Origin of the sequence: Leclercia sp. CFBP8987 (genome assembly GCF_034044995.2) — a bacterium.
In the GTDB taxonomy this organism is placed as follows: domain Bacteria; phylum Pseudomonadota; class Gammaproteobacteria; order Enterobacterales; family Enterobacteriaceae; genus Enterobacter; species Enterobacter tamurae.
Window position 1 is genome coordinate 4,011,394 of the sequence record NZ_CM188255.1, and the last position, 56,007, is coordinate 4,067,400.

The 56,007-nt window shown below is 56.4% G+C and carries 60 protein-coding genes and 1 other RNA gene (2 of these 61 cut by a window edge); 26 read left to right on the plus strand and 35 right to left on the minus strand.

The genetic code is table 11. The features are described from left to right. The 5 genes from lysS to xerD all read right to left on the minus strand — a co-directional run. Positions 1-384, minus strand: the start of a protein-coding gene (lysS, locus tag SOM40_RS19260) for a lysine--tRNA ligase (protein WP_106994388.1). The gene continues 1,134 nt to the left of window position 1, outside the view; only the first 384 of its 1,518 coding nucleotides appear in the window; it begins with the start codon at positions 382-384; the stop codon falls past the left edge of the window. A gap of 9 nt (positions 385-393) precedes the next feature. Next, positions 394-1,492, minus strand: a protein-coding gene (gene prfB, locus SOM40_RS19265) for a peptide chain release factor 2 (protein ID WP_106994387.1) whose coding sequence is annotated in 2 segments (ribosomal slippage) — positions 394-1,416 and positions 1,418-1,492 — 1,098 coding nt in all. Because the reading frame shifts where the segments join, the coding sequence is not laid out codon by codon here. A gap of 91 nt (positions 1,493-1,583) precedes the next feature. Then, complete coding sequence (gene recJ, locus SOM40_RS19270; RefSeq protein ID WP_320530571.1) at positions 1,584-3,317, minus strand: single-stranded-DNA-specific exonuclease RecJ; 1,734 nt, start codon at positions 3,315-3,317, stop codon at positions 1,584-1,586. A 5-nt stretch (positions 3,318-3,322) separates the two neighbouring features. Next, positions 3,323-4,036, minus strand: a complete 714-nt coding sequence (gene dsbC / locus SOM40_RS19275; protein WP_106994385.1) for a bifunctional protein-disulfide isomerase/oxidoreductase DsbC — start codon at positions 4,034-4,036, stop codon at positions 3,323-3,325. A 21-nt stretch (positions 4,037-4,057) separates the two neighbouring features. Then, positions 4,058-4,954, minus strand: coding sequence for a site-specific tyrosine recombinase XerD (xerD, locus tag SOM40_RS19280; RefSeq protein ID WP_106994384.1), 897 nt, complete (start codon positions 4,952-4,954; stop codon positions 4,058-4,060). Positions 4,955-5,056: 102 nt separating this feature from the next. On the opposite strand from xerD, the gene fldB reads away from it, so the two are divergent. Next, a complete protein-coding gene (gene fldB, locus SOM40_RS19285; RefSeq protein ID WP_106994383.1) occupies positions 5,057-5,578 on the plus strand; it encodes a flavodoxin FldB in 522 nt (173 codons plus the stop codon). 4 nt (positions 5,579-5,582) lie between these two features. Here the strand turns inward: fldB and SOM40_RS19290 are convergent, their stop codons facing one another. Both SOM40_RS19290 and sdhE read right to left on the minus strand, forming a co-directional pair. Next, entirely contained in the window at positions 5,583-5,996 is a 414-nt protein-coding gene (locus SOM40_RS19290) for a protein YgfX (protein WP_225758116.1), read from the minus strand. After that, positions 5,977-6,243, minus strand: coding sequence for an FAD assembly factor SdhE (sdhE, locus tag SOM40_RS19295; RefSeq protein WP_032613860.1), 267 nt, complete (start codon positions 6,241-6,243; stop codon positions 5,977-5,979). The genes SOM40_RS19290 and sdhE overlap by 20 nt, the downstream gene beginning before the upstream one ends. Before the next feature lie 304 nt (positions 6,244-6,547). On the opposite strand from sdhE, the gene ygfZ reads away from it, so the two are divergent. Beyond that, on the plus strand, positions 6,548-7,528 hold the full coding sequence (gene ygfZ / locus SOM40_RS19300; RefSeq protein ID WP_166183879.1) for a tRNA-modifying protein YgfZ: 981 nt from the start codon (positions 6,548-6,550) through the stop codon (positions 7,526-7,528). Positions 7,529-7,613: 85 nt separating this feature from the next. On the opposite strand, the gene trhA is transcribed toward ygfZ, so the two are convergent. Then, positions 7,614-8,273, minus strand: a complete 660-nt coding sequence (gene trhA / locus SOM40_RS19305; protein ID WP_106994380.1) for a PAQR family membrane homeostasis protein TrhA — start codon at positions 8,271-8,273, stop codon at positions 7,614-7,616. Between the two features lie 164 nt (positions 8,274-8,437). Beyond that, entirely contained in the window at positions 8,438-8,749 is a 312-nt protein-coding gene (gene yqfB / locus SOM40_RS19310) for a N(4)-acetylcytidine aminohydrolase (RefSeq protein ID WP_320530572.1), read from the minus strand. A gap of 52 nt (positions 8,750-8,801) precedes the next feature. Between yqfB and SOM40_RS19315 the strand changes: the two genes are divergently transcribed. Both SOM40_RS19315 and bglA read left to right on the plus strand, forming a co-directional pair. Further along, entirely contained in the window at positions 8,802-9,533 is a 732-nt protein-coding gene (locus SOM40_RS19315) for a MurR/RpiR family transcriptional regulator (RefSeq protein ID WP_106994378.1), read from the plus strand. 113 nt (positions 9,534-9,646) lie between these two features. Continuing rightward, positions 9,647-11,080, plus strand: a complete 1,434-nt coding sequence (gene bglA, locus SOM40_RS19320) for a 6-phospho-beta-glucosidase BglA (RefSeq protein ID WP_106994377.1) — start codon at positions 9,647-9,649, stop codon at positions 11,078-11,080. An 85-nt stretch (positions 11,081-11,165) separates the two neighbouring features. On the opposite strand, the gene SOM40_RS19325 is transcribed toward bglA, so the two are convergent. The 8 genes from SOM40_RS19325 to SOM40_RS19360 all read right to left on the minus strand — a co-directional run bounded on the left by SOM40_RS19325 (position 11,166) and on the right by SOM40_RS19360 (position 21,226). Next, on the minus strand, positions 11,166-11,909 hold the full coding sequence (locus SOM40_RS19325) for an SDR family oxidoreductase (protein WP_106994542.1): 744 nt from the start codon (positions 11,907-11,909) through the stop codon (positions 11,166-11,168). 76 nt (positions 11,910-11,985) lie between these two features. Next, entirely contained in the window at positions 11,986-14,859 is a 2,874-nt protein-coding gene (gene gcvP / locus SOM40_RS19330) for an aminomethyl-transferring glycine dehydrogenase (protein ID WP_106994376.1), read from the minus strand. Between the two features lie 127 nt (positions 14,860-14,986). Further along, positions 14,987-15,376: a glycine cleavage system protein GcvH gene (gene gcvH, locus SOM40_RS19335; RefSeq protein WP_039029826.1), complete on the minus strand. Its 390-nt coding sequence runs from the start codon at positions 15,374-15,376 to the stop codon at positions 14,987-14,989. A gap of 23 nt (positions 15,377-15,399) precedes the next feature. Further along, positions 15,400-16,494 (minus strand): glycine cleavage system aminomethyltransferase GcvT, encoded by a 1,095-nt coding sequence (gene gcvT / locus SOM40_RS19340; protein ID WP_261645044.1) that lies wholly within the window; start codon positions 16,492-16,494, stop codon positions 15,400-15,402. Between the two features lie 428 nt (positions 16,495-16,922). Beyond that, on the minus strand, positions 16,923-18,125 hold the full coding sequence (gene ubiI / locus SOM40_RS19345) for an FAD-dependent 2-octaprenylphenol hydroxylase (protein WP_320530573.1): 1,203 nt from the start codon (positions 18,123-18,125) through the stop codon (positions 16,923-16,925). A 12-nt stretch (positions 18,126-18,137) separates the two neighbouring features. Beyond that, complete coding sequence (gene ubiH, locus SOM40_RS19350) at positions 18,138-19,316, minus strand: 2-octaprenyl-6-methoxyphenyl hydroxylase (RefSeq protein WP_106994373.1); 1,179 nt, start codon at positions 19,314-19,316, stop codon at positions 18,138-18,140. After that, the gene (gene pepP, locus SOM40_RS19355; RefSeq protein WP_320530574.1) at positions 19,313-20,626 is read right to left on the minus strand and encodes a Xaa-Pro aminopeptidase; all 1,314 of its coding nucleotides are present in this window, start codon (positions 20,624-20,626) and stop codon (positions 19,313-19,315) included. The genes ubiH and pepP overlap by 4 nt, the downstream gene beginning before the upstream one ends. A gap of 21 nt (positions 20,627-20,647) precedes the next feature. Then, positions 20,648-21,226, minus strand: a complete 579-nt coding sequence (locus tag SOM40_RS19360) for a YecA/YgfB family protein (protein ID WP_146145529.1) — start codon at positions 21,224-21,226, stop codon at positions 20,648-20,650. A 167-nt stretch (positions 21,227-21,393) separates the two neighbouring features. On the opposite strand from SOM40_RS19360, the gene zapA reads away from it, so the two are divergent. The 3 genes from zapA to SOM40_RS19375 all read left to right on the plus strand — a co-directional run bounded on the left by zapA (position 21,394) and on the right by SOM40_RS19375 (position 22,570). Beyond that, positions 21,394-21,723 carry a cell division protein ZapA gene (gene zapA, locus SOM40_RS19365; RefSeq protein ID WP_032613890.1) on the plus strand — a complete coding sequence of 110 codons (330 nt, stop codon included), beginning with the start codon at positions 21,394-21,396 and terminating at the stop codon, positions 21,721-21,723. Positions 21,724-21,764: 41 nt separating this feature from the next. Continuing rightward, positions 21,765-21,948, plus strand: a non-coding RNA gene (gene ssrS, locus SOM40_RS19370) — 6S RNA. Positions 21,949-21,973: 25 nt separating this feature from the next. Further along, positions 21,974-22,570 carry a 5-formyltetrahydrofolate cyclo-ligase gene (locus SOM40_RS19375; protein ID WP_320530575.1) on the plus strand — a complete coding sequence of 199 codons (597 nt, stop codon included), beginning with the start codon at positions 21,974-21,976 and terminating at the stop codon, positions 22,568-22,570. Between the two features lie 102 nt (positions 22,571-22,672). Here the strand turns inward: SOM40_RS19375 and serA are convergent, their stop codons facing one another. Both serA and rpiA read right to left on the minus strand, forming a co-directional pair. After that, positions 22,673-23,905 (minus strand): phosphoglycerate dehydrogenase, encoded by a 1,233-nt coding sequence (gene serA, locus SOM40_RS19380; RefSeq protein WP_106994369.1) that lies wholly within the window; start codon positions 23,903-23,905, stop codon positions 22,673-22,675. A 267-nt stretch (positions 23,906-24,172) separates the two neighbouring features. Continuing rightward, positions 24,173-24,832 carry a ribose-5-phosphate isomerase RpiA gene (gene rpiA, locus SOM40_RS19385; RefSeq protein WP_320530583.1) on the minus strand — a complete coding sequence of 220 codons (660 nt, stop codon included), beginning with the start codon at positions 24,830-24,832 and terminating at the stop codon, positions 24,173-24,175. Positions 24,833-24,982: 150 nt separating this feature from the next. On the opposite strand from rpiA, the gene argP reads away from it, so the two are divergent. Continuing rightward, a complete protein-coding gene (argP, locus tag SOM40_RS19390; RefSeq protein ID WP_106994367.1) occupies positions 24,983-25,876 on the plus strand; it encodes a DNA-binding transcriptional regulator ArgP in 894 nt (297 codons plus the stop codon). Positions 25,877-25,935: 59 nt separating this feature from the next. Here argP and SOM40_RS19395 read toward each other — a convergent pair whose 3' ends face one another. From SOM40_RS19395 to tkt, 7 genes are all read right to left on the minus strand, one after another. Further along, positions 25,936-26,706, minus strand: a complete 771-nt coding sequence (locus SOM40_RS19395; protein ID WP_312190387.1) for an oxidative stress defense protein — start codon at positions 26,704-26,706, stop codon at positions 25,936-25,938. Positions 26,707-26,798: 92 nt separating this feature from the next. Further along, the gene (gene argO, locus SOM40_RS19400; protein ID WP_166183907.1) at positions 26,799-27,434 is read right to left on the minus strand and encodes an arginine exporter ArgO; all 636 of its coding nucleotides are present in this window, start codon (positions 27,432-27,434) and stop codon (positions 26,799-26,801) included. A 141-nt stretch (positions 27,435-27,575) separates the two neighbouring features. Then, on the minus strand, positions 27,576-28,433 hold the full coding sequence (locus tag SOM40_RS19405) for a small-conductance mechanosensitive channel MscS (RefSeq protein ID WP_106994365.1): 858 nt from the start codon (positions 28,431-28,433) through the stop codon (positions 27,576-27,578). Positions 28,434-28,620: 187 nt separating this feature from the next. Continuing rightward, positions 28,621-29,700: a class II fructose-bisphosphate aldolase gene (gene fbaA / locus SOM40_RS19410; RefSeq protein WP_166183909.1), complete on the minus strand. Its 1,080-nt coding sequence runs from the start codon at positions 29,698-29,700 to the stop codon at positions 28,621-28,623. A gap of 89 nt (positions 29,701-29,789) precedes the next feature. Next, entirely contained in the window at positions 29,790-30,953 is a 1,164-nt protein-coding gene (gene pgk / locus SOM40_RS19415) for a phosphoglycerate kinase (protein ID WP_106994363.1), read from the minus strand. A 49-nt stretch (positions 30,954-31,002) separates the two neighbouring features. Then, positions 31,003-32,022: an erythrose-4-phosphate dehydrogenase gene (gene epd / locus SOM40_RS19420; RefSeq protein WP_106994362.1), complete on the minus strand. Its 1,020-nt coding sequence runs from the start codon at positions 32,020-32,022 to the stop codon at positions 31,003-31,005. Positions 32,023-32,408: 386 nt separating this feature from the next. Continuing rightward, positions 32,409-34,400 (minus strand): transketolase, encoded by a 1,992-nt coding sequence (tkt, locus tag SOM40_RS19425; protein ID WP_106994361.1) that lies wholly within the window; start codon positions 34,398-34,400, stop codon positions 32,409-32,411. A 279-nt stretch (positions 34,401-34,679) separates the two neighbouring features. Here tkt and loiP point away from each other — a divergent pair, with 279 nt between their 5' ends. After that, positions 34,680-35,438, plus strand: coding sequence for a metalloprotease LoiP (gene loiP, locus SOM40_RS19430; RefSeq protein ID WP_106994360.1), 759 nt, complete (start codon positions 34,680-34,682; stop codon positions 35,436-35,438). A 44-nt stretch (positions 35,439-35,482) separates the two neighbouring features. Here loiP and speB read toward each other — a convergent pair whose 3' ends face one another. The 4 genes from speB to yqgG form a co-directional block, all read right to left on the minus strand. Beyond that, positions 35,483-36,403: an agmatinase gene (gene speB, locus SOM40_RS19435; protein ID WP_059307233.1), complete on the minus strand. Its 921-nt coding sequence runs from the start codon at positions 36,401-36,403 to the stop codon at positions 35,483-35,485. Between the two features lie 213 nt (positions 36,404-36,616). Continuing rightward, complete coding sequence (gene speA, locus SOM40_RS19440) at positions 36,617-38,593, minus strand: biosynthetic arginine decarboxylase (RefSeq protein ID WP_106994359.1); 1,977 nt, start codon at positions 38,591-38,593, stop codon at positions 36,617-36,619. Positions 38,594-38,601: 8 nt separating this feature from the next. Next, positions 38,602-38,733, minus strand: a complete 132-nt coding sequence (gene yqgB / locus SOM40_RS19445; protein ID WP_146145527.1) for an acid stress response protein YqgB — start codon at positions 38,731-38,733, stop codon at positions 38,602-38,604. Between the two features lie 87 nt (positions 38,734-38,820). Next, positions 38,821-38,973: a small protein YqgG gene (yqgG, locus tag SOM40_RS19450; protein ID WP_422655544.1), complete on the minus strand. Its 153-nt coding sequence runs from the start codon at positions 38,971-38,973 to the stop codon at positions 38,821-38,823. Between the two features lie 420 nt (positions 38,974-39,393). Here yqgG and metK point away from each other — a divergent pair, with 420 nt between their 5' ends. From metK to ruvX, 8 genes are all read left to right on the plus strand, one after another. Continuing rightward, positions 39,394-40,548: a methionine adenosyltransferase gene (gene metK / locus SOM40_RS19455; RefSeq protein WP_106994356.1), complete on the plus strand. Its 1,155-nt coding sequence runs from the start codon at positions 39,394-39,396 to the stop codon at positions 40,546-40,548. A 208-nt stretch (positions 40,549-40,756) separates the two neighbouring features. Further along, positions 40,757-42,154 (plus strand): galactose/proton symporter, encoded by a 1,398-nt coding sequence (galP, locus tag SOM40_RS19460; RefSeq protein WP_106994355.1) that lies wholly within the window; start codon positions 40,757-40,759, stop codon positions 42,152-42,154. A gap of 72 nt (positions 42,155-42,226) precedes the next feature. Continuing rightward, positions 42,227-42,724: a SprT family zinc-dependent metalloprotease gene (locus SOM40_RS19465; RefSeq protein ID WP_320530576.1), complete on the plus strand. Its 498-nt coding sequence runs from the start codon at positions 42,227-42,229 to the stop codon at positions 42,722-42,724. 94 nt (positions 42,725-42,818) lie between these two features. Beyond that, entirely contained in the window at positions 42,819-43,526 is a 708-nt protein-coding gene (gene endA, locus SOM40_RS19470) for a deoxyribonuclease I (RefSeq protein ID WP_106994353.1), read from the plus strand. Positions 43,527-43,639: 113 nt separating this feature from the next. After that, positions 43,640-44,371 (plus strand): 16S rRNA (uracil(1498)-N(3))-methyltransferase, encoded by a 732-nt coding sequence (gene rsmE, locus SOM40_RS19475; protein WP_106994352.1) that lies wholly within the window; start codon positions 43,640-43,642, stop codon positions 44,369-44,371. 19 nt (positions 44,372-44,390) lie between these two features. Then, the gene (gene gshB, locus SOM40_RS19480) at positions 44,391-45,338 is read left to right on the plus strand and encodes a glutathione synthase (RefSeq protein ID WP_106994351.1); all 948 of its coding nucleotides are present in this window, start codon (positions 44,391-44,393) and stop codon (positions 45,336-45,338) included. Between the two features lie 88 nt (positions 45,339-45,426). Beyond that, positions 45,427-45,987 (plus strand): YqgE/AlgH family protein, encoded by a 561-nt coding sequence (locus SOM40_RS19485; protein ID WP_032613928.1) that lies wholly within the window; start codon positions 45,427-45,429, stop codon positions 45,985-45,987. Beyond that, entirely contained in the window at positions 45,987-46,403 is a 417-nt protein-coding gene (gene ruvX, locus SOM40_RS19490; RefSeq protein WP_106994349.1) for a Holliday junction resolvase RuvX, read from the plus strand. The genes SOM40_RS19485 and ruvX overlap by 1 nt, the downstream gene beginning before the upstream one ends. Before the next feature lie 38 nt (positions 46,404-46,441). Here the strand turns inward: ruvX and SOM40_RS19495 are convergent, their stop codons facing one another. Both SOM40_RS19495 and SOM40_RS19500 read right to left on the minus strand, forming a co-directional pair. After that, positions 46,442-47,131 carry an IclR family transcriptional regulator gene (locus tag SOM40_RS19495; RefSeq protein WP_166183942.1) on the minus strand — a complete coding sequence of 230 codons (690 nt, stop codon included), beginning with the start codon at positions 47,129-47,131 and terminating at the stop codon, positions 46,442-46,444. A 96-nt stretch (positions 47,132-47,227) separates the two neighbouring features. Next, positions 47,228-48,205, minus strand: a complete 978-nt coding sequence (locus SOM40_RS19500; RefSeq protein ID WP_320530577.1) for a type IV pilus twitching motility protein PilT — start codon at positions 48,203-48,205, stop codon at positions 47,228-47,230. 17 nt (positions 48,206-48,222) lie between these two features. Here SOM40_RS19500 and SOM40_RS19505 point away from each other — a divergent pair, with 17 nt between their 5' ends. From SOM40_RS19505 to SOM40_RS19530, 6 genes are all read left to right on the plus strand, one after another. Next, positions 48,223-48,924, plus strand: coding sequence for a YggS family pyridoxal phosphate-dependent enzyme (locus tag SOM40_RS19505; protein WP_262671298.1), 702 nt, complete (start codon positions 48,223-48,225; stop codon positions 48,922-48,924). A gap of 21 nt (positions 48,925-48,945) precedes the next feature. Beyond that, on the plus strand, positions 48,946-49,512 hold the full coding sequence (locus SOM40_RS19510; protein ID WP_106994345.1) for a YggT family protein: 567 nt from the start codon (positions 48,946-48,948) through the stop codon (positions 49,510-49,512). Further along, on the plus strand, positions 49,509-49,805 hold the full coding sequence (yggU, locus tag SOM40_RS19515; protein ID WP_225758101.1) for a DUF167 family protein YggU: 297 nt from the start codon (positions 49,509-49,511) through the stop codon (positions 49,803-49,805). Before SOM40_RS19510 ends, yggU begins: the two co-directional genes overlap by 4 nt. 3 nt (positions 49,806-49,808) lie before the next feature. Then, positions 49,809-50,402 carry an XTP/dITP diphosphatase gene (locus SOM40_RS19520; protein ID WP_106994343.1) on the plus strand — a complete coding sequence of 198 codons (594 nt, stop codon included), beginning with the start codon at positions 49,809-49,811 and terminating at the stop codon, positions 50,400-50,402. Beyond that, positions 50,395-51,537, plus strand: a complete 1,143-nt coding sequence (gene hemW / locus SOM40_RS19525) for a radical SAM family heme chaperone HemW (protein ID WP_320530578.1) — start codon at positions 50,395-50,397, stop codon at positions 51,535-51,537. Before SOM40_RS19520 ends, hemW begins: the two co-directional genes overlap by 8 nt. A gap of 63 nt (positions 51,538-51,600) precedes the next feature. Further along, positions 51,601-51,963, plus strand: a complete 363-nt coding sequence (locus SOM40_RS19530) for an endonuclease domain-containing protein (RefSeq protein ID WP_320530579.1) — start codon at positions 51,601-51,603, stop codon at positions 51,961-51,963. Positions 51,964-52,037: 74 nt separating this feature from the next. On the opposite strand, the gene SOM40_RS19535 is transcribed toward SOM40_RS19530, so the two are convergent. Genes SOM40_RS19535 through trmB form a run of 3 tightly spaced genes read right to left on the minus strand, consistent with a single transcriptional unit; the run spans position 52,038 to position 53,855 of the window. Further along, a complete protein-coding gene (locus tag SOM40_RS19535) occupies positions 52,038-52,757 on the minus strand; it encodes a YggN family protein (protein ID WP_320530580.1) in 720 nt (239 codons plus the stop codon). Between the two features lie 52 nt (positions 52,758-52,809). Next, complete coding sequence (locus SOM40_RS19540) at positions 52,810-53,136, minus strand: YggL family protein (protein WP_106994340.1); 327 nt, start codon at positions 53,134-53,136, stop codon at positions 52,810-52,812. Further along, positions 53,136-53,855 carry a tRNA (guanosine(46)-N7)-methyltransferase TrmB gene (gene trmB, locus SOM40_RS19545; protein WP_106994339.1) on the minus strand — a complete coding sequence of 240 codons (720 nt, stop codon included), beginning with the start codon at positions 53,853-53,855 and terminating at the stop codon, positions 53,136-53,138. Before trmB ends, SOM40_RS19540 begins: the two co-directional genes overlap by 1 nt. 144 nt (positions 53,856-53,999) lie before the next feature. On the opposite strand from trmB, the gene mutY reads away from it, so the two are divergent. From mutY to mltC, 3 genes are all read left to right on the plus strand, one after another. Further along, positions 54,000-55,052 (plus strand): A/G-specific adenine glycosylase, encoded by a 1,053-nt coding sequence (gene mutY, locus SOM40_RS19550; protein ID WP_166183953.1) that lies wholly within the window; start codon positions 54,000-54,002, stop codon positions 55,050-55,052. Positions 55,053-55,077: 25 nt separating this feature from the next. After that, positions 55,078-55,350, plus strand: coding sequence for an oxidative damage protection protein (locus SOM40_RS19555; RefSeq protein ID WP_032613973.1), 273 nt, complete (start codon positions 55,078-55,080; stop codon positions 55,348-55,350). Positions 55,351-55,452: 102 nt separating this feature from the next. Continuing rightward, positions 55,453-56,007 carry the 5' portion of a membrane-bound lytic murein transglycosylase MltC gene (gene mltC, locus SOM40_RS19560; protein ID WP_106994337.1) on the plus strand. 525 nt of this gene lie beyond the right edge of the window, so the window shows 555 of its 1,080 coding nt (coding positions 1-555); its start codon is at positions 55,453-55,455; the stop codon falls past the right edge of the window.

Sequence of the window (56,007 nt, forward strand, 5' to 3'; positions counted from 1 at the left end):
CAGCTTACCTTTGGCGCCGAGGATATCGCCCAGGTCCCATTTCTTGAACTGTTCGTTGTAGATGCCTTCCGGCAGATCGTCACGGGAGACGTACAGCTGAATGCGGCCACCAACGTCCTGCAGGGTGATAAAGGAGGCTTTACCCATAATGCGACGGGTCATCATGCGGCCCGCAACGGCCACTTCGATGTTCAGCGCTTCCAGCTCTTCGTTCTCTTTAGCGTCGAAGTCAGCGTGCAGTTGGTCTGAGGTGCGATCGCGACGGAAATCGTTCGGGAACGGCACGCCCTGCTCGCGCAGTGCAGCCAGCTTCTCGCGGCGGGTTTTCAGTTCATTGTTAAGATCGACGACCGCGTCAGCGCCCTGTGCTTGTTGTTCAGACATGTTGGTTCCTCATAACCCTGCTTTCAGACTTGCTTCGATAAATTGGTCCAGGCTGCCGTCCAGCACCGCCTGCGTGTTACGGGTTTCGACACCGGTACGCAGGTCTTTGATGCGGGAGTCATCAAGGACGTAAGAACGGATCTGGCTGCCCCAGCCGATGTCGGACTTGTTGTCTTCCATCGCCTGCTTCTCAGCATTTTTCTTTTGCATCTCCAGTTCATAAAGCTTCGCTTTCATCTGCTTCATGGCCTGGTCTTTGTTTTTATGCTGGGAACGGTCGTTCTGGCACTGTGTTACCAGCCCGGTCGGCAGGTGGGTAATACGCACCGCGGATTCCGTACGGTTTACGTGCTGACCACCCGCACCGGAGGCGCGGTAAACGTCGATACGCAGATCGGCCGGGTTAATTTCGATATCGATATCGTCCTTCACTTCCGGATAGACAAACGCGGAACTGAAAGAGGTATGACGACGGCCGCCGGAGTCGAACGGGCTCTTACGCACCAGGCGGTGAACGCCGGTTTCAGTACGCAGCCAGCCGTAAGCGTAATCGCCAATGATTTTAACGGTGACAGATTTCAGGCCAGCCACTTCGCCTTCAGACTCTTCGATGATCTCGGTCTTGAAGCCGCGGGCTTCAGCCCAACGCAGGTACATACGGGTCAGCATGCTGGCCCAGTCCTGTGCTTCTGTGCCGCCGGAACCGGCCTGGATATCCAGGTAGCAGTCGGCGCTGTCGTATTCGCCGGAGAACATGCGACGGAATTCCAGCTGCGCCAGCTTCTCTTCCAGCACGTCGAGTTCTGCCACAGCTTCGTTAAAGGTATCTTCGTCGTCGGCCTCAACGGCCAGCTCCAGCAGCCCGGAAACATCCTCCAGACCCTGCGCCATCTGATCCAGCGTATCGACGATAGCTTCCAGAGAGGAACGCTCTTTACCCAGCGCCTGTGCGCGATCAGGTTCGTTCCAGACGTCCGGCTGTTCCAGCTCGGCGTTTACTTCTTCGAGACGCTCTTTCTTGGCATCGTAGTCAAAGATACCCCCTAAGAACGTCGGAGCGCTCCGTGAGGTCCTGAATGCGGTTTTTTACCGGATTAATTTCAAACATGGTCTGTTTTCTTTTATGGACTAGTCAAAATGCGGAGATAAGGGCGGAATTGTACCGGATTCACGCCCTGTTTTATAGCGGAATAGTGATGCTAAAGTGGCCAGATATGGTCGATGATGATTTGTAGCGTACGGTTGCCGCGAAACTCGTTGATATCCAGTTTGTAGGCCAGTTCGACTTCGCGTACGCCGTTGTCCGGCCAGATGGTGGTATCGACGTTGAAGGCGATACCGTCCAGCAGCGGACCGCCGCCGACCGGTTCCACCATCACTTTCAAATGACGTTCCCCCACCAGCCGCTGTTGCAGCAGTCGGAAACGGCCATCGAACAGCGGCTCCGGGAACATCTGCCCCCACGGACCGGCATCACGCAGCATCTGCGCCACTTCCATGGTCATCTCAGCGGGGGTTAACGGACCGTCGGAGACCACTTCGCCCTGCAGCAGAGCCGGATCCAGCCAGTCGGTGACCAGCTCGCTGAACAGGCGCTGGAACCGATCGAACTTCGCCTCTTCCAGCGACAAGCCTGCCGCCATCGCGTGGCCGCCAAATTTGATCATCAGATCGGGATGTAAAGTATGCAGACGCTCCAGCGCATCGCGCATATGCAGCCCCTGAATAGATCGGCCCGATCCTTTCAGCGTGCCGTCTCCGGCTGGCGCAAAAGCGATCACCGGACGGTGGAAGCGCTCTTTGATGCGCGAGGCCAGGATCCCAACCACGCCCTGGTGCCACTCGGGGTGATACATCGCCAGCCCGCCGGGCAGCGTTTCGCCGCTGCGCTCCAGCTTCTCGCACAGGATCAGGGCTTCAGCCTGCATCCCCTGCTCGATCTCTTTGCGGGTCTGGTTCAGGGCATCCAGCTCGTTGGCCAGCACGCGCGCTTCGCCGATGTTGTCGCACAGCAGCAGCGCTACGCCCACCGACATGTCATCCAGTCGCCCGGCGGCGTTGAGACGCGGACCGAGAGCAAAGCCCAGATCGCTGGCCGCCAGCCGCTGCTGATCGCGGTTGGAGATCTCCAGCAGCGCCTTAATGCCCGGACGGCATTTGCCCGCCCGAATACGGTTTAAGCCCTGCCAGGTGAGGATACGGTTATTGGCATCCAGCGGCACCACGTCTGCCACGGTACCCAGCGCCACCAGATCGAGGAATTCCGCCAGATTCGGCGCCGCGATACCCTGCGACTCAAACCAGCCGTTATCCCGCAGCCGCGTACGCAGCGCCAGCATCAGGTAAAATGCCACTCCAACCCCCGCCAGGGATTTTGACGGGAAGTCGCAGTCGCGCAGGTTGGGGTTGATGATCGCTTCCGCTGCCGGCAGCATGTCGCCAGGCAGGTGGTGATCGGTGACCAGCACCGGGATCCCCAACTCGTGTGCACGATCGACACCGGAATGGGAGGAGATCCCATTGTCGACGGTGAGGATCATTTGCGCGCCGCGGGCGTGGGCCTGATCGACCACCTCCGGGCTCAGGCCGTAGCCATCCTCGAAGCGGTTCGGCACCAGGTAGGAGACGTTATCGCATCCCATCGCCCGCAGGCTGAGCACGCTTAGCGCGGTACTGGTGGCGCCATCGGCATCGAAATCCCCCACCACGATGATGCGCGTCCCTTCCCGAAAGGCGTTGTACAGCAGCTCCGTGGCCTTCTCGACGCCACTCAGCTGCTGCCAGGGCAACATGCCTTTTACGCTTCGTTCAAGGTCGTCTGCGGTTTGCACGCCACGGCTGGCATACAGTCGACGCAACAGAGGCGACAGATCCGCGGGTAACGCGGCGCTGTCGTTCACTTCACGACGACGGAGTTGTATCGAAGATTTCACGCGAATTATTTACCGCCAAACTGTTTCTGGTGCTCATCGAGGAACGCTTTCATCTCTTTCGGACCCTGGTAACCCGGCACGACATAACCGTTGCTCAGCACGATGGCGGGCGTTCCGGTCACGCCAAACTGCACGCCCAGCGCGTAGTGATTGGCAATGTCGATATCGCAGGAGGCTGGCTGAATGCCTTTACCGCTCATGGCATCATCAAAGGCTTTGTTGCGATCTTTCGCACACCAGATGGCCTTCATGTCCTGCTCAGGCTGGCTCTGCACGCCCGCCCGCGGGAAGGCGAGATAACGCACGGTGATCCCCAGCGCGTTGTAGTCTTTCATCTCTTCATGCAATTTGTGGCAATAGCCGCAGGTGATGTCGGTGAACACGGTAATGACATGTTTTTCCTGCGCCGCTTTGTAGACGATCATCTCTTTTTCCAGCGCGTGCAGGTTCTTCATCAGCATCTGGTTAGTCACGTTGACCGGCTGGGCACCGCTTACGTCGTACAGCGGTCCCTGCAGGAAGTGCTTACCGTCTTCGGTGACGTACATTACGCCGCCGCTGGTCATCACGGTTTTCATGCCGGGGATTGGCGAAGGTTGAATCTCGCTCCCGGTGACGCCAAGCTTCGCCAGGGACTGTTTAATGGCCGCATCGTCAGCATGCGCCAGGCCGGATAATGAGGCTGCCAGCAGAGAGAAGAGCACTAAAGACTTTTTCATATTGGTTCCTGTTACAAGTCATCACGCACGTGGGTGATGCTGTTGGTGTAGCTGCCGCAGGCGTTCCGTCGCGACATGCGTGTAGATTTGCGTCGTTGAAAGGTCACTGTGCCCAAGCAGCATCTGGACCACGCGCAGATCGGCGCCATGGTTCAGAAGATGGGTCGCAAAAGCGTGACGCAGAACGTGCGGCGAAAGTTTTTCACTGTCGATACCCGCCAGTGTGGCGTAATGTTTGATGCGATGCCAGAAGGTTTGACGCGTCATTTGCTGCGCACGCTGGCTCGGAAACAGCACATCAATGGAGGCACCGTTGAGCAACCACGGACGCCCATGCTGAAGATAGTTCTCCAGCCAGTACACCGCCTCTTCCCCCAGCGGCACCAGACGCTCTTTGTTGCCTTTCCCGATCACCCGCACTACGCCCTGACGCAGGCTGATATCGCTCATCGTCAGCCCGACCAGCTCAGAGACGCGCAGCCCCGTCGCGTACAGCACTTCAAGCATCGCTTTATCGCGTAACTCCAGCGGTTGGTCAACCACCGGCGACTGTAATAATCTCTCAACTTGTGCTTCGCTGAGATCCTTCGGCAGACGCTGGGGCAATTTTGGTGAGGCCAGCGCGGCGCTGGGATCGTCGGGACGTAATTTCTCACGATACAGATGCTGAAACAGACGCCGCATGGCGCTCAGCAGCCGGGCGGAGCTGGTGGCTTTATAGCCCCCCTCCATGCGCTCGGCAAGCAGCGCCTGCAGATCGCCACTTTGGGCCGTGGCCAGGGCGAGATCATGATGGTGTAACCAGGCTACCAGCATCCCCAGATCGCGTCGGTAAGCACTGAGGGTATTTTCGGCAAGATTCTTCTCCAGCCACAGTGCATCGAGAAATTGCTCGATGAGTGCGAGATCCTTTTCCACGTCAGCCTCTTTCGTTCTGCAATGGGGGCATTATGCCTGAACGGGTCTTGTTTCTGGTACACTAGTTCGCAAAGTCATAGCAAGTATTGAGACATTTTAGCGATGAATATTGGTCTGTTTTATGGTTCCAGCACCTGCTACACCGAGATGGCCGCAGAGAAAATTCGCGACATTATTGGTCCGGAACTGGTCACCCTGCATAATCTCAAAGACGACGCACCGACGATGATGGAGCAGTACGACGTGCTGATTCTGGGTATCCCAACCTGGGATTTTGGTGAACTGCAGGAAGACTGGGAAGCCATCTGGGATCAGCTTGATTCCCTGCAGCTGGAAGGCAAAATTATCGCGCTGTACGGCATGGGCGATCAGCTAGGCTACGGCGAGTGGTTCCTCGACGCGCTGGGGATGCTGCATGACAAGCTGGCGCCGAAAGGGGTGACCTTCATCGGCTACTGGCCGACAGAGGGCTATGAGTTTACCAGCAAGAAACCGATCATTGCCGACGGCCAGCTGTTTGTCGGGCTGGCCATCGATGAAACGAATCAATACGATCTGAGTGAAGAGCGCCTGCAAAACTGGTGCGAGCAGATCCTCGGCGAAATGGCGGAGCAGTTCAGCTAAACCCCTACCGCCCGTGCGTCGGTTGCTGCGAAAGCATCCGGCGCAGATCCCGCCACTCCCCTTCATCCATACTGTCTGCCGCCAGCCATAAATGCTGGTAGCGTTTCCCGTTGCCTTTGCGTAAGCGGAGCATCATGCCGGAATTGAGCATCCACGGCGTGCCGACAATCTCCCACTCGCTGCCCTGCCAGTGCAGGCGGGAATCCATGAACAGTTTGATTTCGCCCTGACGGGAATTGATGCGTCGTTGACTGCGTACGCTATCAAACACCACCAGCGACAGTAAGATTAACCATAATGGGGTGTAGCTCAGCGGCCATGGCATCAACAGAATGCAAGCCGCCACCAGGCCGTGGAGCAAAAGAGACATCCACTGGGCGCGCCACGAGACGCGTAAATCAGATTGCCACAGGACCACGTTCCCGATTCCGTGTTTGAATTAAAAGCACCATCCGTTGCAGTTCGGCGTCGGCGGGTTCGCCATGATTCATTAACCAGTTAAATAAATCAGGATCGTCGTTCTCCAGCAGGCGGATGAAGAGCTTTTTGTCCTCATCGCTCAGGGTGTCGTACTCGTATTCGAAGAACGGCATGATGGAGATATCGAGTTCGCGCATGCCGCGACGGCATGCCCAATGAATGCGGGCTTTGTTAGTAATGTCCATGTGCTTTTTCCTGCATAACGTTGAGTTCAGGCAGTGTTCCGTTCGTATCGGCTGAGAAAGAGGATCTACCGGGAAGAAACGGCTCTTAGTGTAACGTGTTTTTTGCTGTTTCATTACTGGAATATTGCGTTCCTGACGCATGCTTCCAGAAAAAACCACAACAAATACCGGTGTTCATCCGTTTTGCGTTGCGTTACGCAGAATGGCGCGAGGGCACGAATAGCCTGTTGAAACCGCTTGCAATGGCGACAGTCTCTTTTACCATTAGGCATTAACAAAGCGTTATGCAATTCAGGATCTCACTATGGCATTTACACCTTTTTCTCCGCGCCAGCCTGTCGCCTCTGCGCGTCTGCCGCTGACGCTTATGACTCTTGATGACTGGGCGCTGGCCACCCTCGTGGGGGCGGATAGCGAAAAGTACCTGCAGGGCCAGGTGACCGCTGACGTCAGCCAGATGACCGAGCACCAGCATCTGCTGGCTGCGCATTGCGATCCAAAAGGCAAAATGTGGAGCAACCTGCGCCTCTTCCGCCGTCAGGACGGTTTTGCCCTGATTGAACGCCGCAGCCTGCGCGACGCCCAGCTCACCGAGCTGAAAAAGTATGCGGTGTTCTCAAAAGTGACCATTGCTGCCGATGATGAGCTGGTGCTGCTGGGCGTGGCCGGGTTCCAGGCGCGCGCGGCGTTGAAAAACCTGTTCAGCGAACTGCCTGATGCCGAAAAACAGGTGACCAACGACGGCGCCACCTCGCTGCTGTGGTTTGAACACCCGGCGGAACGTTTCCTGCTGGTGACCGATGTCGCCACTGCAGAGCGCGTGACCCAGGCCCTGCGTGGCGAAGCTCAGCTGAATAACAGCCAGCAGTGGCTGGCGCTGAACATCGAAGCGGGCATCCCGGTAATCGACGCCGCTAACAGCGGGCAGTTTATTCCTCAGGCAACCAACCTGCAGGCGCTCGGCGGGATCAGCTTTAAAAAAGGCTGCTACACCGGCCAGGAGATGGTGGCTCGCGCGAAGTTCCGCGGCGCCAACAAACGCGCGCTGTGGTATCTGGCGGGCCAGGCCAGCCGTGTACCGGAAGCTGGCGAAGATCTGGAGCTGAAAATGGGTGAGAACTGGCGCCGGACCGGCACCGTGCTCGCCGCCGTTCAGCTCGATGATGGCCGCCTGCTGGTGCAGGCCGTTATGAATAATGACATGGAGCCCGACAGCGTATTCCGCGTGCGTGAAGATGTGAATACCCTGAGCATTGAGCCGCTGCCGTATTCGCTGGAAGAGTGATGTTTTTTGCCCGGTGGCGCTGCGCTTACCGGGCCTACAAACCCCGTAGGCCGGGTAAGGCGAAGCCGCCACCCGGCAATGTTAATTAAACCTGCCCTACATACAAATAAATCGCCAGGAAATGGCAGACGCTGCCGCCCAGCACAAACCCGTGCCAGATCGCGTGGTTATAGGGGATGCGCTTGCAAACGTAAAAAATCACCCCCAGCGAATAGATAATTCCGCCGACCGCCAGCAAGGTCACTCCACCCGCTGCCAGTTTTACCGCCAGCTGGTAGACCACAATCAGTGACAGCCAGCCCATGGTCAGATAGGTCACCAGCGACAGCACCTTGAAACGGTGCGCGATGGTCAGCTTGAACAGGATCCCCAGCAGCGCCAGGCTCCAGATTACAATCATCAGCCCGCGCGCCAGCGGTGAACCCAGTCCCACCAGCAAAAACGGCGTATAGGTCCCGGCAATCAGCAGATAGATGGCGCAGTGGTCGAATTTTTTCAGCCATATTTTGGCCCGCTGATGCGGAATGGCATGGTAAAGAGTGGACGCCAGGAACAGCAGAATCATGCTTCCGCCATACAGGCTGTAACTGGTGATCGCCAGCGCGCTGGCGTTGGTGTCGACGGCCTGAACCAGTAGCAATACCAGCCCGACTATGCCAAACACCAGACCCACGCCGTGACTAATACTGTTGGCTATTTCCTCAGCCAGCGAATATCCCTGTGCGGTTAATGGTTTGCTAACCATAGAGAACTCCGGGAAAACTTAAGTGAATAATGCATCACTGACTATGCTAACTGAGAATGATTTCAGTGAACACCTGTTAGCTAAAATAAATATAACGTTAATATTTATTGAAGATAATCATGCAGTTGAATGATATTTTCAGCTAACAGATGTTCGGGATAAAATCAAAGGCATTTAAAATCAATAACATAAAACTGAGTCTGACTCGGATAGATCTCCGCGATGACCCGCTTAAGTTCACCGAGGGTCATGTTCTCCTGCTGAGCATGCTTTTCGGTCAGCGTTTCCAGCGTCACGGTCGACGTGCCCGTCACCTCAATGGTGCAAAAGTAACCGTCATCTTCATAACGCCCCACCCGCAGAATATCACCCGCTTTAAAGTGCGCTTCGCTCTCATCGCGAATGGTAATGGTCTTACGCCCGGCCAGAATGTCATCCTGAAAGCGCTGAAAAAAAGTAATGTCGTTTGGCTGCATGGTATTATTCCCTGAAGATGAAGTCTGATGAGTGAGTTTAACCCCTGTGAGCATGTTCTCCCATTCCGCCATTGCCAGTCTTAATAATCTGGAGATGATGGTCTACAACACCGTCATCAAAAACCGTGACCAGGTGATGTACATGACCATCCGCGAACTGGCGGATGCGGCAGGGGTCTCCACCACCACCGTGCTGCGCTTTTGCCGCAAGCTGAAATGCGATGGGTATTCTGAATTCCGCGTGCGGTTTAAATTATATCTCGAACAAAACGAACCACAGCAGGCCAATTTTGGTGCCAGCGAGATTATCAGTTTTTTCAAAAGCGTAAACAACGATGAATTTGATACGCTACTCAATAACGCTGTGGATATTATCTTATCCTCAGAGCGCATTATATTTGTCGGCGCTGGTACCTCGGGGTCGCTGGCAAAATATGGCGCACGCTTCTTTTCTAATATTGGCAAATTCAGCAACCATATCGACGATCCTTATTTCCCGGTCACCAACGATATGGCGAAAAATGCGCTGGCAATTGTGCTCTCGGTCTCGGGCGAAACTGAAGAGATCCTGCGCTTCGCCAGCCAGTTCAGCCTGCATCACTGCAAGGTGCTCTCCATCACCAGCCACGAACATTCGCGTCTGGCAAAACTGGCGGACTTTAATCTCTCCTGGCATGTCCCGCAAACCCGTATCGGAGGTGTCTACGATATTACGACGCAAATCCCGGTGATTTATATTCTCGAATCTCTGGGGCGCAAACTGGCGAAGAAATTAACGGAATAAAACACCCTGTTTTTTTGCCGTAACAAATCACAATTCCTGCAAATTGTTATATCGTGACTTTTTATTCCCCTTTGTTAGACTCAAAAATAAGTCAATTAATGAGATCAGCAAAGATGAAAAAACTCACCTTACCAAAAGACTTTTTATGGGGCGGCGCAGTGGCGGCGCACCAGGTTGAAGGCGGCTGGAACAAAGGCGGCAAAGGCCCGAGCATTTGTGACGTGCTGACCGGCGGCGCCCACGGCGTTCCGCGCGAAATCACTCAGGAAGTGATCGAAGGAAAATACTACCCGAACCATGAAGCCATCGACTTCCACGGCCACTATAAAGAAGACATCAAGCTGTTTGCCGAGATGGGCTTCAAATGCTTCCGCACCTCCATCGCCTGGACCCGTATCTTCCCGAAAGGTGACGAAACCCAGCCGAACGAAGAGGGGCTGAAGTTCTACGACGACATGTTCGATGAGCTGCTGAAGTACAACATCGAGCCGGTGATCACCCTCTCCCACTTCGAAATGCCGCTGCACCTGGTGCAGGAGTACGGCGGCTGGACCAACCGCAAGGTGGTCGATTTCTTCGTGAACTTCGCTGAAGTCGTGTTTGAGCGCTACAAGAGCAAGGTCAAATACTGGATGACCTTCAACGAGATTAACAACCAGCGCAACTGGCGTGCCCCGCTGTTCGGCTACTGCTGCTCCGGCGTGGTCTATACCGAGCATCAAAACCCGGAAGAGACCATGTACCAGGTGCTGCACCACCAGTTCGTGGCCAGCGCCCTGGCGGTTAAAGCCGCCCGTCGCATCAACCCGGAAATGAAAGTCGGCTGCATGCTGGCGATGGTGGCGCTCTATCCGTTCTCCTGCAAACCAGAAGACGTGATGTTTGCCCAGGAATCGATGCGCGAGCGCTATGTCTTTACCGACGTGCAGCTGCGCGGTTACTACCCGTCCTACGTGCTGAACGAGTGGGAGCGCCGCGGCTTCACCATCAACATGGAAGCCGGCGACGAGCAGATCCTGCGTGAAGGCACCTGTGACTACCTGGGCTTCAGCTACTACATGACTAACGCCGTGAAAGCGGAAGGCGGTACTGGCGATGCGATCTCCGGCTTCGAAGGCAGCGTCCCGAACCCGCACGTGAAGGCGTCGGACTGGGGTTGGCAGATCGACCCGGTCGGCCTGCGTTACGCCCTGTGCGAGCTGTATGAGCGCTATCAGAAGCCGCTGTTTATCGTCGAAAACGGTTTTGGTGCGTACGATAAAGTAGAAGAAGACGGCAGCATTAACGATGACTACCGCATCGACTACCTGCGCGCTCACGTCGAAGAGATGATAAAAGCGGTCACGTATGATGGCGTGGACCTGATGGGCTACACCCCGTGGGGCTGCATCGACTGCGTGTCGTTCACCACCGGCCAGTACAGTAAACGCTACGGCTTTATCTACGTGAACAAGCACGACGACGGCACCGGCGACATGTCCCGTTCGCGCAAGAAGAGTTTTGAGTGGTACAAAGCGGTGATTGCCAGCAACGGCGAGACGCTTTAACTCCGTAACGCCGGGCGGCGCTACGCTTGCACCGGCCTACGATCGCTCCCCTCTCCCCTATGGGGAGAGGGTTAGGGTGAGGGGTTTACTTCCCGCCCGCTAACTCAATAAAACTGCCCGTCACGTACGACGCCTTCTCGCTCAGCAGCCAGACAATCGCCTGCGCCACCTCTTCAGGCTGGCCGCCGCGCTGCATCGGCAGCATCGACTTCACCCGATCCACACGTCCTGGCTCGCCGCCGGAAGCATGAATTTCGGTGTAGATCAGCCCCGGACGGACGCAGTTAACCCGAATGCCCTGCGCCGCCACCTCCAGCGCTAACCCGGTGGTAAGGGAGTCTACGGCCCCTTTCGACGCCGCGTAATCCACATACTCCCCCGGCGCGCCGAGTCGCGATGCCGCGGATGAGACGTTCACAATCGCCCCGCCTTTACCGCCATGTTTTAGCGCCATGCGTTTCACCGCTTCACGGCAGCAGAGGAAATACCCGGTCACGTTGGTGGCCAGCACGCGGTTAATGCGCTCGGCAGAGAGATTTTCGATGGTGCTCTGCTCGAACAGAATGCCAGCGTTGTTAACCAGCGCCGTCAGCGGTTCACCTTCACGATCGAGGCTGTCGAACATCGCCATGACCTGGGCTTCATCACTGATATCTGCCCGCAGGGCAAAGGCTTTGCCGCCCTCTTTCACAATCTGCGCGATCACATCGGTCGCGGCTTTGATGTTGTGGTGATAATTCACCGCCACGGTGTAGCCTTCACGTGCCAGCTGAAGCGCGGTTGCTTTGCCAATTCCGCGGCTGGCGCCGGTAACAAGTGCGATTGCCATAAGAACCTCCAGAAACAAAAAAGCCGGGTGGCGCTGACGCTTACCCGGCCTACATGATTATGTTATAGCAGAACCGTTACTGGTATTCGCTCATCGGCACGCAGGAGCAGAACAGGTTGCGGTCGCCGTAGACGTCATCAAGACGCTTCACGGTCGGCCAGTACTTGTTAGCCACGCCTGCCGGGAAGACCGCCAGCTCGCGGGAGTAAGCGTGATTCCACTCCGCCACCATCTCGTGCTGGGTGTGCGGGGCGTTGACCAGCGGGTTATCTTCCAGCGTCCATTCGCCATCCTGAACGCGGTCGATCTCCATGCGGATCGCCAGCATCGCGTCGATAAAGCGGTCCAGCTCGGCTTTGCTTTCGGATTCGGTTGGCTCAACCATCAGCGTGCCCGCGACCGGGAACGACATGGTTGGGGCATGGAAGCCGTAGTCGATCAGACGTTTGGCAATGTCCAGCTCGCTGATACCGGTCTGCTCTTTCAGCGGACGAATATCCAGAATACATTCGTGCGCCACGCGGCCATCGCGGCCGGTGTAGAGCACCGGGAAGGCAGACTTCAGACGCGTCGCGATGTAGTTGGCATTCAGGATCGCCACCTGGCTGGCCTGCTTCAGCCCTTCCGCGCCCATCATGCGGATATACATCCAGCTGATTGGCAGAATGGAGGCGCTGCCGAACGGTGCCGCAGAGACCGCGCCCTGACGGGTCAGCATACCTTCGATCTGCACTACGCTGTGACCCGGTACGAACGGGGCCAGGTGCGCTTTCACACCGATTGGACCCATACCCGGGCCGCCACCGCCGTGCGGAATGCAGAAGGTTTTATGCAGGTTCAGGTGCGACACGTCCGCGCCGATAAAGCCTGGCGTGGTGATCCCCACCTGGGCGTTCATGTTGGCGCCATCGAGGTAAACCTGGCCGCCGTGCTGGTGCACGATCTCGCACACTTCACGGATGGTCTCTTCGTATACCCCGTGGGTAGACGGATAGGTCACCATGATGCAGGAGAGCTTATCGCTGGTCTGTTCTGCTTTGGCACGCAGGTCAGCCAGATCGATGTTGCCGTTTTTATCACAGGCCACAACCACCACTTCCATCCCCGCCATCTGGGCAGAGGCCGGGTTGGTGCCGTGGGCAGAGCTTGGGATCAGGCAGATATCGCGATGGCCTTCGTTGCGGCTCTCGTGATAGTGACGGATTGCCAGCAGGCCCGCGTACTCGCCCTGTGCGCCGGAGTTTGGCTGCATGCAGAGGGCGTCGTAGCCGGTCAGTTTCACCAGCCAGTCGGAGAGCTGGTTAATCATCATATGGTAGCCTTCCGCCTGGTCGGCCGGGCAGAACGGGTGCAGCTCGGCGAATTCCGGCCAGGTGATCGGGATCATCTCGGCGGCGGCGTTCAGCTTCATGGTGCAGGAGCCCAGCGGGATCATCGCCTGGTTCAGGGCCAGATCCTTGCGCTCCAGGGAGTGCATGTAGCGCATCATCTCGGTTTCGCTGTGGTAGCGGTTAAACACCGGATGGGCCAGGATCGCGTCGTCGCGCAGCATGGTCGCCTGGATAGAGCGGCTGTCATGCGCTACCTCTTTGTCGAGGGTATCCACATTCAGGCCGTGGTCGTCACCCAGCAGGACGTTGAACAGGACCTGAATATCTTCACGCGTGGTGGTCTCATCCAGGGTAATGCTCACCGCATTGAGGATATCGCTGCGCAGGTTAATCTCTGCGGCTTCGGCGCGCGCCAGCACCGCGGCTTTGTCAGCCACTTCAACACACAGGGTGTCAAAGAAGTGGGCGTGGCGCAGTTTTTGACCTTTCTGCTGCAGGCCGCAGGCGAGGATATCCGCCAGACGATGAATACGGCTGGCGATACGCTTCAGGCCAGCCGGACCGTGGAAGACCGCATACAGGCTGGCGATATTGGCCAGCAGCACCTGAGAAGTACAGATGTTGGAGTTCGCTTTCTCACGACGGATGTGCTGCTCGCGAGTCTGCATCGCCATGCGCAGCGCGGTGTTACCGGCGGCATCTTTTGATACGCCGATAATACGGCCTGGCATGGAGCGTTTGAATTCATCTTTGCCGGCAAAGAAGGCCGCGTGCGGACCGCCGTAGCCCATCGGCACGCCGAAGCGCTGCGCGGAGCCGAAGACGATGTCTGCGCCCTGTTTGCCCGGGGCCGTTAACAGCACCAGCGCCATAAAATCGGCCGCCACGCTGACAACAACTTTGCGCGCTTTCAGCTCGGCAATCAGGGTGCCGTAGTCGTGCACTTCACCGGTGGTGCCAACCTGCTGCAGCAGCACGCCGAACACATCCTGGTGATCCAGCACTTTATCAGCGTCATCAACGATCACCTCAAAACCAAAGGTCTCCGCACGGGTACGCACCACGTCGAGGGTTTGCGGGTGAACGTCGGCGGCAACGAAGAAGCGGTTTGCGTTCTTCAGTTTGCTGACGCGTTTTGCCATCGCCATCGCTTCTGCGGCAGCGGTGGCTTCATCCAGCAGCGAGGCCGAGGCGATGTCCAGACCGGTCAGATCCAGGGTGACCTGCTGGAAGTTAAGCAGCGCTTCCAGACGGCCCTGAGACACTTCCGGCTGATATGGGGTGTAAGCGGTGTACCAGCCCGGGTTTTCCAGCATGTTACGCAGGATCACCGGCGGCAACTGCACGTTGGTGTAGCCCATGCCAATGTAAGACTTAAAGCGCTTGTTCAGGCTGGCAATGCCTTTCAGTTCTGCCAGCGCAGCGTATTCAGTGGTGGCTTCACCCACCTGTGGCGGCGTGTCGAGCTGAATATCTTTCGGCACGATCTGGCCGATCAAGGCGTTTAACGAATCCGCGCCAACCGTCTTCAGCATCTCCTGCTGTTGCTGAGCATCCGGCCCGATGTGACGTTCAATGAAGGCGCCACGGTTTTCAAGCTGGCTTAAAGTCTGTGTCATGAGCGATGGTTCCTGAAACGTGCAGTGAATCGTAGTTGTCTCTAACTCTGTTGCCCGGTGGCGCGAACGCTTACCGGGCCTACGCTGACCTGTAGGCCGGATAAGCGCAGCGCCATCCGGCACAACATTATTCGTCTTCTAACAGGGCTTCGTATGCAGTCGCATCCAGCAGAGCGGCAACTTCCGCTTCGTCGCTGGCCTTGATTTTGAAGATCCAGCCTTCGCCGTAGGGCTCGCTGTTCACCAGCTCCGGGGAGTCGCTCAGCGCGTCGTTTACCGCCACGATTTCGCCGCCCACTGGCGCATAGATATCAGAAGCGGCTTTAACAGATTCCGCCACGGCGCAGTCGTCGCCCGCGGTCACGGTCGCGCCCACTTCCGGCAGATCCACAAAGACCATGTCACCTAACAGCTCCTGAGCATGCTCGGTGATCCCAACGGTGTAAGTACCATCGGCTTCTTTGCGCAGCCACTCGTGTTCTTTGCTGTATTTCAGTTCTGCTGGCACATTGCTCATTGAATTTCTCCTGATAAAAATAATTAGGCGACCGGCTTACCGGCGCGAACAAAAATCGGTTTGGTCACGCGGACCGGCATTTCGCGGTTGCGGATCTGCACCACGGCAGTCTCGCCAATGCCCGCCGGCACACGCGCCAGCGCAATACTGTAGCCCAGCGTCGGAGAGAAGGTACCGCTGGTGATAATGCCTTCGCAGTGGTTGCCATTGGCATCGGTGAAACGCACCGGCAGCTCGCCGCGCAGTACGCCTTTCTCGGTCATCACCAGGCCAACCAGCTGTTCGGTGCCCTTCTCACGCTGCATTTCCAGCGCTTCACGTCCGATAAAGTCGCGATCCGCCGGTTCCCATGCAATGGTCCAGCCCATGTTGGCCGCCAGCGGAGAGACGCCTTCGTCCATCTCCTGGCCATACAAATTCATGCCGGCTTCCAGACGCAGCGTATCGCGCGCCCCCAGACCGGCCGGCTTAACGCCCGCCTCGACCAGCGCACGCCAGAAATCGGCCGCTTTTTCATTCGGCATCGCAATTTCATAGCCCGCTTCACCGGTATACCCGGTGGTGGCAATAAAAAGATCGCCCGCCTGCACGCCAAAGAACGGCTTCATGCCCTCAGTGGCCTGGCGCTGTTCATCAGTGAACAGGGATGCAGCTTTCGCCTGGGCGTTCGGACCCTGCACCGCGATCAGCGACAGGTCATCACGTACGGTGATGTCGATGGCGTAAGGTTCAGCGTGTTGGGTGATCCAGGCGAGGTCTTTTTCACGGGTGGCGGAGTTAACAACGAGGCGGAAGAAATCTTCGGTAAGGTAATAGACAATCAGGTCGTCAATTACGCCGCCGGAAGCATTCAGCATACCGGAATAGAGCGCTTTGCCCGGCTTCGTCAGTTTCGCCACGTCGTTCGCCAGCAGATAACGCAAAAACTCCCGGGTGCGGCTGCCGTGCAGATCGACAATGGTCATATGCGAGACGTCGAACATACCGGCATCGGTGCGCACCGCATGATGCTCATCAATCTGCGAACCATAATGCAGCGGCATCATCCAGCCATGGAAATCGACCATGCGTGCACCGCATAAGGTGTGTTGTTCGTACAAAGGCGTCTGTTGAGCCATCTTATCCTCGTTGAATGAGCTGGGCTGTCTTGCGTTTTATGCTGAAAAATTCACCATAAAACCCGGCATCGGCATCGCTCCCGGACGCCGACGCAAACGTTCTCTTTTCCCTGAAGTTACCACTGAAAACGGTGGTTAACCATAAGGGAAAATGGGTCATCACATTAGCTTATGGTCAAAAATGCCAGCAAAGCGTACAGAGTTATTCACTATAAAAATGCGAATCATTCCGCACAAAAGCAAAGTAACCTGAAGAAGATTTAGTACAAGAGGATATTTACTGCGGAAAAATGCGCGAAATTTCCGTAACATAAAAATCATTAGATTAGATAATCTAATGCGAAAAAGCGGGTGAAATTAGAATATTTCAAACGAGGGAATTTTCCCGGCCCACAGGCCGGGAAAATAAAGTGTGATGGGGATCTAAATTAGCGTAGCCAGTCCGGCAGATCGTTAAGACCCATCGCCTGGCGCAGGAGTTGTGGTTTGACGCCCGGGAGGGTGTCAGCCAGCTTCAGACCGAGATCGCGCAGCAGTTTTTTAGCCGGGTTGGCACCGGCAAAGAGTTCGCGGAACCCTTGCATGCCCGCCAGCATCATCGCAGCACTGTGCTTACGGCTGCGTTCGTACCGGCGCAGGTAAAGATGCTGCCCGATATCTTTACCCTCACGATGCAGACGACGCAGTTCATTCACCAGCTCGGCGGCATCCATAAAGCCCAGATTCACGCCCTGCCCGGCCAGCGGATGAATGGTGTGCGCGGCGTCACCCACCAGCGCCAGACGATGGGCGGCGAACTGGCGCGCATAGCGACCGGTTAACGGGAACACCTGGCGCTCGCTTTCGACGGTGCAGAGCCCCAGTCGGTTATCAAAGGCCACGCACAGGGCCTGATTGAACTCGTCGGCGGACGCCTCCTGCATCTGCTGCGCCTTCTCAGGAGAAAGCGACCAGACGATCGAGCAGAGATGCGGATCGCTCAGCGGCAGGAAGGCGAGGATGCCATCGTTATGGAAAATCTGCCGGGCTACGGCCTGGTGCGGCTCCGCAGTGCGGATGGTGGCGACCAGCGCGTGATGGCGGTAGTCCCAGTATGTGAGCGGAATGTCGGCTTTGCTTCGCAGCCAGGAGTTTGCCCCGTCGGCCCCTACCACCAGACGCGCGGTCAGCATGTCGCCGCTTTGCAGGGTAATAAAAGCATCGTTTTCGCCCCAGGCCACCTGCTGCAGCTGCGCGGGCGCAATCAGCGTCACGTCGCTGCACTGCTGCGCTTTCTGCCATAACGCATGGTGAATCACCGCGTTTTCAATGATATGGCCAAGATGGCTGTAGCCCATACTCTCATCATCAAAAGCGATATGCCCGAAGCTGTCTTTATCCCACACTTCCATGCCGTGATAGCAGCTGGCGCGTTGGGCGACGATCTCTGACCAGACGCCGATACGGGTCAGCAGCTTTTCACTGGCAGCGTTGATCGCTGAGACACGGAGCTCAGGCGGCGCATCGGAAGCGACAGGCTGAGGCTGTTTCTGCTCCAGTACCGCCACGCGCAGACCGCTGCCCTGCAGACCGCAGGCCAGCGCCAGTCCTACCATTCCGCCACCGACAATGGCAACATCAACATTCTGCACTTTGTTAACTCCTTAGCGAGCGACCCAACCGAGAGTCCTCTGCGCCAGCACATCGCGTGCCGGAATGAATAATTCCATCGCCATTAACCCCAGGTTACGCCCTGCCACCAGCGGTGCCCAGCGATTAGCAAACAGATGCACCAGCCCGTCGGTTACGCCGATGGTGGCCTCTTTATCTGCCTGACGTCGTTTCTGATACTGGCATAGCACCGGATACGCGCCGCAATCCTGCTGTCGGGCAAAGGCCTGCGCCAGCGTTTCGGCGAGGGTCATCACATCGCGCAGCCCGAGGTTAAAGCCCTGCCCGGCGATGGGGTGTAACGTCTGGGCCGCATTGCCCACCAGCGCGACGCGATGGGAGACAGCCTGCGACGCCGTGGTTAATGCTAAAGGATAGACCGAACGCTTCCCGGCATGGGTGATACGTCCCAGCCGCCAGCCAAAGGCTTTTTGCAGTTCGGTGCAGAAGCGTTCATCCGACCAGGCCTGCACCTCATCCGCTTTTTCCAGCGGATGGCACCAGACCAGCGAGCTACGCCCCTGCGACATCGGCAGCATGGCCAAAGGACCATGCTGGGTAAAACGTTCAAAGGCGCGGCCACGGTGTGGCTCGGCGGTGGCAACGTTGGCGATCACCGCCAGTTGGTGGTACGGCTGCTGCTGCCACTGGATGCCACACTGCTGGCCGAGCGCCGAACGGGAACCGTCGGCCGCCACCAGCAGTTGTCCCTCAAGGGTACTGCCGTCATCCAGCGTGACGCTGACCGAGTTTTCGCTGCGGGTGAAGTGTTCCACGCGCGCCGGGCAATGCAGCGTCACGCCAGGGGCATCCTGCAACAGGCGGAACAGGCGCAGACCTACGTCGTGCAGCTCCACCACCTGCCCCAGGGCATCAATACGATAATCCTGCGCCTCAAGGGTGACAAACCCGGCGTGGCCCCGATCGCTGACATGGACGGTTTCGATCGCGGTAGCGCAATCGGCAATCGCCTGCCAGATGCCGCTGCGGGCCAGCTGCTGGCAGGTGCCCTGCGCCAGGGCGATGGCGCGGCCATCAAACCCCGGATGACCGGCCGACTGCGGCGCCACGGCCTCCACCAGATGCACCGGAAGCTTGCCCTGGGTCAGCGTAGAAATCGCCAGCGCCAGGGTGGCGCCCGTCATGCCCCCGCCAACGATGATGATGCTCATTGGCGGGCCGCCGCCATCAGGGCTTCAATCTCGTCGGCGTTTTTCACCACCGACGCCGTCAGGTTTTTGTTACCGGATTCAGTGATGACGATGTCATCTTCGATACGAATACCGATCCCGCGATACTCGGCAGGCACATCGGCATCCGGGGCGATATAGAGCCCCGGTTCAACGGTCAGCACCATTCCTGGCTCCAGCACGCGGGAACGTTCCGGGCCATACACGCCCACATCATGCACATCCAGCCCCAGCCAGTGGCTCAGGCCATGCATAAAGAAGGGACGGTGAGCGTTCTCTGCGATCAGCTGATCGACGTCGCCGTTGAGGATCCCTAGATCCACCAGGCCGCTGATCATAATGCGCACCACTTCGCCGGTGACCTCCTGAATGGAAGTGCCCGGGCGGAACAGCATCAGCGCGGTGTCCAGCGACTGCAGGACGATGTCGTAGATGGCGCGCTGGGCCGGGGTAAATTTGCCGTTGACCGGGAAGGTACGGGTGATATCCCCGGCATAGCCTTTAAATTCGCATCCGGCGTCGATCAGCACCAGATCGCCATCCCGCAGTTCAGACTCGTTTTCGGTGTAATGCAGAATGCAGCCGTTTTCACCGCCGCCAACGATGGTGTTATAGGCCGGGTAGCGAGCACCGTGGCGGGTAAATTCATGGTGAATTTCGCCTTCCAGCTGATACTCGAACATTCCCGGACAACATGTTTGCATCGCCCGGGTATGAGCCAGAGCGCTGATCTCGCCCGCGCGACGCATGACATCGAGCTCTTCTTCTGATTTAAACAGACGCAGCTCGTGGACGGCGGGACGCCAGTCGGTGAGCGTTACCGGCGCTTTCAGATTTTGCCGGGAACCTTTGCGCAGCTTATCCAGCGCGGCAAAGACAATCTCATCGGCATAGGCGTATTCGCCCTGCGCGTGGTAGACCACATCCAGGCCATTGAGCAGCTGGTAGAGCTGCTCGTTGATTTCGCTGAACGCCAGGGCGCGATCCACGCCCAGCTTTTCCGGCGCGGCCTGCTGGCCCAGACGGCGGCCAAACCAGATCTCGGCGGTGAGATCCCGAACGCGGTTAAACAGCACGCTGTGGTTATGGGTGTCGTGACTTTTGATCAGCACCAGCACCGACTCCGGCTCATTGAAGCCGGTGAAGTACCAGAAATCGCTGCTCTGGCGGTACGGATATTCGCTATCGTTGCTGCGCGTGGCTTCCGGTGCGGCAAAAATCAACGCGGCGCTGCCCGGCTGCATAGTGGCCAGCAGCGCCTGACGGCGGCGAAGGTACTCTTGCTGAGTCATGATACCCTCCTGGAATCGTTATTAGTGTAAGGTTGGTTTGCGCACTTCCGGCGCGGTCGGTTTTACGCGCGTAAAGGTATCGTGGCACAGCAGCGACGCCACGCGCACATACTCAATGATCTCTTCCAGCGACATCTCCAGCTCTTCCTGATCTTCGTCTTCATCGTAGCCCAGCTGAGCGATGTTACGCAGATCGTCGATCGCTTCTCCGGCCTCGCCCGTCACTTTTTCCAGCTTAGGCTGCGTCACACCCAACCCAAGCAGGTAGTGATTGACCCAACCGGCCAGCGCATCGGCGCGATCGAACACGCTGACGTCGTCGCCATCAGGCAGATAAAGCTGAAAAAGGAAGCCGTCGTCTTCCAGCGCATCGCTGGTTGCGCCATGCATGCTGCGCAACGCCTGGGCGAGGTCGTGCCCAAACGCCAGACCCTCGTTCGTCAGGTCGTGAACCAGCGGCAGCCATGAGCTGTCGTTGTTTCCACCACACAGCATCCCGCTGATCAGACCGTGCATTTCAGCCGGGGTTAAACCCACTCCCTGCTGGTTCAGTAACTGGCTGACATCGTTGTAACCAGGCATTTCGTTCTGCATAGACATGCTCATTCGTCATCAAAGGGAGGAATATTCATGATATGCTACCACTTTGGACCCTGGTGAACCAGAATAGGGCTTGTTTCTACACGCCAGGGTAGCTATAGTGTCGCCCCTTCGCAGCCCCCGGTAGCGGAAGTGAAGGCAGCGCAGTCAAACAGCAGGAAGGTGGCATGTCTGCACAACCCGTCGATATCCAAATTTTTGGCCGTTCGCTGCGAGTGAATTGTCCGCCTGAACAAAGGGATGCTTTGAATCAGGCTGCGGATGATTTGAATCAGCGGTTGCAAGATTTAAAAGAACGCACTAGAGTCACAAATACTGAGCAGCTGGTCTTCATCGCCGCGTTGAACATCAGTTATGAACTGGCTCAGGAAAAAGCGAAGACCCGCGATTACGCGGCGAGCATGGAACAACGCATTAAAATGCTCCAGCAGACCATTGAACAGGCATTGCTTGATCAGGGTCGAATTACAGACAGACCGGGGCAAAACTTTGAATAACACTTCGTGGTCTACTATGGTAGAGTGACCCTGAAGGAAAAATTTCTCTGAGATGTTCGCATGCGGGCCAGTCCCCTGAGCCGATATTTCATACCACAAGAATGTGGCGCTCCATGGTTGGTGAGCATGCTCGGTTCGTCCGAGAAGCCTTAAAACTATGACGACACATTCACCTTGAACCAAGGGTTCAAGGGTTACAGCCTGCGGCGGCATCTCGGAGATTCCCTCACCTTTCTACCCAGCGACTACCATGACGCAACTTCCTGAAGTCCCTGCCTCTCGTCAACACATTCGTCAGTTTATCCGTCAGCAACGCCGAGCCTTAACATCCGAACAGCAAGCCCATTTCGCGCAGCAAGCCGCGGCACGCATGATGGCTTATCCACCCGTCGTGATGGCGCATACCGTTGCCCTGTTTCTCTCTTTTGATGGCGAACTCGATACCCAACCGCTGATCGATGAGCTCTGGCGCACCGGGAAAAAGGTCTACCTGCCGGTACTTCACCCGTTCAGCCCGGGGAACTTGCTGTTTCTCCACTACCATCCTCACAGCGAGCTGGTGGTGAATCGTCTGAAAATCACCGAACCTAAGCTGGACGTGCGCGACGTGCTGCCGCTGGGTCAGCTGGACGTACTGGTGACGCCGCTAGTGGCATTTGATGAGAGCGGACAGCGTTTAGGTATGGGCGGAGGTTTTTACGATCGCACGTTGCAGCACTGGCAGCAGCACGGCTTACAGCCCGTGGGCTATGCGCATGATTGTCAGGGCGTAGAAAAACTGCCGGTAGAGAAATGGGATATTCCGCTGCCCGCGGTGGTGACGCCCAGCAAAATCTGGCTCTGGTAGAATAAAGCCGGGTGGCGGCTACGCCTTACCCGGCCTACATAAACCCTCGGACTTTGTAGGTCGGGTAAGCGCAAGCGCCACCCGACACCACAAACCGCACAATCAATACAGCAGACGCGCGCGAATCGTGCCTGGAATAGCCTTCATCCCCTGCAGCGCTTTCTCTGCAACGTCTTCATCCGCTTCGATATCGATAACCACATAACCCATCTGGGCGTTAGTTTGCAGATACTGTGCGGCGATGTTCACGCCCTGCTCAGCGAAGATCTGGTTAATGGCCGTCAGCACGCCCGGACGGTTTTCGTGGATATGCAGCAGACGACGTCCGCCGTGCAGCGGCAGAGAGACTTCAGGGAAGTTGACCGCCGACAGGGTTGAGCCGTTGTCAGAGTATTTGCTCAGCTTACCAGCCACTTCGAGGCCAATGTTTTCCTGCGCTTCCTGAGTAGAGCCCCCGATGTGCGGAGTCAGGATCACGTTATCGAACTCACACAGCGGCGAGGTGAACGGATCGCTGTTGGTCGCCGGTTCGGTCGGGAAGACATCGATGGCAGCACCCGCCAGATGTTTGCTTTTCAGGGCTTCGCACAGCGCCGGGATATCCACTACCGTACCGCGCGCGGCGTTGATCAGCAGCGAGCCAGGCTTCATCAGCGCCAGCTCTTCTGCACCCATCATGTTTTTGGTGGAGGCGTTTTCCGGCACGTGCAGGCTCACGACATCGCTCATGTTGAGCAGGTCGGAGAGATGCTGAACCTGAGTGGCATTCCCCAGCGGCAGCTTGTTTTCGATATCGTAGAAGAAGACGTGCATCCCCAGCGATTCCGCCAGAATGCCCAGCTGTGTGCCGATGTGGCCATAGCCGATAATACCCAGCTTTTTACCACGCGCTTCAAAAGAGCCGGATGCCAGTTTATTCCAGATCCCGCGGTGGGCCTTGGCATTGGCTTCAGGGATGCCACGCAGCAGCAGCAGAAGTTCACCGATCACCAGCTCCGCCACGGAACGGGTATTGGAGAATGGCGCGTTGAATACCGGGATACCGCGCTTCGCAGCAGCATTGAGATCGACCTGGTTGGTGCCGATACAGAAGCAGCCAATCGCGACCAGCTTTTCTGCTGCGGCAATGACGTCTTCAGTCAGGTGGGTACGGGATCGCAGGCCAATGAAGTGGGCATCACGGATCGACTCTTTCAGCTGTTCGGTATCCAGCGCGCCTTTGTGAAATTCGATGTTGGTGTAACCTGCCGCACGAAGGTTATCCAGTGCTTTCTGATGCACCCCTTCGACCAGCAGAAATTTAATCTTGTCTTTCTCCAGTGATACCTTTGCCATTTCCCCGACCCTGTCTGATTGTCTGAACTGTTGTTGTGCTGGATTGAAATCCGCTCCAGCCAACATATCAAAAAAAACTATTGCAGCAATATGAACGTTTGCGTCGGGACTCTGAAGAAATGTCATACAGCGCCAATTGGCAGTGAAATATGCTGTGGAGGAATACGAAAGCGGCAGGATCGTCAGGAGAGAATTAGAAATGTGACACAAGTCACCGAATATCGCTGTTGCAAAAAAAGTTAGCGGGGGGAGACTCCCCCCGTCAGATCATTTCACGATGGTTTTGACGCCATCGGCAGTGCCGATCAGCGCGACATCCGCGCCACGATTGGCGAATAACCCTACGGTTACCACGCCTGGCAGACCATTGATGGCATTCTCCAGCGCCACGGCGTCGAGGATCTCCAGACCGTGAACATCCACAATCACGTTCCCGTTATCCGTCACCACGCCCTGACGGTATTCCGGGCGGCCACCCAGTTTCACCAGCTCACGGGCAACCGCGCTGCGCGCCATTGGGATCACTTCAACCGGCAGCGGAAAGTTGCCGAGGATATCGACCTGCTTGGAGGCATCGGCGATACAGATAAACTTGTCCGCCACGGAGGCGATGATTTTCTCGCGCGTCAGCGCCGCGCCACCACCCTTGATCATCTGCATATGGCCGTTGATCTCATCCGCGCCGTCGACGTAGATCCCCAGACGGTCAACTTCATTGAGATCGAAAACGGTGATCCCCAGGCTTTTCAGCTTTTCCGTGGAAGCATCGGAGCTGGAAACCGCGCCCTCGATCTGGCCTTTCATGGTGCCCAGCGCATCAATAAAGTGTGCTGCCGTTGACCCTGTGCCCACGCCGACAATAGTACCCGGCTGTACATACTGGAGAGCGGCCCATCCTACTGCTTTTTTCAGTTCATCCTGCGTCATGATCTCGTGCCCGTGGTGATTTTGCGTGACGCGCATTATAGAGCATTCGCCTGCGCCATGTGATCTGCGAGGTCACCAATTTCGTCTGTATCAAACATAAATTTATGTCATAGTGCGAAGTATTGAATTTTTTGGGAGTCAGCCAGAGCAATGAAACGTCCGGACTACAGAACATTACAGGCGCTTGATGCCGTTATTCGTGAACGCGGATTCGAACGCGCAGCACAAAAGCTGTGCATTACCCAATCCGCTGTTTCACAACGAATCAAACAGCTTGAGAACATGTTCGGGCAGCCGCTGCTGGTTCGTACCGTGCCGCCGCGTCCAACCGAACAGGGGCAAAAGCTGCTGGCGCTGCTGCGTCAGGTTGAGCTGCTGGAAGATGAGTGGCTGGGCGATGAACAGACCGGCTCCACGCCGCTGCTGCTCTCGCTGGCGGTCAACGCCGACAGTCTGGCAACCTGGCTCCTCCCTGCCCTCGCCCCGGTGCTGGCCGATTCGCCTATTCGCCTGAATCTGCAGGTTGAAGACGAAACCCGTACCCAGGAGCGTCTGCGCCGCGGTGAAGTAGTGGGTGCAGTCAGTATCCAGCCTCAGGCGCTGCCAAGCTGCCTGGTGGATCAGCTGGGGGCGCTGGATTATCTGTTCGTTGGCTCAAAAGCCTTTGCCGAGCGATACTTCCCGAATGGCGTTACCCGCGCGGCGCTGCTGAAAGCCCCTGCCGTGGCCTTTGACCATCTTGATGACATGCATCAGGCATTTTTACAGCAGAATTTCGACCTGCCGCCGGGCAGCGTACCTTGCCATATCGTGAACTCCTCCGAAGCCTTCGTGCAGCTGGCACGTCAGGGCACCACCTGCTGCATGATCCCGCATCTGCAGATCGAGAAAGAGTTGAACAGCGGCGAGCTGATCGACCTGACGCCAGGCTTACACCAGCGCCGTATGCTCTACTGGCACCGCTTTGCACCCGAAAGCCGGATGATGCGCAACGTCACCGACGCGCTGCTGGCCCATGGACATAAAGTCCTGCGTCAGGACTAATAAAAAGGCCGGGTCGCATTAACGCTGACCCGGCCTTTTTTCTGTGCTGAATACCAGACTTACGGTGCTTTAGTCGCCGTATCCTGCTGCTGATTCTGCTGTACCGGCTGAGTCTGCTGACCCTGCGCTGGCTCCAGCTGGAACACCACGTCAACCTGATCGTCAAACTGAATGGTTGGCTGTTCGTAGGTATCCTGCGCAGAGACTGGCGCCGCTTCCGCTTTCATCATGCGTACCATCGGGCTCGGCTGATAGTTAGAGACGTGGTAACGGACGCTGTAAACCGGGCCCAGCTTGCTGTTAAAGCCAGAAGCCAGCTGCTGCGCCTGACGCACGGCATCATCAATCGCCGCTTTACGCGCTTCGTCTTTATACTTCTCAGGTTGCGCAACACCCAGGGAGACAGAACGGATTTCGTTCAGACCCGCTTTCAGCGCGCCATCCAGCAGGGAGTTGAGCTTATCAAGCTGACGTACCGTGACTTCCACGGTACGCACCGCGCGGTAACCTTTCAGGATGCTTTTGCCATCCTTATAGTCATAATCCGGCTGAGTACGCAGGTTGGCAGAGTTGATATCTTTTTTAGCGACGCCGTTCTGCTCCAGGAAAGAGAGATATTGCGCAACGCGATCGTCTGCCTGTTTCTTGGCGGTAGCGGCATCTTTTGCCGCCACGTTCACTTCGATGGCTAAGGTTGCAATATCCGGGGCCGCATCAACGCTGGCGGTACCGGAGGTCACAATGTGCGGGCTGTCAGGCAGTTCACTGGCCTGAACGGATGCTGCGCCAAAACCCATTAATGCCGCCAGGGCGATTACATTCAACTTCACTTTTATTCCTCCATGTTGCGAAGAGTGCCCATGTAACAGGGCGCATGCCAGCAAGCTTAGCGGCTGCTGGTCGAATGTCCATAAGACAACGCTTAGTAGAATAGTTCCCGAATATGATGAATCCCCTCTTTCGCCAGCTGGAAAGCGATAACCCACATCACCACACCGACCAGGCCGTTGATAATGCGCTGGGCTTTGGCGGTGCGCAGACGGGGAGCCAGCCAGGCGGCAAGCAGCGCCAGCCCAAAGAACCACAGGAAAGAGGCGCTGACGGTACCCAGTGCAAACCAGCGTCTCGGCTCGGCATCAAGCTGCCCGCCCAGGCTGCCCAGCACCACGAAGGTATCCAGATAAACATGCGGGTTGAGCCAGGTGACCGCCAGCATGGTGACGATAATTTTCCAGCGCCCCTGCTTCATCACTTCGGCGCTGGCCAGCTCAATATTGCTGCCCATCGCCGTTTTCAGGGCGCCAAAGCCATACCACAGCAGAAACGCGACGCCGCCCCAGGTGACCAGCGCCAGCAGCCAGGGGGACTGCATCAGCAGCGCGCTACCGCCAAAAATACCGGCGCAGATCAGGAGCATATCGCTCACCGCACAGAGCAACGCAATCATCAGATGATACTGACGACGAATACCCTGATTCATGACGAACGCATTTTGCGGGCCGAGAGGCAGGATCATCGCTGCGCCAATCATAAGCCCTTGAATGTAAAAAGATAACATGAAAATTAATCTCAGGAAGCTGTCTTGAGGGCAGACTATACTGCGGGAGGATAATAAGAGGAAATGGATAATATTAATTGGCAATAAGCAGAACTAATTAAACCCGACACGCATTGCGCATGCCGGGTTACCGGGAAAACGTTATTCCGCTGGCTCTTTCACACGCTTGAAGTTCACGTCCATCTGCGGGTACGGGAAGCTGATACCGTTGGCGTCAAAGTCGCGTTTCACGCGTTCCAGCACATCCCAGTAAACGCTCTGCAGATCGCCGCTGTGGCTCCAGATGCGCACCACAAAGTTGATAGATGAAGCACCCAGCTCGTTCAGGCGAACGGTCATCTCACGATCTTTCAGAATGCGGTCATCCGACTCGATAATGTTAGTCAGGAGCTGCTTAACCTTGTCGATATCCGAGTCGTACGCCACGCCAATGATGAACTCATTGCGACGGACCGGTTCACGAGAGAAGTTAATGATGTTGTTGGCGATGATTTTCCCGTTCGGGATCACGACCATCCGGCCATCCGCGCTGCGCAGGGTGGTAGAGAAGATCTGCACCTGCAGCACGGTACCGGCCACGCCGCCGAGATCAACATATTCGCCAGAGCGGAACGGACGGAAGGTCACCAGCAGTACCCCGGCCGCCAGGTTAGACAGCGAGCCCTGCAAGGCCAGACCAATTGCCAGACCGGCGGCACCCAGCACGGCGATAACCGATGCCGTTTGCACCCCGACACGGCCCAGAGCCGCAATCAGCGTAAACGCGATAACGCCGTAGCGCACCAGTGCGGAGAGGAAATCTGCCACCGTGGCATCAATATGACGCGCCCGCATCACGCGGTTGACGGCGTTAGAGATGATGCGCGCCACGATCATACCGATGATGATAATGGCGATGGCCGCCACAATGTTTACGGCGTAACTCAACAGCAATGCCTGGTTACGCACCAGCCAGGAGCCCGCGTTATTGATGCTATCCACAACACCGAGATCTTCCATTCACTATTCCTTATCTAAGCAAACCATAGAAATGCATCCCCCATCGAGGCAGGCAAGTTAGTAAAGGGTAAACAAAAGCGGGGGCTTTTGCCAAACAGATCACAGAAATAGTGCCCGTAGCCAGTTGAAAAAGCATAAAAAAAGCCCGCAATTAATGCGGGCTTTCTGAGGCTATCAGCAGTGCAAATTACAGAACGTCAACCGCGTTCAGCTCTTTGAATGCCTGCTCCAGACGCGTCACCATAGAGGCCTGGGCTGAACGCAGCCATACGCGTGGATCGTAGTATTTCTTGTTCGGCTGGTCTTCGCCTTTCGGGTTGCCCAGCTGGCCCTGCAGGTAAGCTTCGTTGGTTTTGTAGTACTGCAGGATACCGTCCCAGGTTGCCCATTGGGTGTCGGTATCGATGTTCATTTTGATAACACCGTAGCTTACGGAGTCTTTGATTTCCTGAGCAGAAGAACCGGAACCGCCGTGGAAGACGAAGTTCAGGCTGTTGTGCGGCAGGTTGTGTTTCTTAGAAACGTATTCCTGAGAATCACGCAGAATGGTTGGGGTCAGAACCACGTTGCCTGGCTTGTACACGCCGTGTACGTTACCGAAGGAGGCAGCGATGGTGAAGCGCGGGCTGATTTTGCTCAGCTCGGTATACGCATAATCAACGTCTTCTGGCTGAGTGTACAGGGCAGAAGCGTCCATGTGGCTGTTGTCCACACCATCTTCTTCACCACCGGTGCAACCCAGTTCGATTTCCAGAGTCATGTCCATTTTGGCCATGCGCGCCAGGTATTTGGAGCAGATCTCGATGTTCTCTTCCAGAGACTCTTCAGACAGGTCGATCATGTGAGAAGAGAACAGTGGCTTACCGGTTGCTGCGAAGTGTTTTTCGCCCGCGTCCAGCAGACCGTCGATCCACGGCAGCAGTTTCTTCGCGCAGTGGTCAGTGTGCAAGATAACCGGAACACCGTAGTGCTCAGCCATCTGGTGTACGTGATGTGCGCCAGAGATTGCGCCCAGGATTGCCGCGCCCTGAGGAACGTCAGTTTTCACGCCTTTACCTGCGATAAACGCAGCACCGCCGTTAGAGAACTGAACGATTACCGGAGCTTTAACTTTTGCTGCGGCTTCCAGTACGGCGTTAATAGAGTCGGTACCGACGCAGTTAACCGCTGGCAGAGCAAAGTTGTTTTCTTTTGCTACCTGGAACACCTTCTGAACGTCATCACCAGTGATCACGCCAGGTTTTACGAAATCAAAAATTTTAGACATGTTGCGAGTCCTGTATCTTCGGCCTTGGAAAGGGGCGAGCTCTTAAAAGCACGCTGAAATTTGGGCAGGTTTCCCTGCCCTAAAATGGCTTACTTCTTAGCGCGCTCTTCGAGCATGGCTACTGCTGGCAGAACTTTGCCTTCCACGAATTCGAGGAATGCGCCGCCGCCAGTGGAGATGTAGGAGATCTTGTCGGAAATACCGAACAGATCGATTGCTGCCAGGGTATCACCGCCGCCAGCAATGGAGAATGCGTCGCTGTCTGCAATCGCGTTAGCCACGATTTCAGTACCTTTACGGAAGTTCGGGAATTCGAACACGCCAACCGGGCCGTTCCACAGAATGGTTTTCGCATTCTTCAGGATCTCAGCCAGTTTTTCTGCAGAGGCATCGCCCAGGTCCAGAATCTGCTCTTCATTTTTGATGTCAGAGACAGATTTCAGCTCAGCGGTAGCGGTTTCAGAGAACTCAGTCGCTACGCGAACGTCAGTTGGAACCGGGATATCACAGGTGGTCAGCAGGCGTTTTGCTTCGTCAACCAGATCTGCTTCGTACAGGGATTTACCCACGTTGTGGCCCTGAGCGGCAACGAAGGTGTTGGCGATGCCGCCACCGACGATCAGCTGGTCAGCGATTTTGGACAGAGAGTCCAGTACGGTCAGTTTGGTAGAGACTTTAGAACCGCCAACGATAGCAACCATTGGACGAGCTGGTTCTTTCAGAGCTTTGCCCAGTGCTTCCAGTTCGTCTGCCAGCAGTGGACCTGCACAGGCGACGTCAGCGAATTTACCGATACCGTGAGTAGAAGCCTGCGCACGGTGAGCAGTACCGAAAGCATCCATTACGAACACGTCGCACAGGGCTGCGTATTTTTTGGACAGGGTTTCGTCGTCTTTCTTCTCGCCTTTGTTAAAGCGAACGTTTTCCAGAACAACCAGTTCACCTTCAGCAACTTCAACGCCGTCCAGGTAGTCTTTAACCAGACGTACCGGGCTGGACAGTTTGTCTTTCAGGTAATTAACAACCGGCAGCAGAGAGAATTCTTCGTTGTACTCGCCTTCGGTCGGACGACCCAGGTGGGAGGTGACCATCACTTTTGCACCCTGCTTCAGTGCCAGTTCGATGGTTGGCAGAGAGGCACGGATACGTGCGTCGCTGGTGACTTTCCCATCTTTAACCGGTACGTTCAGATCCGCACGGATGAAAACGCGTTTACCTGCCAGATCCAGATCGGTCATCTTAATTACAGACATGGTGAATCCTCTCGTTGATTCTTAAAGTTTTGCAGACGCAATACGCGCCTTACCTGAAACCTTGTGCGGCCATGGCTAACGTGGTGTCGAGCATCCTGTTAGCAAAGCCCCATTCATTATCACACCAGACCAGCGTTTTGATCAGATGCGCTCCACTCACGCGCGTTTGAGTGCCATCAACAATGGCGCTGTGCGGATCGTGGTTAAAATCTACTGAGACCAACGGTAATTCCGTATAGTCAACTATACCATGAAATGCTTGCTGTGCCGCTTTTTGCAGCAACAGGTTGACCTCACAGGCTTTTACCGGTTTCTTCACGGTCACGCTGAGGTCGATCGCCGTCACGTTGATGGTAGGAACACGCACGGCGATAGCTTCAAAACGGTCTTCAAATTGCGGGAAAATTCGGGTAATCCCGGCCGCCAGTTTGGTATCCACCGGGATAATCGACTGACTCGCCGCGCGAGTGCGTCTCAGGTCCGGATGGTATGCGTCAATGACCTGCTGATCGTGCATGGCGGAGTGAATCGTGGTCACGGTGCCCGATTCAATGCCATAGGCATCGTCCAGCAGTTTGATGACCGGAATAATACAGTTGGTGGTGCAGGAGGCATTGGAGACGATGCGGTGTTCCGCTTGCAGCTCATGATGGTTAACGCCATAAACCACCGTGGCATCGAGATCGTTACTGCCGGGATGTGAGAAGAGCACTTTCTTCGCGCCAGCCGCCAGATGGGCTTCGCCATGTTCGCGATTGCCGTAGACGCCGGTACAGTCGAGCACCACATCCACGCCCAGCTCACGCCAGGGTAAGGCGTCGATCGTCTGCTCGTGCAGTACACGAATCACGTCATCACCGACGAACAGCTGCTCTCTCTCCTGACGAACGTCCCAGGCGAAGCGCCCATGGCTGGTGTCATATTTCAATAAATGCGCCATGCCTGCGGCATCGGCCAGTTCATTGATGGCCACCACGGTCATTTCCGCCCGGCGCCCGGATTCATATAAAGCACGAACCACGTTACGTCCGATGCGACCGAAACCATTAATCGCTACGCGTACGGTCATAAGTCTCCTGCAAAGCTTTCCCTGATTCGAGGTGGCTGACAGAGTAATCCAGCAACGCTCTGAGGGGAATCCTCGCCTGTCACAAACTCCAACTGATTGGTCATTTGTCGAACGTTTAATCGACTGAAACGCTTCAGCCAGAATAAGCGAAACGTGGAATAAAGGGAATGAGCCCTCGGACCAATAAGCCAGCTATATGACTTGCGTCACATTTTTAATGGAATAATTCACAGCGCAGTTACATGCAGGAGGAATAGTAGATACAAAAAAGCCGGGTGGCGAGGTAAAAGCAAAACGGTAACCCAGGGGTTACCGTTTTTGGTGTTTGCACCCTCTCCCGTGGGAGAGGATTGGGGTGAGGGCATCAGCCCGCACCGTACCAGCAATTACAGCAGTTCTTTCGCTTTTGCGACCACGTTCTCAACGGTGAAGCCAAACTCTTCGAACAGCTGCTCAGCCGGAGCAGACTCACCGAAGGTGGTCATGCCGACGATAGCGCCGTTCAGGCCCACGTATTTGAACCAGTAGTCAGCGATACCCGCTTCCACAGCCACACGAGCGGAGACCGCTTTCGGCAGCACGGATTCACGGTACGCCGCGTCCTGCTTGTCAAAGGCATCGGTAGACGGCATGGAAACCACGCGCGCTTTCACGCCTTCGCCTGCCAGTTGATCCCAGGCCGCAACCGCCAGTTCAACTTCAGAACCGGTAGCGATGAAGATCACCTGTGGCTGACCGTCGCAATCTTTCAGCACGTAACCGCCGCGGGCGATGTTCGCCAGCTGCGCTTCGGTACGATCCTGCTGAGCCAGGTTCTGACGGGAGAGGATCAGTGCGGTCGGGCCGTCCTGACGCTCAACGCCATATTTCCACGCTACCGCGGATTCAACCTGGTCACATGGACGCCATGTGGACATGTTCGGGGTCACACGCAGAGAAGCAACCTGCTCAACCGGCTGGTGAGTCGGGCCATCTTCGCCCAGACCGATGGAGTCGTGGGTATAAACCATCACCTGACGCTGTTTCATCAGCGCAGCCATACGCACCGCGTTACGGGCATATTCCACGAACATCAGGAAGGTGGAGGTGTACGGCAGGAAACCACCGTGCAGGGAGATACCGTTGGCAATCGCAGTCATACCGAATTCACGTACACCGTAATGGATGTAGTTACCGGCAGCATCTTCGTTGATCGCTTTAGAACCGGACCAGATGGTCAGGTTGCTTGGCGCCAGGTCAGCGGAGCCGCCGAGGAACTCTGGCAGCCACGGGCCGAAGGCTTCGATGGCATTCTGGGACGCTTTACGGCTGGCGATTTTGGACGGGTTCGCCTGCAGTTTAGCGATGAACTCGTTCGCTTTGGCGTCGAAGTCAGCCGGCATGTCACCTTTCATACGACGGGTGTATTCAGCCGCTTCCTGTGGGAAGGCTTTAGCGTAGGCAGCAAATTTCTCGTTCCATGCTGCTTCTTTTGCCTGACCGGCTTCTTTGGCATCCCACTGCGCGTAGATCTCAGATGGGATCTCAAACGCGGCGTGTTTCCAGCCCAGCTGTTCGCGGGTCAGGGCGATCTCTGCGTCACCCAGCGGTGCACCGTGAGAGTCGTGGGTGCCGGCTTTGTTCGGGGAACCGAAACCGATGATGGTTTTGCACATCAGCAGGGACGGCTTGTCGGTTACAGCGCGTGCTTCTTCTACTGCACGTTTGATCGCGTCAGCATCGTGACCGTCAACACCACGTACCACGTGCCAGCCGTAGGCTTCGAAACGTGCTGCGGTATCGTCGGTGAACCAGCCTTCAACGTGACCATCAATGGAGATGCCGTTGTCGTCATAGAACGCAACCAGTTTGCCCAGCTTCAGGGTACCGGCCAGGGAGCATACCTCGTGAGAGATACCTTCCATCATGCAGCCGTCGCCGAGGAACGCATAGGTGAAGTGGTCAACAATGTCGTGACCCGGACGGTTGAACTGCGCCGCCAGCGTCTTCTCAGCAATTGCCATGCCCACGGCGTTAGCAATCCCCTGCCCCAGCGGACCAGTAGTGGTTTCAACACCTGCGGTGTAGCCCACTTCCGGGTGACCCGGGGTTTTGGAGTGCAGCTGACGGAAGTTTTTCAGCTCTTCGATTGGCAGCGCATAGCCGGTGAGGTGCAGCAGGCTGTAGATCAGCATGGAGCCATGGCCGTTGGACAGTACGAAACGGTCGCGGTCAGCCCAGGCCGGGTTCTGCGGGTTGTGGTTCAGGAAATCACGCCACAGGACTTCGGCAATGTCAGCCATACCCATCGGGGCACCCGGGTGACCGGATTTAGCTTTTTGTACAGCATCCATGCTCAGCGCACGAATAGCATTGGCAAGCTCTTTACGTGAGGACATTTTGACTCCAGATCGGATGTTGAAGGCCATACCCGTTTCGGCTTGACGACAGCGCGTTTTGGGCTACGCCAGAAAAAAGTGCCAACAATGTAACCCAAGCGACAAAGCATGTACATGGACCATTCTTTTGCCGGTTAAGAAATCTCTGGAACAGGCTCGCACGTTGCGCAATCTTCTCGCCCGCCTTCGTTTATATTCTTTATACTCAGGGTACTCCGGCCTCGCTGCCGTGATGTAATTTCAGAATTTATCGTGTTTAACGAGTGCGGAAGCAACCTAATGAAAATGCGTGCAATAGTGCTGGCTCTGGGAACAACGCTCCTGCTGAGCGGGTGTCAGAATATGGACTCCGGCGGTCTGATGAGCTCTGGAGCAGAGGCGTTTCAGGCCTACTCCCTGAGCGATGCTCAGGTCAAAACATTAAGCGATGAAGCCTGTAAGGAGATGGACGGTAAGGCTACCATCGCCCCGGCAGGCAGCACTTACGCTCAGCGTCTGGACAAGATTGCTTCTGCGCTTGGTGACAACATTAATGGCCAGCCGGTGAACTATAAGGTTTACATGGCCAAAGACGTCAACGCCTTTGCGATGGCCAACGGCTGTATCCGCGTCTACAGCGGGCTGATGGATATGATGACCGACAACGAAGTTGAAGCGGTTATCGGGCATGAAATGGGTCACGTTGCCCTCGGCCACGTGAAGAAAGGCATGCAGGTTGCACTTGGCACCAACGCCGTGCGCGTGGCGGCAGCGTCTGCCGGCGGCATTGTCGGGAGCCTGTCCCAGTCGCAGCTTGGCGATCTCGGTGAAAAACTGGTCAACTCCCAGTTCTCCCAGCGTCAGGAATCTGAAGCGGATGACTACTCTTACGATCTGTTGCGCAAACGCGGCATCAATCCGTCAGGTTTAGCCACCAGCTTCGAAAAACTGGCGCAACAGGAAGCGGGCCGTCAAAGCTCAATGTTTGACGACCACCCTGCTTCTGCTGCACGTGCGCAGCATATTCGCGATCGCATGGCTACAGACGGCATTAAATAATCTAGAAAAACAGGCCGGGCAACGCGTCCCGGCCTGTCTCTTAATTACTCGCCTTTTTTCGCCGCCTGGATGTAGAGCATTTCCAGAGCCAGGGTCGCCGCGGCCAGCGCGGTGATCTCGGACTGGTCGTAAGCAGGCGCGACTTCCACCACGTCCATACCCACGATGTTCAGATCCTTCAGGCCACGTACCAGCTTAATAGCGCGATCGGAGGTCAGGCCGCCGATCACCGGGGTGCCGGTACCTGGCGCAAAGGCCGGATCCAGGCAGTCGATGTCGAAGGTCAGGTATACCGGCATATCGCCAACGATCTGCTTCACCTGCGCGATGATGTCATCCACGCCGCGATCGTTCACCTGACCTGCGTCCAGCACGGTGAAGCCGTTGTCTTTATCGAACTCGGTACGAATCCCGATCTGCACGGAGTGGTTCGGATCGATCAGGCCTTCTTTCGGCGCGGTGAAGAACATGGTGCCGTGGTCGAATTCGCAACCGTTCGCATAGGTGTCGGTATGGGCATCGAAATGCACCAGCGCCATCTTACCGAAATGCTTCGCGTGAGCGCGCAGCAGCGGCAGGGTCACGAAATGGTCACCCCCGAAGGAGAGCATACGCTTGCCGGCAGCCAGCAGCTTCTCAGCGTGGGCCTGCAGCTTTTCGCTCATTTCACGCGCATCACCGAAGGCATAGACCAGGTCACCGCAGTCAACCACGTTCAGGCGCTCGCGCATGTCGAAGTTCCACGGGAAACGGTTGTGCTCCCAGGCCAGATTGGTGGAGACCTGACGGATCGCTGCCGGGCCATGACGGCCACCGGCACGACCGGATGTCGCCATATCAAACGGCACACCGGTGATCACCCAGTCCGCATCGCTGTCGTACGGCTGGAAATTCATCGGAAGGCGTAAAAAACCAAAAGCGTTAGATACCAGGGAGTTATCGTACTGATGCCCTAAAGTGCTCATGTCCTGACCTCTTTATAACGTCGGTGCATTAAAAATAGATGAAAAAAAATCCCCTCCGCGTCGTTAAACCCGACGAGGAAGGGATTGATTCGAATAGTGCCTGTTGCGGCGGATTATCGCCGCTATTTCATACGGGTTCAAGTGAGTATAGGGCATTGTGCGGGCTTTACCCCTCACCCTAACCCTCTCCCCAGAGGGGAGAGGGAAGAATGCTTACTCGTCTTCCAGATAGGTATAGCCGTACAGACCCGCTTCAAACTCTTCCAGGAACTGTTTCTGCAGAGTGTCGTCGAGATCGGTCTTTTTCACCTGATCGCGGAACTGGGTCAGCAGCTTGTTCGGATCGAGCTGCACGTACTGCAGCATATCCGCCACGGTGTCACCCTCGTCAGAGAGCTCCACTTCGACATTGCCGTCAGGGAAGACAAACACGTCAACCGCTTCGGTATCCCCGAACAGGTTGTGCATGTTGCCCAGGATCTCCTGATACGCCCCGACCATAAAGAAGCCCAGCATTGGCGGGTTCTCCGGATCGTACTCCGGCATTGGCATGGTGGTGGCGATGCCGTCCCCGTCAATGTAGTGGTCGATCGCCCCGTCTGAGTCACAGGTGATATCCAGCAGCACCGCGCGGCGCTCAGGGATCTGATTCAGCCCTTCCAGCGGCATAACCGGGAACAGCTGGTCGATACCCCAGGCATCCGGCATCGACTGGAACAGGGAGAAGTTGACGTACATCTTGTCCGCCATACGCTCCTGCAGCTCGTCGATAATCGGACGGTGCGCACGGTTGCTCGGGTCGAGCTGTTTCTGCACTTCGTGACACATGTTCAGATACAGCTGCTCGGCCCAGGCACGCTCCTGCAGGCTGAACGCCCCGGATGAATAGCCGGTATGAATATCGTGCAGATCCATCTGGCTGTCGTGCAGCCATTCACGCAGTGAACGACGGGTGCCCGGCTCGTGCATCTCAATCCAGGTTTCCCACATGCTTTGCAGGGCACGCGGCGCATCGTCTTCCGGTGGTGTCGCTTCGGTGTATTCGTTGCGCTCCACGCCGATGATGTTCGATACCAGCACCGTGTGGTGCGCGGTAACCGCACGTCCGGACTCGGTGATCACCGTCGGGTGCGGCAGACCGTTCTCTTCACAGGCATCGCCAATCGCCCAGATGATGTTATTGGCGTATTCGTTCAGGCCGTAGTTCACCGAGCAGTCAGACTTCGAGCGGGTCCCTTCATAGTCCACACCCAGGCCACCGCCCACGTCAAAGCACTGGATGTTCACGCCGAGCTTATGCAGCTCGACGTAGAAACGGGCCGATTCACGCACGCCGGTGGCGATATCGCGGATGTTGGCCATCTGCGAACCGAGGTGGAAGTGCAGGAGCTGAATGCTGTCCAGACGACCCCGATCGCGCATGATTTCGACCAGCTGCAGTACCTGGTTCGCCGCAAGGCCAAATTTGGATTTTTCGCCGCCGGAGGACTGCCACTTCCCGGAGCCCTGCGAGGCCAGACGCGCACGCACGCCAAGGCGCGGCACCACGTTCAGACGCTCGGCCTCTTCCAGCACGATATTAATCTCAGACATCTTCTCGATGACCAGATAGACCTTGTGGCCCATCTTCTCACCAATCAGCGCCAGACGAATGTATTCCCGGTCTTTATAGCCGTTACAGACGATCACCGAGCGGGTCATGCCGGCATGGGCCAGTACCGCCATCAGCTCCGCTTTGGAACCAGCTTCCAGACCCAGCGGTTCGCCGGAGTGAATTAAGGATTCGATAACGCGACGATGCTGGTTCACCTTGATCGGATAAACCAGGAAATAGTCGCCGTTGTAACCGTAAGATTCACGCGCGCGTTTGAAGGCGGCGTTGATGGAACGCAGACGGTGCTGCAGGATCTGCGGGAAGCAGAACAGTGCAGGCAGACGCTGCCCCTGCGCTTCACGCGCTTTCACCAGTTTTGCGAGATCGACGCGCGCTTCCGGTACGTCAGGATCCGGGCAGACGCTGATGTGGCCCAGTTCATTGACGTCGTAGTAGTTATTGCCCCACCAGGCAATATTGTAAGTGCGCAGCATCTTGCTGGCTTCCTGGGAGCTCATCGCAACCTCCTGCATAGAACGTAGTACACCCTGTTCGCCTGCTGACGAAGGCGAAAACGAAGACATGTCGTCAGACATAGCGAACCTCAATTCTTACTATTCAGTGTAAAACAGTTGACTACTATCGCAGCGTCAATCTGCGATAACAACCCATTATCCGACCGGATTTCCAGCACAGAATGCTGAAAGCCGGGGCGTGCCACCGGTTTCTTATTCATATCATTGTAAAACACGTATCCGAACTCTGTATGACAAGGTCCGGCGAAACCACGAGAAAACTCTTGTATTTACAAGAGCGCCCTTGTTCAGACTTCACAAAGCGTAGTGCCTGCCCTGGAATCCTGAGAAGCGCCGAGATGGGTATAACATCGGCAGGTTTGCAGATTAGAAATGCGAATGGCGGGGAGCATGTTCCGGCCTGAAAGGCAGAACTGACTAAGCGGAAAACGACGGTTCATTATCTCGTATCACCTCCACGCAAGCCTGATAAAACTCGCGACAAGTTAAAGCTAAAAGTTCACTGCTTTACCCGGCTGGAAGTGGCGACACGAAGAAACGTCGTGTGCTTTTTTGTATGAGCCGCGCGCCGCGTTTTATACCGACAAGACAGGGAAAATGCAAAATATAAATGTGCGCATTGCCGGGACCGTCAGCAAAAATTTCCAGTTGGGTTTTCAAGGCCGTAGGCGCATAGATAAAAAAAGCTGGAAATCGGGCGAAGATGTGACCTAAAATAGCCGTCCAGATGTTAATCCATCCATACTGATTAACACTCAGACTGCCAGTGTCATCATCTGCAAGTCCTGGTGGAAAAACCTGCCACGGCTATCCCACACGACGGTTTGAGCTAAACAAATTCTCCTTAGGTAAATTAAAACATGGCAAAACACCTGTTTACGTCCGAGTCTGTATCAGAAGGACATCCTGATAAAATTGCTGACCAAATCTCCGATGCGGTGCTGGATGCGATCCTTGAGCAGGATCCGAAAGCGCGCGTTGCCTGTGAGACCTATGTCAAAACCGGCATGGTAATGGTTGGCGGTGAAATCACCACCAGTGCATGGGTTGATATCGAAGAGATCACCCGTAACACCGTGCGTGAAATCGGCTATGTGCATTCTGATATGGGCTTTGATGCCAACTCGTGCGCCGTACTGAGCGCCATCGGCAAACAGTCCCCTGACATCAACCAGGGCGTTGACCGTGCCGATCCGCTGGAGCAGGGCGCGGGCGACCAGGGCCTGATGTTTGGCTACGCCACCAACGAAACCGACGTGCTGATGCCAGCGCCAATCACCTATGCTCACCGTCTGGTGCAGCGTCAGGCTGAAGTGCGCAAAAACGGCACCCTGCCGTGGCTGCGTCCGGATGCGAAAAGCCAGGTTACCTTCCAGTACGACGACGGCAAAATTGTCGGCATCGACGCGGTAGTTCTCTCCACTCAGCACTCAGAAGATATCGACCAGAAATCTCTGCAGGAAGCGGTGATGGAAGAGATCATCAAGCCGGTTCTGCCGACCGAGTGGCTGAATGCCTCAACCAAATTCTTCATCAACCCAACGGGCCGTTTTGTTATCGGTGGACCAATGGGCGACTGCGGTCTGACCGGTCGTAAGATCATCGTTGATACCTACGGCGGCATGGCGCGTCACGGTGGCGGCGCGTTCTCCGGTAAGGATCCGTCTAAGGTTGACCGTTCTGCTGCGTACGCTGCACGTTATGTTGCTAAAAACATCGTTGCGGCTGGCCTGGCTGACCGTTGTGAGATTCAGGTTTCCTACGCGATTGGCGTGGCAGAACCAACCTCCATCATGGTTGAAACCTTCGGTACCGAAAAAGTGCCAACGGAGCAGCTGACCCTGCTGGTGCGTGAGTTCTTCGACCTGCGTCCATACGGCCTGATCCAGATGCTGGATCTGCTGCACCCAATCTACAAAGAAACCGCCGCTTACGGTCACTTTGGTCGCGAACATTTCCCATGGGAAAAAACCGACAAAGCCGCTCTGCTGCGTGAAGCTGCCGGTCTGAAATAATCGACTGACAGCGCTCCTGAAAGGCCAGCCCCGTGCTGGCCTTTTTGTTTTCGGCTTTATATCGCCCGCCATGAAATCGCTTACACCCAAATAAAATCAGTCCCTTTCGGAATACTCTCTTTGTCACGCCTCCCCCTCTGACATACTTTTACTGTTTCCTAATCAAATCTTTACATTGATGAAACAGCTAAGCCAAATGGAGGGCAAAATGCCTGACAATAAAAAACAGGGGCGGACGTCTAACAAGACGATGACGTTCTTCGTCTGCTTCCTTGCCGCTCTGGCAGGATTACTTTTCGGTCTTGATATCGGCGTTATTGCCGGGGCCTTGCCGTTTATTACGGATGAATTCCAGATCAACTCCCACACCCAGGAGTGGGTGGTGAGCTCGATGATGTTCGGTGCGGCAGTCGGCGCAGTGGGCAGCGGCTGGCTCTCCTTCAAGCTCGGGCGTAAAAAGAGCCTGATGATTGGCGCCATTCTGTTTGTCGCCGGTTCACTGTTTTCCGCCGCAGCACCTAACGTGGAAGTGCTGATTATCTCCCGCGTACTGCTGGGCCTGGCGGTGGGTGTTGCCTCTTATACCGCACCGCTTTACCTGTCGGAGATCGCGCCGGAGAAAATTCGCGGCAGCATGATCTCCATGTACCAGCTGATGATCACCATCGGTATTCTCGGTGCCTACCTTTCCGATACCGCGTTCAGCTACAGCGGCGCATGGCGCTGGATGCTGGGTGTGATTATTATCCCGGCAATCCTGCTGCTGATTGGCGTCTTCTTCCTGCCTGACAGCCCGCGCTGGTTTGCGGCTAAACGGCGCTTTAATGATGCGGAGCGCGTGCTGCTGCGCCTGCGTGATACCAGTGAAGAAGCGAAACGCGAGCTGGAAGAGATCCGCGAAAGCCTGAAGATCAAACAGAGCGGCTGGGCGCTGTTTAAAGAGAACAGTAACTTCCGCCGGGCGGTGTTCCTGGGCGTGCTGCTGCAGGTGATGCAGCAGTTCACCGGGATGAACGTCATCATGTATTACGCGCCAAAAATCTTTGAACTGGCGGGTTACAGCAACACCACCGAGCAGATGTGGGGCACGGTGATTGTCGGTCTGACCAACGTGCTGGCAACCTTTATCGCCATCGGTCTGGTGGATCGCTGGGGCCGTAAACCGACGCTGACCCTGGGCTTCCTGGTGATGGCGATCGGCATGGGCGTGCTGGGCACGATGATGCATATGGGCATCCACTCCACCACCGCACAGTATGCTGCCGTGGCGATGCTGCTGATGTTTATCGTTGGTTTTGCGATGAGCGCCGGTCCGCTGATCTGGGTTCTGTGTTCTGAGATCCAGCCGCTGAAAGGCCGCGATTTCGGTATCACCTGCTCCACCGCTACTAACTGGATCGCCAACATGATCGTCGGCGCAACCTTCCTGACCATGCTCGATACGTTTGGCAACGCCAACACCTTCTGGGTGTACGGTGGTCTGAACCTGCTGTTTATCGTCCTGACCCTGTGGCTGGTTCCTGAAACCAAACACGTGTCGCTGGAACATATTGAACGTAACCTGATGAAAGGTCGTCCACTGCGCGAAATCGGCGCTCACGACTGATCCTTTTGGCTTCCTCCCGCCCGGGAGGAAGCCGCTTGCACCGCCCCGCGACAAACTCTATGCTCTGCCGTTATGAAAACACCCCGTCTCCCCATTGCGCTTCAGCAAGCCGCCATGCGCAGCCTGCGTGATAACCTGGCCAAGGCCAATCTGAAGCTTGCCCGGAACTACCCTGAACCGAAACTGGTCTGGCAGCAGCGCGGCACCGCAGCCGGCACCGCCTGGCTGGATGCATATGAGATCCGCCTCAACCCGGTCCTGATGCTGGAAAATCAGCAGGCTTTTATCGACGAAGTGGTCCCGCATGAGCTGGCGCACCTGCTGGTGTGGAAGCACTTTGGCCGCGTGGCACCCCATGGCAAAGAGTGGAAATGGATGATGGAAGCGGTGCTTGGCGTGCCGGCGCGTCGCACGCATCAGTTCGAGCTTGATTCAGTACGGCGCAATACCTTCCCCTACCGCTGCCCGTGTCAGCAGCACCTGCTCACCGTGCGTCGCCATAATCGGGTAGTGCGCGGCGAAGCTACCTACCGCTGCGTCAAGTGCGGCAACCCTCTTATTGCGGAGTAAGCGGCAGAATCATCAGGAACATTCATGATCTGCCTGATTGCATACAGGAACAACTTTCGTTACGTTGCGGGCTCGTTTTGATACGGAGTTCACGATGTCCCGTAATTTCTCTCTCGCGGTCGCGTTTCTGACGACGGCGTTTTCAGGCCATGTGCTGGCCGAAGGTATCCACAGTTTCTCTCAGGCAAAAGCCGCAGGTGTGAAGGTCAACGCCGACGTCGCAGGTGATTTTTACTGCGGGTGCAAAATTAACTGGCAGGGCAAAAAAGGGGTCGTCGATCTGGCCTCCTGCGGTTACAAAGTGCGTAAAAACGAGAACCGCGCCAGCCGCATTGAATGGGAACATGTCGTCCCGGCCTGGCAGTTCGGCCACCAGCGTCAGTGCTGGCAGGACGGCGGACGTAAAAACTGCGCCAAAGACCCGATCTATCGCCAGATAGAGAGTGATATGCATAACCTGCAACCCGCCGTGGGCGAGGTGAATGGCGATCGCGGCAACTTTATGTACAGCCAGTGGAACGGCGGCGAAGGCCAGTATGGTCAGTGCGCCATGAAGGTAGACTTCAAAGAGAAGCTCGCCGAACCACCAGCCCGCGCCCGGGGCAGCATCGCCCGCACCTACTTCTATATGCGCGATCACTACCAACTGACCCTCTCCCGTCAGCAAACCCAGCTGTTTAACGCCTGGGATAAGCTCTATCCGGTGACCGCCTGGGAATGCCTGCGCGACGAACGCATTGCTAAAGTGCAGGGGAATCATAACCCGTACGTCCAGCGCGCTTGCCAGGCGCAAAAGAGCTAACCTACACTAGCGGCAATTGTTTATTTACATACACCCCTCACCCTAACCCTCTCCCCGCAGGGGAGAGGGGACAGACCGAGCCGGGACCTGGCTATTTATGGAATTCTTTGACTATGCGTATTCCCCGTATTTATCACCCGGAACTGATAACCCCGGACAGTGAAATTGCCCTGTCTGAAGAGGCCGCCAACCACGTTGGCCGTGTGCTGCGCATGGGCGCAGGTCAGGCGATTCAGCTGTTTGATGGTTCAAACCAGGTGTTTGAGGCGGAAATTACCCGCGCCGATAAAAAAAGCGTGCAGGTGAATATCTTGCGTGGCGAAATCGACGATCGTGAATCGCCGCTGCATATCCATTTAGGCCAGGTGATGTCGCGCGGCGAAAAAATGGAATTTACTATCCAGAAATCGATCGAACTGGGTGTAAGCCTCATTACGCCACTTTTTTCTGAGCGCTGCGGCGTTAAACTGGATGCCGAACGTCTGAATAAGAAGCTCCAGCAGTGGCAAAAAATCGCCGTTGCTGCCTGTGAACAGTGTGGCCGCAATCGGGTCCCGGAGATCCGCCCGGCAATGGATCTGGAAGCCTGGTGTGCGGAAGAGGAGCAGGGTCTGAAGCTCAACCTGCATCCCCGCGCCAGCGCCAGCATCAACACCCTGCCGCTGCCGGTTGAGCGCGTGCGGCTGCTGATTGGCCCGGAAGGCGGTCTGTCGGCGGATGAGATCGCCATGACCGCGCGCTACCAGTTTACTGATATTCTGTTGGGACCCCGCGTTCTGCGTACTGAGACCACCGCGCTAACCGCCATCACTGCCCTGCAGGTGCGTTTTGGCGATTTAGGTTGAAGCATTAACGGAGAAGACAATGATTAAGCTCGGCATCGTGATGGATCCCATCACAAGCATCAATATCAAGAAAGATTCCAGCTTCGCTATGCTGCTGGAAGCACAACGTCGCGGCTACCAGCTCCACTATATGGAGATGAGCGACCTGTACCTGATTAACGGCGAAGCGCGTGCGCGCACCCGCATCGTCAACGTCGAGCAGAATTACGATAAATGGTACGAGTTCGGTTCCGAGCAGGATCTGCCCCTGGCCGAACTCGACGTCATCCTGATGCGTAAAGACCCACCGTTCGACACTGAATACATCTACTGCACCTATATTCTTGAGCGCGCAGAAGAGAAAGGGACGCTGATCGTCAACAAACCGCAGAGCCTGCGCGACTGCAACGAGAAGCTCTACACCGCCTGGTTCTCCGACCTGACGCCAGAGACACTGGTGACGCGCAGCAAAACGCAGCTGAAAGCCTTCTGGCAGAAACACGGCGATATCATCCTGAAGCCGCTGGACGGCATGGGTGGCGCGTCTATCTTCCGCGTTAAAGAGGGCGACCCGAACCTCGGGGTGATCGCCGAAACCCTGACCGAGCACGGCTCCCGCTACTGCATGGCGCAGAACTATATCCCGGCGATCGTCGACGGCGATAAGCGCGTGCTGGTGGTGGACGGTGAGCCGGTGCCGTACTGCCTGGCGCGTATTCCGCAGGGCGGCGAAACCCGCGGTAACCTGGCGGCCGGTGGCCGTGGCGAACCGCGTCCGCTGACCGAAAGTGACTGGGAAATTGCCCGCCGCGTCGGCCCGATGTTAAAAGCCAAAGGGCTGATCTTTGTTGGCCTCGACATCATCGGCGATCGTCTGACAGAAGTGAACGTCACCAGTCCGACCTGTATTCGCGAAATCGAAGCAGAATTCCCGGTGTCGATTACCGGCATGCTGATGGATGCGATCGAAAAACGTCTGAAGCAGTAACCTAGCCAATACTATTAGTGACAGTACTCAGCTTTCTCCGCATACTGGGTGCTGTCGCTTTTTAAACCAGGAAACAGAACCTCTGACAATGAATTTACAGCATCACTTTCTGATTGCCATGCCTGCTCTCCAGGATCCCATTTTCCGTCGTGCGGTCGTTTACATCTGCGAGTACAGCGAAGATGGCGCGATGGGTATCATCATCAATAAACCGCTGGAAAATCTTACTGTTGAAGGCATTCTGGAAAAATTAAAAATTTCCCAGGACGAACGTGTTCCTGAAATTCGTCTCGACAAAGCGGTGATGCTGGGCGGCCCACTGGCAGAAGATCGCGGCTTTATCCTGCATACGCCGCCAGGGTTCTCCTCCAGTATCCGTATCTCTGACAATACCGTGATCACCACCTCCCGTGACGTGCTCGAGACCCTGGGCACAGAAAAGCAGCCTGCTGATGTGCTGGTGGCGCTCGGCTATTCCTCGTGGGAAAAAGGCCAGCTTGAGCAGGAGATCCTCGATAACGCCTGGCTGACGGCTCCGGCAGATTTAAACATTCTGTTTAAAACCCCTATCGCCGATCGCTGGCGTGATGCCGCAAAACTGATTGGCATTGATATCCAGACCATGCCTGGCGTAGCGGGGCATGCCTGATGAGCGGCACGCTTCTCGCTTTTGATTTCGGCACTAAAAGTATCGGCGTGGCGATCGGCCAGCGCATCACCGGCACCGCTCGTCCACTGACGGCGCTGAAAGCGCAAAACGGCACCCCGGACTGGAACCTGATTGAGCGGCTGCTGAAAGAGTGGCAGCCGGAGGTAGTGATTGTCGGGCTGCCGCTGAATATGGATGGCACCGAACAGCCCTTGACGGCACGGGCACGCAACTTTGCCAATAAAATTCATGGCCGCTTTGGCGTGGCGATTAAGCTGCATGATGAACGACTGAGCACGGTAGAAGCCCGCGCCGGTCTGTTTGAACATGGCGGTTTTCGTGCGCTCAGCAAAGGCAGCGTCGATTCCGCCTCAGCGGTGATTATCCTCGAAAGCTTCTTCGAGCAGGGTTACTGATCCCCTTCCCTTTGCCCGGCTCCCCGGGCAAATACTTCTTATGCTTCCAGCAACGTGGCGTTGAGCGCCGTTAGTTCAGCCAGACGCGTCCGCACGCTCTCATCGTCAATATTCCACATCCCGGCAAAGGCCAGCGCGGCATGATGCGCGCCCACCGGTAGCGCCATCGACACTTCGCCATCATCATGGTGCCAGATCACACGCCCCTGCTGGCGCTGCTGGGCTACATGCGGGGCGAGATTCTGCCACTGTTCTGGCGTAAAGCGCGGCATCAGCGCCTCGTCCGTCTCACTCGCCAGCAGCGACATGCCAATTACCGATTGCCAGGCAGGCAGCATATGGAAACCGGCCAGCGCCTGGGTGGTCTGGCTACCGGGCACCGAGTGCCAGATATAGATCACCTGGTCCTCCCACAGCACGCCCAGCGCCACCACGATATCGCGTGGCGCATCGCGCTCCAGCCGGGGCAAGGCGCGGGAGAAGAGCTCGGAGCCGCGGATTGACTGGGCCGCCAGGGCATGGATACCGGGGCCTGGCAGGTAGCGTCGATGCTCGTCCTGCATGGTCAGGCCAATAGAGGCCATGGTCATCAGCAAACGGTTCACACGGGTGGTGTTGATCCCCATCAGCCGCGCGAGTTCACGGCAACCGATGGCGCGACCGCTGGAAACCAGATATTGCAGACAGCGAATGCCGTCGATAAGACTTTGGTTCGGTTGTGATGACATAGTCGCTTTCAATGTGTGCAATCAGAGGCTCGATTTTACCGCCCATACGTAAGTATACAAGGCTGTGAAAATCATTCTCTGCCGTAAGCCCGCGCATTAAAGCCGCCCCTGTGCCCTGCGCTCAGCACGGCTCTGCTCGAAGTTCTGCATGCCGGCCTGCAACCCGGTCTGGATCACGCCCGGCAGTTGCCAGGTTTTACCTTCACGGATTAAGTTTGCCGCCGCGGGGGTATTAACCAGTAGCTCAAACAGCGCGACGCGCCCCTGCTGGTTATCCCTTTCGAGCTTTTGCGCCAGCACCGCCCGCAGGCTACCCGCCAGCTGCTTACGTACCGGCTCTTTCTCGTCGGCCGGGAAGGCATCCGCCAGCCGCTCTATCGCCTGCGCCGCGCCGCGGGTATGCAGAGTCGCCAGTACCAGATGCCCGGTCTCGGCGGCAGTGAGCGCAAGGCGGATCGTCTCGCTGTCGCGCAGCTCGCCCAGCAGGATCACATCGGGATCTTCACGCAACGCCGCCCGCAGCGCATCGGCAAAGGAGGGGCAATGCAGGCCAATCTCCCGCTGCTGCACCAGACAGCGCTTGCTCTGATGGATGAACTCCACCGGATCTTCGAGCGTCAGGATATGCCCGTCGCTGTGGTGATTGAGAAAGTCGACCATCGCCGCCAGCGTGGTGGACTTGCCGCTGCCGGTGGCCCCGGTCACCAGAATCAGGCCGTTATCGCTGGTCAGCAGCTCGGGGATCGCCCGCGGTGTGCCCAGGGTAGGCAGCTGCGGGCACTGTTCCGGCAGCAGCCGGAGCGCCAGCGAGCACCCTTGCGTATGGGCGAAGGCGCTGGCCCGCAGCCGGTGGCTCTCCAGGGCGACGGCAAAATCCACCTGCCCCTGAGCGCACCATGCCCCCTGCTGTTCGTCGCTAAGCCAGCTTTTCAGCAGCATCACGACGTCCGGCCCCGGAAAAGGGGCGAACTCCATCTTCCCTCGTCGTCGCCAGCGCGGTGGTGCGTTACTGCACAGGTGTAGATCCGACACGTTATGCTTTACACTAAGGGCCACAATTTCTTCCATATCCATTTAATGATCCTCGGAAAATGAACGACATTGCGCATAACCTGGCACAGGTCAGGAACAAAATCTCAGCCGCGGCAACAGGTTGCGGCCGTGCTTCAGAAGAAGTTACGTTGCTTGCAGTCAGTAAAACCAAACCTGCGAGCGCCATCGCAGAAGCGATTGATGCAGGCCAGCGCATGTTCGGTGAAAACTACGTGCAGGAAGGGGTGGAAAAAATCTGCCACTTCCGGGAAAAAGGCACCGCGGATCTGCAGTGGCACTTTATCGGCCCCTTACAGTCGAACAAAAGCCGACTGGTGGCGGAGCATTTCGACTGGTGTCATACCGTCGATCGGCTGCGTATCGCCAGCCGTCTGAGCGAGCAGCGTCCGGCAGAGATGCCACCGCTTAACGTACTGATTCAAATCAATATCAGCGACGAAAACAGCAAGTCAGGTATTGCTCTGGAAGAGCTGGATCAGCTGGCGGATCAGGTAGCGGCGCTGCCTGGCCTGACGCTTCGCGGACTGATGGCGATCCCGGCCCCGGAGTCAGATTACGACAGGCAGTTTGCCGTCGCCCGGCAAATGGCTGTAGCATTTGAGGCGCTTAAAACACGCTTCCCAACGGTCGACACGCTTTCACTGGGCATGACGGACGATATGGCTGCCGCGATTGCGGCTGGCAGCACCATGGTGCGCATCGGCACAGCAATTTTCGGTGCGCGCGATTACACCCAATAATAAGGAAACCTGAGGAACGCCATGAAGACGTTGACCTTCCTGCTCTCAACCGTCATTGAACTGTATACGATGGTGCTTTTGCTTCGCGTCTGGATGCAGTGGGCTCGTTGTGATTTTTACAACCCCTTCTCACAGTTTGTCGTCAAAGTGACCCAGCCGATTATCGGGCCGCTGCGCCGGGTGATCCCGCCGATGGGGCCCATTGACAGTGCCTCTCTGCTGGTTGCGCTGATCCTGTGCGTGGTGAAAGCGATCGTGCTGTTTATGGTCATCACCTTCCAGCCGATCATCTGGATCGCGGCGGTGTTGATCCTGTTGAAAACGATCGGCCTGCTGGTGTTCTGGGTCCTGATGGTGATGGCGATCATGAGCTGGGTCAGCCGGGGCCGCAGTCCGGTAGAATATTCTTTGATTCAGCTTACCGAACCGCTGCTGCGTCCGATCCGTAACCTGCTGCCTGCCATGGGCGGGATCGACTTCTCCCCAATGATCCTCGTGCTGCTGCTGTATGTGCTCAACATGGGTATCGCTGAACTGCTGCAGTCCACGGGCAACATTCTGCTGCCGGGGCTGTGGATGGCGTTATGAGTGCTGTCAGCACCTGCGCCGACGGGCTGGTTTTACGGCTGTATATTCAGCCGAAAGCCAGCCGTGACTCCATTGTCGGGCTGCATGGCGACGAAGTAAAAGTCGCCATCACCGCCCCTCCTGTGGATGGCCAGGCGAACGCCCATCTGGTGAAGTATCTGGCAAAACAGTTTCGCGTCGCGAAAAGCCAGGTGCTTCTCGAGAAGGGTGAACTGGGGCGCCATAAGCAGGTCAAAATTCTGAACCCGCAACAAATCCCGACGGAAGTCGCGGCTCTGATACAACAGGATTAACACATGCAAAAAGTTGTTCTCGCTACCGGTAATGCCGGTAAGGTGCGCGAGCTGGCCTCGCTGTTAAATGATTTCGGGCTGGATGTGGTTGCGCAAACCGAGCTGGGCGTGGACTCTGCCGAAGAGACCGGCCTGACCTTTATTGAAAACGCCATTCTGAAGGCACGCCACGCGGCGCAGGTTACCGGTCTGCCGGCTATCGCTGATGACTCTGGTCTGGCGGTGGACGTGCTGGGCGGCGCGCCAGGGATCTACTCTGCCCGCTATTCCGGCGTCGATGCCAGCGACCAGCAGAACCTCGAAAAGCTGCTGGAAGCGCTTAAGGACGTACCGGATGATCGGCGCAAGGCGCAGTTCCACTGCGTGCTGGTCTACATGCGCCATGCCGACGATCCTACGCCGATTGTCTGTCACGGCAGCTGGCCGGGTGTGATTGCCCGCGAAGCGGCAGGCAACGGCGGCTTTGGCTACGACCCTATTTTCTTTGTCCCGTCTGAGGGCAAGACCGCTGCGGAGCTGACCCGCGACGAAAAAAGCGCGATTTCCCATCGTGGGCGCGCACTGAAACTGTTACTGGAAGCGTTACGTAATGGCTAATTTGCCACCTCTGAGTCTTTATATTCACATCCCTTGGTGCGTGCAGAAATGCCCGTACTGCGATTTCAACTCGCATGCGCTGAAAGGCGAAGTGCCTCATGACGATTACGTTCAGCATCTGCTTGCCGATCTGGACGCCGACGTAGCTTACGCGCAGGGACGTGAAGTTAAGACTATCTTCATTGGTGGCGGTACGCCGAGCCTGCTCTCAGGCCCGGCGATGCAGACGCTGCTGGATGGCGTGCGTGCGCGCCTCAATCTGGCAGCGGATGCAGAAATTACCATGGAGGCCAATCCGGGTACGGTTGAGGCCGATCGTTTTGTCGAGTATCAGCGTGCCGGTGTAAATCGGATCTCCATTGGGGTACAGAGCTTCAGCGAGCCGAAGTTAAAGCGTCTGGGGCGTATTCATGGCCCGGGTGAAGCTAAGCGCGCCGCACATCTGGCAACCGGTCTGGGCCTGCGTAGCTTTAACCTCGACCTGATGCACGGCCTGCCGGATCAGTCCCTGGAGGAAGCGCTGGACGATCTGCGTCAGGCCATTGAGCTGAACCCGTCACACCTCTCCTGGTATCAGCTGACCATTGAGCCGAACACGCTGTTTGGTTCACGCCCGCCAGTGCTGCCTGATGACGACGCGCTGTGGGATATTTTCGAGCAGGGCCATAGGCTTTTGACCGCCGCCGGGTATCAGCAGTACGAAACATCGGCCTATGCGAAGCCGGGCTACCAGTGCCAGCACAACCTGAACTACTGGCGTTTTGGCGACTATCTGGGCATTGGCTGCGGCGCCCATGGCAAAGTGACCTTCCCGGACGGTCGTATTCTGCGTACCGCCAAAACGCGTCACCCGCGTGGCTATATGGAAGGACGCTATCTGGAGCGCCAGCACGACGTCGAAGCAGAAGATAAGCCATTTGAGTTCTTTATGAACCGCTTCCGTCTGCTGGAAGCCGCGCCGCGCGTGGAGTTTGCGCTGTATACCGGATTACCGGAATCGGTGATTCGCCCGCAGATTGACGAGGCGCTGGCGCAGGGATACCTGACCGAATGCGCGGAGTACTGGCAGATCACCGAGCATGGCAAACTGTTCTTAAACTCCCTTCTTGAGCTGTTCCTCGCCGAAGAGTCCTGAAGCCTGATTCAGGATTTTGCATCCCGTTCTGCTGGCTGAAGGAAAAGCTGGCAGAGTGCGGGGATGGAAATTATTCGTTCTTATGCAAAGCAGCTTCGACGCGAGCTGACGACAGAAGAGAGACGACTCTGGTATCTGTTACGCAGTCGCCGGTTCGCTCACTATAAATTTCGTCGCCAGCATCCTGTCGGGAATTACATTCTGGATTTCGTCTGTTGCGAGGCGCGTCTGGTCATTGAGCTGGATGGGGGGCAACATGTTGAAAGAGAAGAATATGACCGGCAAAGAACAGCCTGGTTGAATCAAAAAGGCTGGCTGGTGATTCGATTCTGGAACAACGAGGTGTGGAATAACGAGGAAGGGGTGCTGAACAGTATTTTAGAGAATCTGCAAACGCTGCTACCCTCACCCCGGCCCTCTCCCTGAAAGGGAGAGGGAGCAAACCATTCCCTCGCCCCTTTGGGGAGAGGGTTAGGGTGAGGGGCCCAGACCGCACTAACCTACTTCAGCGCTCCCACCAGCCCCTTGCGGCTCTCTTCCAGCGACACCACGCGTTTACACACGTCTTTGCCGAACGCTTTGAAATCCGCTTCCTGGTTCTTCCACTCGTTCTGAATCGAGGTTTGCAGACCACCCAGGCTACCCAGCACGCCCTGCAGCGGGTTGCCGCCGCCTTTGAGCACCGCTTTGGCACCCATCTCGTTGATGCTGTCCTGCAGAATGCCACCCATCGCCTGATTCACCAGCTGCTGGCCATCGGCACGCACCTGATCGATCGCCTGATAGTGGAACGTCAGGCCATCGGTACGATGCTCAATAATCCGGTTCATCTGCTCTTTTAGCTGGGCGTCTAGTTTGGTCAGGCGCGAGCGCATATTGCTACTCTCCCCCACCTCTTTGGCGATGATCTTATCCAGCGCGACACGGCCTTTTTCCACGCGGGTCAGAGCGCCTTCGTCGATCCACGGCAGCGCGCTGCGCAGATCGGCCTGGTAATCTTTTGCCTGTTCACGTTGGGCTGCGCTCAGTTGATACTGCTTGCCGTTAAACATGACGTTGCCATCCGGGGTGATCACCAGATTGCCGTTCTCACCTTTTACCTGCACGGTTTGCGGGCTCAGGATCACGTCGTCACGCGGCGTGACTTCGCATTTGTAATCTGCGTGAGCGGTCAGAGCCGTGGTCATTAAAGCCGCAGCGAGCAGCGTTTTGCGCATCATATATTCTCCCTCAGACAAAACGGGCCAGCAATTGCTGGCCCCTGATGCTCTATTAGTCCCACCAAATATCGAAAAGTTCGCTGACGCGTACCTCTTCGAATTTGTGGTCTTCCAGCCACTTACGCACGATAGCCTGATGCTCTTCGGTGCACTGGCCAATCTCTTGTTTGCAGATCAGACCTTCCCACGCCAGGTAGCCGCTGCCGTCAAATGCCAGCTTGTTCGGCTCGATAACTTCATTGATGAACGCATCCACGTCTTCATCAATTTTTTCTACACTGGTGCCTTCCGGGAAACGCCATGCAACCGAAAAACCAATTTCCTGGAATTCTTCGATGTGCATTTTCTTACGCAGACGACGGCTACGGTTCTTTGCCATTATTTCACCCTCTCGAACATTAAGTCCCATACGCCGTGACCAAGACGATGGCCACGCTGTTCAAATTTCGTTACCGGACGTGAGTCAGGACGCGGCACATAATCGTTGCTCACCGACTGGTTTTTATACCCGTCGAGCGCTGACATCACCTCCAGCATATGTTCCGCATACTGTTCCCAGTCGGTCGCCATGTGGAAAACGCCACCCAGCTTCAGTTTGCTTTTTACCAGCTCAGCAAAGGGAGCCTGAACGATACGGCGTTTATTATGACGTGCTTTGTGCCATGGGTCAGGGAAAAAGAGCTGAACCATGTTCAGAGAATTGTCAGGGATCATCTTGTGCAGCACTTCTACCGCGTCATGACACATCACCCGCAGGTTCTCAACGCCCTCTTCATGGGCCGTTGCCAGGCACGCGCCCACGCCCGGGGAGTGAACCTCAATGCCGAGGAAATTCTGCTCCGGACGCGCTTTTGCCATGGTCACCAGTGAAGCGCCCATGCCGAAACCGATCTCCAGCGTAATCGGCGCGTCGCGGCCAAACAGCTCAACGAAATCGAGCGGCTGTTCGGTGAACTCCACGCCCATCACCGGCCAGTAGTTATCCAGCGCGTGTTGCTGCCCCTTTGTCAGGCGACCCTGACGGCGGACAAAGCTGCGAATACGGCGCAGCGGGCGACCGTTTTCATCAAATTCCGGTGATATGACGTCGTTTTTCATAAAAGAGTAGTCTGCTTGTGAAAATGTTCGGGAAACGGGCATTATCCAAAGTTAATGATGGGATGCAAGCATGGGAAAGATCCGGTTTACAGCCGCATGCCTCTGTGCTGCAATCTGCGTCCCTGATATCGCGAAGCGAAGACCATGCAAGCCTCTCATTTTTCAGCCCAGGTGCTGGACTGGTACGACAAATACGGGCGTAAAACCCTGCCCTGGCAAACTGAAAAAACGCCTTATAAAGTATGGCTCTCTGAGGTGATGTTGCAACAAACGCAAGTCACTACCGTTATCCCCTACTTTGAGCGCTTTATGGCGCGTTTTCCCACCGTGACCGATCTGGCGAACGCCCCCCTTGATGAGGTGCTGCATCTGTGGACCGGGCTCGGCTACTATGCCCGCGCACGCAATCTGCATAAAGCCGCCCAGCAGGTGGTATCGCTGCACGGCGGAAAATTCCCGGAAACCTTTGATGAAGTCGCCGCCCTGCCGGGTGTCGGGCGCTCCACCGCCGGCGCGATCCTCTCCCTCTCGCTGGGTAAACACTTCCCTATTCTCGACGGCAACGTGAAGCGCGTGCTGGCCCGCTGCTATGCCGTTGGCGGCTGGCCGGGCAAGAAAGAGGTGGAGAAGCGCCTGTGGGAAATTAGCGAAGCGGTCACCCCTGCTAACGGCGTTGAACGCTTTAACCAGGCGATGATGGATTTAGGGGCGATGGTCTGCACCCGCTCGAAGCCCAAATGCGAACTCTGTCCGCTGAATAATCTGTGTGTGGCTTATGCCAACCACAGCTGGGCGCAGTATCCCGGTAAAAAACCGAAGCAGACGCTGCCCGAGCGCACCGGCTATTTTCTGCTGATGCAGCACGAAGAGACGGTCTATCTTGCCCAGCGTCCGCCAAGCGGTTTATGGGGCGGCTTATTCTGCTTCCCGCAGTTTGAAGATGAAGAGAGTCTTCGCGACTGGCTGGCGCAACGCGGCATACCTGCCGATACTCTTGTGCAGCTCACTGCGTTTCGCCATACCTTCAGCCACTTCCATCTGGATATTGTTCCAATGTGGCTTCCCGTGTCCTCATTCACCGCGTGCATGGATGAAGGCACCGCTCTCTGGTATAACTTAGCGCAACCGCCGTCAGTGGGGCTGGCAGCTCCCGTAGAGCGCCTGTTACAGCAATTACGTGTCGGGGCAATGGTTTAGCTCCGGGCGACAAAGAGGAATCAGTATGGCCAGAACAATTTTTTGTACCTTCCTGCAACGCGACGCAGAAGGTCAGGACTTCCAGCTCTATCCGGGCGATCTGGGTAAGCGCATCTACAACGAGATCTCCAAAGAGGCATGGGCGCAGTGGCAGCAAAAGCAAACCATGCTGATTAACGAGCGCAAGCTCAACATGATGAACGTTGAACACCGCAAGCAGCTGGAGCAGGAGATGGTGAATTTCCTGTTTGAAGGCAAAGACGTTCACATTGAAGGCTATACACCACCAGAAAAATAATATCGTGCCGCCTTGCCTGGTCTACGGTTTGTAGGCCGGGCAAGCGTAGCGCCACCCGGCGAAAACAGCCCCAGAACCAACACAACACGCACTCCCGGAATGATGAAAAAATTTTTAGCGCTTGCTCTTGTTGCACCGTTACTTGTTTCGTGTTCCTCCAGTAATAAAGGCGATAGCTATAACGAAGCCTGGTTGAAGGACACCAACGGTTTTGACATTCTGATGGGGCAGTTTGCCCACAACATCGAAAACATATGGGGATTTAACGAGGTTCTGATCGCCGGACCGAAGGACTACGTTAAGTACACCGACGCCTACCAGACCCGCAGCCACATCAACTTTGACGAGGGTACCATCACCGTCGAGACCATCGCCGGAACCGATCCTGCGGCGCGTTTACGCGAGGCGATCGTGAAAACCCTGCTGATGGGCGACGATCCGGGCTCAATCGACCTGTACTCTGACGCCGACGACACCACCATCTCGAAAGAGCCGTTCCTGTATGGTCAGGTGGTGGATCAGACCGGGCAGTCGATTCGCTGGGAAGGTCGCGCCAACAGCTTTGCCACCTACCTGTTGCAAACCCGGCTGAAAAGCCGCAGCAATGGCCTGCGTGTTATCTACAGCGTGACCATTAACCTGGTGCCAAACCACCTC

Bases quoted from the DNA above. Each gene is read 5' to 3' on its own strand.
- SOM40_RS19315 (WP_106994378.1), top strand. From the start codon at position 8,802: ATGTTCTCCCATTCCGCCATTGCCAGTCTTAATAATCTGGAGATGATG.
- SOM40_RS19495 (WP_166183942.1), bottom strand. From the start codon at position 47,131: ATGTCATCACAACCGAACCAAAGTCTTATCGACGGCATTCGCTGTCTG.
- SOM40_RS19510 (WP_106994345.1), top strand. From the start codon at position 48,946: ATGAAGACGTTGACCTTCCTGCTCTCAACCGTCATTGAACTGTATACG.
- hemW (WP_320530578.1), top strand. From the start codon at position 50,395: ATGGCTAATTTGCCACCTCTGAGTCTTTATATTCACATCCCTTGGTGC.
- ygfZ (WP_166183879.1), top strand. From the start codon at position 6,548: ATGGCATTTACACCTTTTTCTCCGCGCCAGCCTGTCGCCTCTGCGCGT.
- trhA (WP_106994380.1), bottom strand. From the start codon at position 8,273: ATGGTTAGCAAACCATTAACCGCACAGGGATATTCGCTGGCTGAGGAA.
- ruvX (WP_106994349.1), top strand. From the start codon at position 45,987: ATGAGCGGCACGCTTCTCGCTTTTGATTTCGGCACTAAAAGTATCGGC.
- galP (WP_106994355.1), top strand. From the start codon at position 40,757: ATGCCTGACAATAAAAAACAGGGGCGGACGTCTAACAAGACGATGACG.
- SOM40_RS19360 (WP_146145529.1), bottom strand. From the start codon at position 21,226: ATGTCTATGCAGAACGAAATGCCTGGTTACAACGATGTCAGCCAGTTA.
- yqgG (WP_422655544.1), bottom strand. From the start codon at position 38,973: ATGAACCGTCGTTTTCCGCTTAGTCAGTTCTGCCTTTCAGGCCGGAAC.
- sdhE (WP_032613860.1), bottom strand. From the start codon at position 6,243: ATGGACATTACTAACAAAGCCCGCATTCATTGGGCATGCCGTCGCGGC.
- SOM40_RS19485 (WP_032613928.1), top strand. From the start codon at position 45,427: ATGAATTTACAGCATCACTTTCTGATTGCCATGCCTGCTCTCCAGGAT.
- mutY (WP_166183953.1), top strand. From the start codon at position 54,000: ATGCAAGCCTCTCATTTTTCAGCCCAGGTGCTGGACTGGTACGACAAA.
- gcvP (WP_106994376.1), bottom strand. From the start codon at position 14,859: ATGACACAGACTTTAAGCCAGCTTGAAAACCGTGGCGCCTTCATTGAA.
- argP (WP_106994367.1), top strand. From the start codon at position 24,983: ATGAAACGTCCGGACTACAGAACATTACAGGCGCTTGATGCCGTTATT.
- pepP (WP_320530574.1), bottom strand. From the start codon at position 20,626: ATGACTCAGCAAGAGTACCTTCGCCGCCGTCAGGCGCTGCTGGCCACT.
- fldB (WP_106994383.1), top strand. From the start codon at position 5,057: ATGAATATTGGTCTGTTTTATGGTTCCAGCACCTGCTACACCGAGATG.
- ubiH (WP_106994373.1), bottom strand. From the start codon at position 19,316: ATGAGCATCATCATCGTTGGCGGGGGCATGACGGGCGCCACCCTGGCG.
- trmB (WP_106994339.1), bottom strand. From the start codon at position 53,855: ATGAAAAACGACGTCATATCACCGGAATTTGATGAAAACGGTCGCCCG.
- epd (WP_106994362.1), bottom strand. From the start codon at position 32,022: ATGACCGTACGCGTAGCGATTAATGGTTTCGGTCGCATCGGACGTAAC.
- speB (WP_059307233.1), bottom strand. From the start codon at position 36,403: ATGAGCACTTTAGGGCATCAGTACGATAACTCCCTGGTATCTAACGCT.
- serA (WP_106994369.1), bottom strand. From the start codon at position 23,905: ATGGCAAAGGTATCACTGGAGAAAGACAAGATTAAATTTCTGCTGGTC.
- SOM40_RS19530 (WP_320530579.1), top strand. From the start codon at position 51,601: ATGGAAATTATTCGTTCTTATGCAAAGCAGCTTCGACGCGAGCTGACG.
- SOM40_RS19540 (WP_106994340.1), bottom strand. From the start codon at position 53,136: ATGGCAAAGAACCGTAGCCGTCGTCTGCGTAAGAAAATGCACATCGAA.
- bglA (WP_106994377.1), top strand. From the start codon at position 9,647: ATGAAAAAACTCACCTTACCAAAAGACTTTTTATGGGGCGGCGCAGTG.
- rpiA (WP_320530583.1), bottom strand. From the start codon at position 24,832: ATGACGCAGGATGAACTGAAAAAAGCAGTAGGATGGGCCGCTCTCCAG.
- endA (WP_106994353.1), top strand. From the start codon at position 42,819: ATGTCCCGTAATTTCTCTCTCGCGGTCGCGTTTCTGACGACGGCGTTT.
- rsmE (WP_106994352.1), top strand. From the start codon at position 43,640: ATGCGTATTCCCCGTATTTATCACCCGGAACTGATAACCCCGGACAGT.
- metK (WP_106994356.1), top strand. From the start codon at position 39,394: ATGGCAAAACACCTGTTTACGTCCGAGTCTGTATCAGAAGGACATCCT.
- argO (WP_166183907.1), bottom strand. From the start codon at position 27,434: ATGTTATCTTTTTACATTCAAGGGCTTATGATTGGCGCAGCGATGATC.
- dsbC (WP_106994385.1), bottom strand. From the start codon at position 4,036: ATGAAAAAGTCTTTAGTGCTCTTCTCTCTGCTGGCAGCCTCATTATCC.
- tkt (WP_106994361.1), bottom strand. From the start codon at position 34,400: ATGTCCTCACGTAAAGAGCTTGCCAATGCTATTCGTGCGCTGAGCATG.
- fbaA (WP_166183909.1), bottom strand. From the start codon at position 29,700: ATGTCTAAAATTTTTGATTTCGTAAAACCTGGCGTGATCACTGGTGAT.
- SOM40_RS19520 (WP_106994343.1), top strand. From the start codon at position 49,809: ATGCAAAAAGTTGTTCTCGCTACCGGTAATGCCGGTAAGGTGCGCGAG.
- SOM40_RS19535 (WP_320530580.1), bottom strand. From the start codon at position 52,757: ATGATGCGCAAAACGCTGCTCGCTGCGGCTTTAATGACCACGGCTCTG.
- SOM40_RS19325 (WP_106994542.1), bottom strand. From the start codon at position 11,909: ATGGCAATCGCACTTGTTACCGGCGCCAGCCGCGGAATTGGCAAAGCA.
- SOM40_RS19505 (WP_262671298.1), top strand. From the start codon at position 48,223: ATGAACGACATTGCGCATAACCTGGCACAGGTCAGGAACAAAATCTCA.
- gcvT (WP_261645044.1), bottom strand. From the start codon at position 16,494: ATGGCTCAACAGACGCCTTTGTACGAACAACACACCTTATGCGGTGCA.
- SOM40_RS19375 (WP_320530575.1), top strand. From the start codon at position 21,974: ATGACGCAACTTCCTGAAGTCCCTGCCTCTCGTCAACACATTCGTCAG.
- SOM40_RS19500 (WP_320530577.1), bottom strand. From the start codon at position 48,205: ATGGATATGGAAGAAATTGTGGCCCTTAGTGTAAAGCATAACGTGTCG.
- yqfB (WP_320530572.1), bottom strand. From the start codon at position 8,749: ATGCAGCCAAACGACATTACTTTTTTTCAGCGCTTTCAGGATGACATT.
- yggU (WP_225758101.1), top strand. From the start codon at position 49,509: ATGAGTGCTGTCAGCACCTGCGCCGACGGGCTGGTTTTACGGCTGTAT.
- zapA (WP_032613890.1), top strand. From the start codon at position 21,394: ATGTCTGCACAACCCGTCGATATCCAAATTTTTGGCCGTTCGCTGCGA.
- pgk (WP_106994363.1), bottom strand. From the start codon at position 30,953: ATGTCTGTAATTAAGATGACCGATCTGGATCTGGCAGGTAAACGCGTT.
- SOM40_RS19465 (WP_320530576.1), top strand. From the start codon at position 42,227: ATGAAAACACCCCGTCTCCCCATTGCGCTTCAGCAAGCCGCCATGCGC.
- speA (WP_106994359.1), bottom strand. From the start codon at position 38,593: ATGTCTGACGACATGTCTTCGTTTTCGCCTTCGTCAGCAGGCGAACAG.
- gcvH (WP_039029826.1), bottom strand. From the start codon at position 15,376: ATGAGCAATGTGCCAGCAGAACTGAAATACAGCAAAGAACACGAGTGG.
- yqgB (WP_146145527.1), bottom strand. From the start codon at position 38,733: ATGAATAAGAAACCGGTGGCACGCCCCGGCTTTCAGCATTCTGTGCTG.
- loiP (WP_106994360.1), top strand. From the start codon at position 34,680: ATGAAAATGCGTGCAATAGTGCTGGCTCTGGGAACAACGCTCCTGCTG.
- gshB (WP_106994351.1), top strand. From the start codon at position 44,391: ATGATTAAGCTCGGCATCGTGATGGATCCCATCACAAGCATCAATATC.
- SOM40_RS19555 (WP_032613973.1), top strand. From the start codon at position 55,078: ATGGCCAGAACAATTTTTTGTACCTTCCTGCAACGCGACGCAGAAGGT.
- SOM40_RS19405 (WP_106994365.1), bottom strand. From the start codon at position 28,433: ATGGAAGATCTCGGTGTTGTGGATAGCATCAATAACGCGGGCTCCTGG.